General features: G+C 71.1%; 83 protein-coding genes (1 of these 83 cut by a window edge). 79 read left to right on the top strand and 4 right to left on the bottom strand.

Translation table 11 applies throughout. The features are described 5' to 3' along the window. Positions 1-607: 607 nt before the first annotated feature. The 23 genes from ACEXOX_RS06420 (at position 608) to ACEXOX_RS06310 (ending at position 15,494) form a co-directional block, all read left to right on the top strand. On the top strand, positions 608-913 hold the full coding sequence (locus tag ACEXOX_RS06420) for a hypothetical protein (RefSeq protein WP_406519483.1): 306 nt from the start codon (positions 608-610) through the stop codon (positions 911-913). Beyond that, positions 910-1,212: a hypothetical protein gene (locus tag ACEXOX_RS06415; RefSeq protein WP_406519482.1), complete on the top strand. Its 303-nt coding sequence runs from the start codon at positions 910-912 to the stop codon at positions 1,210-1,212. Before ACEXOX_RS06420 ends, ACEXOX_RS06415 begins: the two co-directional genes overlap by 4 nt. After that, on the top strand, positions 1,209-1,547 hold the full coding sequence (locus ACEXOX_RS06410) for a hypothetical protein (protein WP_406519481.1): 339 nt from the start codon (positions 1,209-1,211) through the stop codon (positions 1,545-1,547). Before ACEXOX_RS06415 ends, ACEXOX_RS06410 begins: the two co-directional genes overlap by 4 nt. Further along, positions 1,544-1,738, top strand: coding sequence for a hypothetical protein (locus tag ACEXOX_RS06405; RefSeq protein ID WP_406519480.1), 195 nt, complete (start codon positions 1,544-1,546; stop codon positions 1,736-1,738). Before ACEXOX_RS06410 ends, ACEXOX_RS06405 begins: the two co-directional genes overlap by 4 nt. Positions 1,739-1,956: 218 nt before the next feature. Beyond that, positions 1,957-2,574: a hypothetical protein gene (locus ACEXOX_RS06400; protein ID WP_406519479.1), complete on the top strand. Its 618-nt coding sequence runs from the start codon at positions 1,957-1,959 to the stop codon at positions 2,572-2,574. After that, positions 2,571-3,080 (top strand): hypothetical protein, encoded by a 510-nt coding sequence (locus ACEXOX_RS06395; protein ID WP_406519478.1) that lies wholly within the window; start codon positions 2,571-2,573, stop codon positions 3,078-3,080. Before ACEXOX_RS06400 ends, ACEXOX_RS06395 begins: the two co-directional genes overlap by 4 nt. Positions 3,081-3,148: 68 nt before the next feature. Further along, positions 3,149-3,298, top strand: coding sequence for a hypothetical protein (locus ACEXOX_RS06390; RefSeq protein WP_406519477.1), 150 nt, complete (start codon positions 3,149-3,151; stop codon positions 3,296-3,298). Beyond that, positions 3,295-4,392: a DNA polymerase III subunit beta gene (gene dnaN, locus ACEXOX_RS06385; RefSeq protein WP_406519476.1), complete on the top strand. Its 1,098-nt coding sequence runs from the start codon at positions 3,295-3,297 to the stop codon at positions 4,390-4,392. The genes ACEXOX_RS06390 and dnaN overlap by 4 nt, the downstream gene beginning before the upstream one ends. A gap of 74 nt (positions 4,393-4,466) precedes the next feature. Beyond that, on the top strand, positions 4,467-5,462 hold the full coding sequence (locus tag ACEXOX_RS06380) for a YqaJ viral recombinase family protein (RefSeq protein WP_406519475.1): 996 nt from the start codon (positions 4,467-4,469) through the stop codon (positions 5,460-5,462). Then, on the top strand, positions 5,459-6,286 hold the full coding sequence (locus ACEXOX_RS06375; RefSeq protein ID WP_406519474.1) for a recombinase RecT: 828 nt from the start codon (positions 5,459-5,461) through the stop codon (positions 6,284-6,286). Before ACEXOX_RS06380 ends, ACEXOX_RS06375 begins: the two co-directional genes overlap by 4 nt. Continuing rightward, the gene (locus ACEXOX_RS06370; RefSeq protein ID WP_406519473.1) at positions 6,283-6,594 is read left to right on the top strand and encodes a hypothetical protein; all 312 of its coding nucleotides are present in this window, start codon (positions 6,283-6,285) and stop codon (positions 6,592-6,594) included. The genes ACEXOX_RS06375 and ACEXOX_RS06370 overlap by 4 nt, the downstream gene beginning before the upstream one ends. Positions 6,595-6,654: 60 nt before the next feature. Beyond that, positions 6,655-7,029: a hypothetical protein gene (locus ACEXOX_RS06365; protein WP_406519472.1), complete on the top strand. Its 375-nt coding sequence runs from the start codon at positions 6,655-6,657 to the stop codon at positions 7,027-7,029. A gap of 276 nt (positions 7,030-7,305) precedes the next feature. Further along, entirely contained in the window at positions 7,306-8,262 is a 957-nt protein-coding gene (locus ACEXOX_RS06360; protein WP_406519471.1) for a hypothetical protein, read from the top strand. Beyond that, positions 8,259-9,221, top strand: a complete 963-nt coding sequence (locus ACEXOX_RS06355; RefSeq protein WP_406519470.1) for a DNA cytosine methyltransferase — start codon at positions 8,259-8,261, stop codon at positions 9,219-9,221. The genes ACEXOX_RS06360 and ACEXOX_RS06355 overlap by 4 nt, the downstream gene beginning before the upstream one ends. 89 nt (positions 9,222-9,310) lie before the next feature. After that, entirely contained in the window at positions 9,311-10,273 is a 963-nt protein-coding gene (locus tag ACEXOX_RS06350) for a helix-turn-helix domain-containing protein (protein WP_406519469.1), read from the top strand. Beyond that, positions 10,254-10,871 carry a DnaA ATPase domain-containing protein gene (locus ACEXOX_RS06345; RefSeq protein WP_406519468.1) on the top strand — a complete coding sequence of 206 codons (618 nt, stop codon included), beginning with the start codon at positions 10,254-10,256 and terminating at the stop codon, positions 10,869-10,871. Before ACEXOX_RS06350 ends, ACEXOX_RS06345 begins: the two co-directional genes overlap by 20 nt. Next, the gene (locus tag ACEXOX_RS06340; protein WP_406519467.1) at positions 10,868-12,220 is read left to right on the top strand and encodes a replicative DNA helicase; all 1,353 of its coding nucleotides are present in this window, start codon (positions 10,868-10,870) and stop codon (positions 12,218-12,220) included. Before ACEXOX_RS06345 ends, ACEXOX_RS06340 begins: the two co-directional genes overlap by 4 nt. Beyond that, positions 12,217-12,411, top strand: coding sequence for a hypothetical protein (locus ACEXOX_RS06335; protein ID WP_406519466.1), 195 nt, complete (start codon positions 12,217-12,219; stop codon positions 12,409-12,411). The genes ACEXOX_RS06340 and ACEXOX_RS06335 overlap by 4 nt, the downstream gene beginning before the upstream one ends. Before the next feature lie 121 nt (positions 12,412-12,532). Beyond that, positions 12,533-12,721, top strand: coding sequence for a hypothetical protein (locus tag ACEXOX_RS06330; protein WP_406519465.1), 189 nt, complete (start codon positions 12,533-12,535; stop codon positions 12,719-12,721). After that, a complete protein-coding gene (locus ACEXOX_RS06325) occupies positions 12,721-13,404 on the top strand; it encodes a hypothetical protein (protein ID WP_406519464.1) in 684 nt (227 codons plus the stop codon). The genes ACEXOX_RS06330 and ACEXOX_RS06325 overlap by 1 nt, the downstream gene beginning before the upstream one ends. A gap of 30 nt (positions 13,405-13,434) precedes the next feature. Further along, positions 13,435-13,818: a DUF2493 domain-containing protein gene (locus ACEXOX_RS06320; RefSeq protein WP_406519463.1), complete on the top strand. Its 384-nt coding sequence runs from the start codon at positions 13,435-13,437 to the stop codon at positions 13,816-13,818. After that, positions 13,815-14,438, top strand: coding sequence for a hypothetical protein (locus ACEXOX_RS06315; RefSeq protein ID WP_406519462.1), 624 nt, complete (start codon positions 13,815-13,817; stop codon positions 14,436-14,438). The genes ACEXOX_RS06320 and ACEXOX_RS06315 overlap by 4 nt, the downstream gene beginning before the upstream one ends. 237 nt (positions 14,439-14,675) lie before the next feature. Further along, the gene (locus ACEXOX_RS06310) at positions 14,676-15,494 is read left to right on the top strand and encodes a phage antirepressor KilAC domain-containing protein (protein ID WP_406519461.1); all 819 of its coding nucleotides are present in this window, start codon (positions 14,676-14,678) and stop codon (positions 15,492-15,494) included. A 48-nt stretch (positions 15,495-15,542) separates the two neighbouring features. Here the strand turns inward: ACEXOX_RS06310 and ACEXOX_RS06305 are convergent, their stop codons facing one another. Further along, a complete protein-coding gene (locus ACEXOX_RS06305; RefSeq protein WP_406519460.1) occupies positions 15,543-15,734 on the bottom strand; it encodes a hypothetical protein in 192 nt (63 codons plus the stop codon). Positions 15,735-16,065: 331 nt separating this feature from the next. On the opposite strand from ACEXOX_RS06305, the gene ACEXOX_RS06300 reads away from it, so the two are divergent. From ACEXOX_RS06300 to ACEXOX_RS06285, 4 genes are all read left to right on the top strand, one after another. Further along, on the top strand, positions 16,066-16,857 hold the full coding sequence (locus ACEXOX_RS06300) for a hypothetical protein (protein WP_406519459.1): 792 nt from the start codon (positions 16,066-16,068) through the stop codon (positions 16,855-16,857). 56 nt (positions 16,858-16,913) lie between these two features. Continuing rightward, positions 16,914-17,132 (top strand): hypothetical protein, encoded by a 219-nt coding sequence (locus ACEXOX_RS06295; RefSeq protein WP_406519458.1) that lies wholly within the window; start codon positions 16,914-16,916, stop codon positions 17,130-17,132. A gap of 118 nt (positions 17,133-17,250) precedes the next feature. Then, entirely contained in the window at positions 17,251-17,595 is a 345-nt protein-coding gene (locus ACEXOX_RS06290) for a hypothetical protein (protein WP_406519457.1), read from the top strand. 350 nt (positions 17,596-17,945) lie between these two features. After that, positions 17,946-18,398: a DUF6083 domain-containing protein gene (locus ACEXOX_RS06285; protein WP_406519456.1), complete on the top strand. Its 453-nt coding sequence runs from the start codon at positions 17,946-17,948 to the stop codon at positions 18,396-18,398. 288 nt (positions 18,399-18,686) lie between these two features. On the opposite strand, the gene ACEXOX_RS06280 is transcribed toward ACEXOX_RS06285, so the two are convergent. From ACEXOX_RS06280 to ACEXOX_RS06270, 3 genes are all read right to left on the bottom strand, one after another. Then, positions 18,687-18,887 (bottom strand): hypothetical protein, encoded by a 201-nt coding sequence (locus ACEXOX_RS06280; RefSeq protein WP_406519455.1) that lies wholly within the window; start codon positions 18,885-18,887, stop codon positions 18,687-18,689. Between the two features lie 292 nt (positions 18,888-19,179). Next, the gene (locus tag ACEXOX_RS06275) at positions 19,180-19,941 is read right to left on the bottom strand and encodes a GntR family transcriptional regulator (RefSeq protein ID WP_406519454.1); all 762 of its coding nucleotides are present in this window, start codon (positions 19,939-19,941) and stop codon (positions 19,180-19,182) included. A gap of 2 nt (positions 19,942-19,943) precedes the next feature. Continuing rightward, positions 19,944-20,474 carry a UTRA domain-containing protein gene (locus ACEXOX_RS06270; protein ID WP_406519453.1) on the bottom strand — a complete coding sequence of 177 codons (531 nt, stop codon included), beginning with the start codon at positions 20,472-20,474 and terminating at the stop codon, positions 19,944-19,946. Positions 20,475-20,664: 190 nt separating this feature from the next. Here ACEXOX_RS06270 and ACEXOX_RS06265 point away from each other — a divergent pair, with 190 nt between their 5' ends. The 52 genes from ACEXOX_RS06265 to ACEXOX_RS06010 form a co-directional block, all read left to right on the top strand. Continuing rightward, complete coding sequence (locus ACEXOX_RS06265; RefSeq protein ID WP_406519452.1) at positions 20,665-20,865, top strand: helix-turn-helix domain-containing protein; 201 nt, start codon at positions 20,665-20,667, stop codon at positions 20,863-20,865. Next, positions 20,862-21,029 carry a hypothetical protein gene (locus ACEXOX_RS06260; protein WP_406519451.1) on the top strand — a complete coding sequence of 56 codons (168 nt, stop codon included), beginning with the start codon at positions 20,862-20,864 and terminating at the stop codon, positions 21,027-21,029. The genes ACEXOX_RS06265 and ACEXOX_RS06260 overlap by 4 nt, the downstream gene beginning before the upstream one ends. Further along, complete coding sequence (locus tag ACEXOX_RS06255; RefSeq protein ID WP_406519450.1) at positions 21,026-21,523, top strand: hypothetical protein; 498 nt, start codon at positions 21,026-21,028, stop codon at positions 21,521-21,523. Before ACEXOX_RS06260 ends, ACEXOX_RS06255 begins: the two co-directional genes overlap by 4 nt. Then, positions 21,411-21,932, top strand: coding sequence for an ATPase (locus ACEXOX_RS06250; RefSeq protein ID WP_406519449.1), 522 nt, complete (start codon positions 21,411-21,413; stop codon positions 21,930-21,932). The genes ACEXOX_RS06255 and ACEXOX_RS06250 overlap by 113 nt, the downstream gene beginning before the upstream one ends. Further along, positions 21,929-22,285: an HIT family protein gene (locus tag ACEXOX_RS06245; RefSeq protein ID WP_406519448.1), complete on the top strand. Its 357-nt coding sequence runs from the start codon at positions 21,929-21,931 to the stop codon at positions 22,283-22,285. The genes ACEXOX_RS06250 and ACEXOX_RS06245 overlap by 4 nt, the downstream gene beginning before the upstream one ends. Positions 22,286-22,359: 74 nt before the next feature. After that, positions 22,360-22,584, top strand: a complete 225-nt coding sequence (locus ACEXOX_RS06240) for a hypothetical protein (RefSeq protein WP_406519447.1) — start codon at positions 22,360-22,362, stop codon at positions 22,582-22,584. Then, entirely contained in the window at positions 22,584-22,808 is a 225-nt protein-coding gene (locus ACEXOX_RS06235) for a hypothetical protein (RefSeq protein WP_406519446.1), read from the top strand. Before ACEXOX_RS06240 ends, ACEXOX_RS06235 begins: the two co-directional genes overlap by 1 nt. Further along, positions 22,808-23,320, top strand: a complete 513-nt coding sequence (locus tag ACEXOX_RS06230) for a hypothetical protein (protein WP_406519445.1) — start codon at positions 22,808-22,810, stop codon at positions 23,318-23,320. Before ACEXOX_RS06235 ends, ACEXOX_RS06230 begins: the two co-directional genes overlap by 1 nt. Continuing rightward, positions 23,320-23,517, top strand: a complete 198-nt coding sequence (locus ACEXOX_RS06225) for a hypothetical protein (protein WP_406519444.1) — start codon at positions 23,320-23,322, stop codon at positions 23,515-23,517. The genes ACEXOX_RS06230 and ACEXOX_RS06225 overlap by 1 nt, the downstream gene beginning before the upstream one ends. 2 nt (positions 23,518-23,519) lie before the next feature. Continuing rightward, positions 23,520-23,927, top strand: coding sequence for a hypothetical protein (locus ACEXOX_RS06220; protein WP_406519443.1), 408 nt, complete (start codon positions 23,520-23,522; stop codon positions 23,925-23,927). Continuing rightward, on the top strand, positions 23,927-24,253 hold the full coding sequence (locus ACEXOX_RS06215; RefSeq protein WP_406519442.1) for a hypothetical protein: 327 nt from the start codon (positions 23,927-23,929) through the stop codon (positions 24,251-24,253). The genes ACEXOX_RS06220 and ACEXOX_RS06215 overlap by 1 nt, the downstream gene beginning before the upstream one ends. Further along, a complete protein-coding gene (locus tag ACEXOX_RS06210) occupies positions 24,250-24,561 on the top strand; it encodes a hypothetical protein (protein ID WP_406519441.1) in 312 nt (103 codons plus the stop codon). Before ACEXOX_RS06215 ends, ACEXOX_RS06210 begins: the two co-directional genes overlap by 4 nt. Further along, positions 24,558-25,013 carry a DUF3307 domain-containing protein gene (locus ACEXOX_RS06205; protein ID WP_406519440.1) on the top strand — a complete coding sequence of 152 codons (456 nt, stop codon included), beginning with the start codon at positions 24,558-24,560 and terminating at the stop codon, positions 25,011-25,013. The genes ACEXOX_RS06210 and ACEXOX_RS06205 overlap by 4 nt, the downstream gene beginning before the upstream one ends. A 107-nt stretch (positions 25,014-25,120) precedes the next feature. Continuing rightward, positions 25,121-25,882, top strand: a complete 762-nt coding sequence (locus ACEXOX_RS06200; protein ID WP_406519439.1) for a hypothetical protein — start codon at positions 25,121-25,123, stop codon at positions 25,880-25,882. A 93-nt stretch (positions 25,883-25,975) separates the two neighbouring features. Then, entirely contained in the window at positions 25,976-26,575 is a 600-nt protein-coding gene (gene traA / locus ACEXOX_RS06195) for a plasmid transfer protein TraA (RefSeq protein ID WP_406519438.1), read from the top strand. Positions 26,576-26,579: 4 nt separating this feature from the next. Then, positions 26,580-28,580, top strand: coding sequence for a hypothetical protein (locus ACEXOX_RS06190; protein WP_406519437.1), 2,001 nt, complete (start codon positions 26,580-26,582; stop codon positions 28,578-28,580). 242 nt (positions 28,581-28,822) lie between these two features. After that, positions 28,823-29,347, top strand: coding sequence for a hypothetical protein (locus ACEXOX_RS06185; RefSeq protein WP_406519436.1), 525 nt, complete (start codon positions 28,823-28,825; stop codon positions 29,345-29,347). Beyond that, positions 29,344-29,547, top strand: a complete 204-nt coding sequence (locus ACEXOX_RS06180) for a hypothetical protein (RefSeq protein WP_406519435.1) — start codon at positions 29,344-29,346, stop codon at positions 29,545-29,547. Before ACEXOX_RS06185 ends, ACEXOX_RS06180 begins: the two co-directional genes overlap by 4 nt. A gap of 8 nt (positions 29,548-29,555) precedes the next feature. Continuing rightward, a complete protein-coding gene (locus ACEXOX_RS06175; RefSeq protein WP_406519434.1) occupies positions 29,556-29,747 on the top strand; it encodes a hypothetical protein in 192 nt (63 codons plus the stop codon). A gap of 81 nt (positions 29,748-29,828) precedes the next feature. After that, positions 29,829-30,023, top strand: a complete 195-nt coding sequence (locus ACEXOX_RS06170; RefSeq protein ID WP_406519433.1) for a hypothetical protein — start codon at positions 29,829-29,831, stop codon at positions 30,021-30,023. An 86-nt stretch (positions 30,024-30,109) separates the two neighbouring features. Next, the gene (locus tag ACEXOX_RS06165; protein WP_406519432.1) at positions 30,110-30,412 is read left to right on the top strand and encodes a hypothetical protein; all 303 of its coding nucleotides are present in this window, start codon (positions 30,110-30,112) and stop codon (positions 30,410-30,412) included. A 10-nt stretch (positions 30,413-30,422) separates the two neighbouring features. Then, a complete protein-coding gene (locus ACEXOX_RS06160; protein WP_406519431.1) occupies positions 30,423-30,596 on the top strand; it encodes a hypothetical protein in 174 nt (57 codons plus the stop codon). Positions 30,597-30,608: 12 nt separating this feature from the next. Next, positions 30,609-30,872, top strand: coding sequence for a hypothetical protein (locus tag ACEXOX_RS06155; RefSeq protein ID WP_406519430.1), 264 nt, complete (start codon positions 30,609-30,611; stop codon positions 30,870-30,872). Positions 30,873-30,888: 16 nt separating this feature from the next. Then, complete coding sequence (locus ACEXOX_RS06150) at positions 30,889-31,311, top strand: hypothetical protein (protein ID WP_406519429.1); 423 nt, start codon at positions 30,889-30,891, stop codon at positions 31,309-31,311. A 2-nt stretch (positions 31,312-31,313) separates the two neighbouring features. Beyond that, a complete protein-coding gene (locus tag ACEXOX_RS06145) occupies positions 31,314-31,622 on the top strand; it encodes a hypothetical protein (RefSeq protein ID WP_406519428.1) in 309 nt (102 codons plus the stop codon). After that, positions 31,619-31,960, top strand: a complete 342-nt coding sequence (locus ACEXOX_RS06140) for a hypothetical protein (protein WP_406519427.1) — start codon at positions 31,619-31,621, stop codon at positions 31,958-31,960. The genes ACEXOX_RS06145 and ACEXOX_RS06140 overlap by 4 nt, the downstream gene beginning before the upstream one ends. 124 nt (positions 31,961-32,084) lie before the next feature. After that, complete coding sequence (locus ACEXOX_RS06135) at positions 32,085-32,327, top strand: hypothetical protein (protein WP_406519426.1); 243 nt, start codon at positions 32,085-32,087, stop codon at positions 32,325-32,327. Positions 32,328-32,474: 147 nt separating this feature from the next. Continuing rightward, on the top strand, positions 32,475-32,801 hold the full coding sequence (locus tag ACEXOX_RS06130) for a hypothetical protein (RefSeq protein WP_406519425.1): 327 nt from the start codon (positions 32,475-32,477) through the stop codon (positions 32,799-32,801). 25 nt (positions 32,802-32,826) lie between these two features. Continuing rightward, positions 32,827-33,027: a hypothetical protein gene (locus tag ACEXOX_RS06125; RefSeq protein ID WP_406519424.1), complete on the top strand. Its 201-nt coding sequence runs from the start codon at positions 32,827-32,829 to the stop codon at positions 33,025-33,027. A 24-nt stretch (positions 33,028-33,051) separates the two neighbouring features. Beyond that, entirely contained in the window at positions 33,052-33,279 is a 228-nt protein-coding gene (locus ACEXOX_RS06120; RefSeq protein ID WP_406519423.1) for a hypothetical protein, read from the top strand. A gap of 580 nt (positions 33,280-33,859) precedes the next feature. Further along, entirely contained in the window at positions 33,860-34,450 is a 591-nt protein-coding gene (locus tag ACEXOX_RS06115; RefSeq protein WP_406519422.1) for a P27 family phage terminase small subunit, read from the top strand. Then, a complete protein-coding gene (locus ACEXOX_RS06110; protein WP_406519421.1) occupies positions 34,422-36,161 on the top strand; it encodes a terminase large subunit in 1,740 nt (579 codons plus the stop codon). Before ACEXOX_RS06115 ends, ACEXOX_RS06110 begins: the two co-directional genes overlap by 29 nt. 30 nt (positions 36,162-36,191) lie before the next feature. Further along, positions 36,192-37,577: a phage portal protein gene (locus ACEXOX_RS06105; protein WP_406519420.1), complete on the top strand. Its 1,386-nt coding sequence runs from the start codon at positions 36,192-36,194 to the stop codon at positions 37,575-37,577. Beyond that, a complete protein-coding gene (locus ACEXOX_RS06100; protein WP_406519419.1) occupies positions 37,558-38,532 on the top strand; it encodes a hypothetical protein in 975 nt (324 codons plus the stop codon). Before ACEXOX_RS06105 ends, ACEXOX_RS06100 begins: the two co-directional genes overlap by 20 nt. Positions 38,533-38,582: 50 nt before the next feature. Further along, complete coding sequence (locus ACEXOX_RS06095) at positions 38,583-39,086, top strand: hypothetical protein (RefSeq protein ID WP_406519418.1); 504 nt, start codon at positions 38,583-38,585, stop codon at positions 39,084-39,086. Between the two features lie 52 nt (positions 39,087-39,138). Beyond that, entirely contained in the window at positions 39,139-40,101 is a 963-nt protein-coding gene (locus ACEXOX_RS06090; protein ID WP_406519417.1) for a phage major capsid protein, read from the top strand. Between the two features lie 10 nt (positions 40,102-40,111). Next, positions 40,112-40,519 carry a hypothetical protein gene (locus ACEXOX_RS06085; RefSeq protein ID WP_406519416.1) on the top strand — a complete coding sequence of 136 codons (408 nt, stop codon included), beginning with the start codon at positions 40,112-40,114 and terminating at the stop codon, positions 40,517-40,519. A 10-nt stretch (positions 40,520-40,529) separates the two neighbouring features. Next, positions 40,530-40,757, top strand: coding sequence for a hypothetical protein (locus ACEXOX_RS06080; RefSeq protein WP_406519415.1), 228 nt, complete (start codon positions 40,530-40,532; stop codon positions 40,755-40,757). Positions 40,758-40,942: 185 nt separating this feature from the next. Next, positions 40,943-41,380 (top strand): hypothetical protein, encoded by a 438-nt coding sequence (locus ACEXOX_RS06075; RefSeq protein WP_406519414.1) that lies wholly within the window; start codon positions 40,943-40,945, stop codon positions 41,378-41,380. Beyond that, positions 41,380-41,715, top strand: a complete 336-nt coding sequence (locus ACEXOX_RS06070) for a hypothetical protein (protein ID WP_406519413.1) — start codon at positions 41,380-41,382, stop codon at positions 41,713-41,715. Before ACEXOX_RS06075 ends, ACEXOX_RS06070 begins: the two co-directional genes overlap by 1 nt. Next, positions 41,715-42,107: a hypothetical protein gene (locus ACEXOX_RS06065; RefSeq protein WP_406519412.1), complete on the top strand. Its 393-nt coding sequence runs from the start codon at positions 41,715-41,717 to the stop codon at positions 42,105-42,107. The genes ACEXOX_RS06070 and ACEXOX_RS06065 overlap by 1 nt, the downstream gene beginning before the upstream one ends. Further along, a complete protein-coding gene (locus tag ACEXOX_RS06060; protein WP_406519411.1) occupies positions 42,104-42,295 on the top strand; it encodes a hypothetical protein in 192 nt (63 codons plus the stop codon). Before ACEXOX_RS06065 ends, ACEXOX_RS06060 begins: the two co-directional genes overlap by 4 nt. Continuing rightward, positions 42,292-42,696: a hypothetical protein gene (locus ACEXOX_RS06055; protein WP_406519410.1), complete on the top strand. Its 405-nt coding sequence runs from the start codon at positions 42,292-42,294 to the stop codon at positions 42,694-42,696. The genes ACEXOX_RS06060 and ACEXOX_RS06055 overlap by 4 nt, the downstream gene beginning before the upstream one ends. A gap of 76 nt (positions 42,697-42,772) precedes the next feature. Beyond that, on the top strand, positions 42,773-43,333 hold the full coding sequence (locus ACEXOX_RS06050; RefSeq protein ID WP_406519409.1) for a hypothetical protein: 561 nt from the start codon (positions 42,773-42,775) through the stop codon (positions 43,331-43,333). 540 nt (positions 43,334-43,873) lie between these two features. After that, complete coding sequence (locus ACEXOX_RS06045; RefSeq protein WP_406519408.1) at positions 43,874-44,146, top strand: hypothetical protein; 273 nt, start codon at positions 43,874-43,876, stop codon at positions 44,144-44,146. Positions 44,147-44,161: 15 nt separating this feature from the next. After that, a complete protein-coding gene (locus ACEXOX_RS06040) occupies positions 44,162-46,186 on the top strand; it encodes a hypothetical protein (RefSeq protein ID WP_406519407.1) in 2,025 nt (674 codons plus the stop codon). Continuing rightward, entirely contained in the window at positions 46,186-47,205 is a 1,020-nt protein-coding gene (locus tag ACEXOX_RS06035; protein ID WP_406526249.1) for a transglycosylase SLT domain-containing protein, read from the top strand. The genes ACEXOX_RS06040 and ACEXOX_RS06035 overlap by 1 nt, the downstream gene beginning before the upstream one ends. A gap of 2 nt (positions 47,206-47,207) precedes the next feature. Next, positions 47,208-49,436, top strand: a complete 2,229-nt coding sequence (locus ACEXOX_RS06030) for a hypothetical protein (protein WP_406519406.1) — start codon at positions 47,208-47,210, stop codon at positions 49,434-49,436. 3 nt (positions 49,437-49,439) lie between these two features. Further along, the gene (locus ACEXOX_RS06025; RefSeq protein WP_406519405.1) at positions 49,440-50,531 is read left to right on the top strand and encodes a DUF5047 domain-containing protein; all 1,092 of its coding nucleotides are present in this window, start codon (positions 49,440-49,442) and stop codon (positions 50,529-50,531) included. Then, entirely contained in the window at positions 50,531-51,136 is a 606-nt protein-coding gene (locus tag ACEXOX_RS06020) for a hypothetical protein (RefSeq protein WP_406519404.1), read from the top strand. The genes ACEXOX_RS06025 and ACEXOX_RS06020 overlap by 1 nt, the downstream gene beginning before the upstream one ends. Positions 51,137-51,144: 8 nt before the next feature. After that, complete coding sequence (locus ACEXOX_RS06015) at positions 51,145-51,426, top strand: hypothetical protein (RefSeq protein WP_406519403.1); 282 nt, start codon at positions 51,145-51,147, stop codon at positions 51,424-51,426. Continuing rightward, positions 51,426-51,868, top strand: the 5' portion of a protein-coding gene (locus ACEXOX_RS06010; protein WP_406519402.1) for a hypothetical protein. It continues 190 nt past the right edge of the window; only the first 443 of its 633 coding nucleotides appear in the window; the start codon lies at positions 51,426-51,428; its stop codon lies beyond the right edge, outside the window. The genes ACEXOX_RS06015 and ACEXOX_RS06010 overlap by 1 nt, the downstream gene beginning before the upstream one ends.

Genomic DNA, 51,868 nt, shown 5'->3' with positions numbered 1-51,868 from the left:
CGACGAGACCGCCACTGCCGCCGAGCTGCGCGCGGCCGGGCGTGAGCTGGCCACCGAGAACGACCGGCTGCGCATCCGGCTCGCCAGGCTGACCCTCCTGCTGGAGCAGACGCGGCGCGACGCCAGCACCGCCCTCGCCCGCACCGGGGGTGAGTCGTGATGGCGACTCCCCTCTGCCGGTGCGGCCAGGAGAAGTGCCTCCACCCGTGCCTGACAGGCAACGGTTTCAGCGTCTCGTGCCTCGCCTACGACCCGATGGACTTCGGTCGCTTCGAGGGTGAGCTCACAGGTGATGGCAACCCCAACTGCTGCTGCTGCGACCTGTGCAACGCCGTCGCGCACGCCGCGAGCCTTCCGATGGGCGACCTGGCGACGCCGACCATCGCCCTATGGGACGCCCTGGTCGCAGGCACCCACGCCTTCCTCAGTTGGGACGAATGGGCGGAGAAGCTCCGCGCCAACAGGCAAGACGGGCCGAAATACCAGAGCTCCGGCAGCTTGATGGGCGGCCTCGGAGTCGGCGTCACGCCTGGCGGTATCCCGGGGGCGAGTACCGCCGCCTTCGCGATCTCGCCAACGAGCAGGCACAGAACGGCGGTGAGCGGTGATGGCGACGACGACCCCGCGCCCCGCGATCGAGGCACCGCACGCAGAGCGGTACGTCATCGGCCGGAGCGGCGTGTTCGCGACGCTCTGGGACCGGCAGGAGAAGCGGCTGGTCGTGGACAACGCGACCGAAGAGCACTGCCGCCGGGTGCGCGACCAGCTCCTCATGGCCATCGAACTGGACCGAATCCAGCAGGCCCACGACGTCACTGACGGCCGCCTCGCCGAGCAGCGCCACCTTCTCGACGCCGACCCCGACACGGCCGTGCCGCTGCCCGGCATCCCCCACCCCAAGGAGGGGCTGTGAGCTACAACCTGACGTTCTTCCTGGAGTCGCAGGCCACCGCCCGGGCCGGGGCTGTGCCGCACCCTGTGCTGTACATCGAACCCGACGGCTACATGCGGAACAGCATCAACCTGCAATTCCCGAGTTCCGCGACGCTGGATGAGCAGGTCGCCACGGCGGACCGCATCCTCACCGCCGTGCAGGAATGGCGGGACAGCATCATCGCCTACCGCGACCGGACCCGCACCGCCGCCGACGAACTCGCCGCGGCCCACGCGGAGATCGCCCGCCTGAAGGGTGAGGGCGGTGACGAGACGTGACGACCGTCGACACCCTGACCGTCCGCATCATCCGCGCGCTGGCTGAGGGCGACGAGCAGTTCCCGCTGATGCGCAGCTGGCGCACGGACCGTACCGACGACGGGCTGCTCCTGCTCTCCGGCGAGCTGGCCGTACAGCACCCCGTGATCGTGATGGCCGTGCTGAAGCGGGTGGGTCAGCATCGGCTGCACCGGCAGCTGGACGTGTCCGACCCGAAGCGGTTGACGGTGGTCTTCACCTGGCCCGAGCCGAGCGCCGAGATGCCGGTGCCCGAGCCGGCCGCGGTCGTCGAGCTGTGGGCACCGGCCGTCGCGGAGGCGGTGAGGGCCGCATGAGCGAACGCCTGGACGTTCGGCGCATGCTCCTCGCCCGCGGCTGGACGGAGAAACGGCACGGCCTGCTGGTGAAAGGCGACGCCTCGTGGGCCGCCACGAACGACTGCGGCGACTCCTCCTTGAGCGGTCCGGCACGGGGCGTGGCGACCGGTTCACCTTCGACTTTCCCGGCGACGTCCCGGCCCGCGTGATCGTGGCCGCCGCCGAAGCAGCGGCGGAGGTGGGGGCCGCATGACCGCCATCCCGCCGGCCGTCGCCGTCGTCGACTTCCTCGTCCTGGTCCTGCTACTGCGCCGTATCGCCGACCTGGAGGACCAGCTCGCCGCGGCCCGCCGGACCGTCGAGCAGCAGCAGACCGACCACACCGCATGGCGGCTCCAGCACGGGCCGCGACACAACGGGGGACCCAGTGAACGACTACTCCGACATCGCCGCGCGATTCGCCCGCGACACGGCCCAGCACGAGATGGCCGTCCTGCACGACGAGGGCCTGTACCGGCACCTGCGGGTCGCCCCGGAGGAAAGCTCCCTCTTCTGGTGGGACCTGATCACGTGGCCTTACAACCTGATCGTCAACGGCTCCCACGGCTCGTTCCACTTCTGCCGCTTCGGCGAGGACACCAAGGACATGTTCGTCCTCTTCCGCGACAGCCGCGCCGGACGCTCCATCAACCCGGACTACTGGGAGGAGAAGCTGCGCGCGGGCAAGGCGAAGGACTGGTCGGCGAGCAGGTTCCGTTCGTGGCTCGTCGAGGAGGCCGCCGCCTTGGAGGCCCGCTACCCGGGCACCGTCGAGGCGATCGGCAGGCAGATCCTCAATTCGGACGAGCACGACATCCAGTATGCGGAGACGGCCCGCTACGCGTGCCAGCAGTTCCGGCACGGTGACGTGACGCTGCGCTTCCCGGACGAGTGGGACCTGTCGTTCGAGGAGTTCGACTGGCAGTACTTGTGGCAGTGCCACGCCATCGTCTCCGGCATCGCCCGGTACGACGCCGCCCGCAAGCAGGCGGAGGTGGCCGCATGAACGCCGAACAGTGGAACAAGCGGTACCCCGTCGGTACACCCGTCATCGCGTACCCGGGCGTCCGGCCGGAGGACCCGCTCGCCGTGGCGGTGCGCCAGCGGCAGGAGTCCGGCGGCTACGTCGATCCGGGGTCCGTCGACCTGTGCAGGCGGCTGGTGACCGTGACCCGCACCCCGGCCTGGACGCTCGGCCACGGTGAGCCCGTCGTCTCCGTCGAGGGCTACGCGGGCGGCATCTGCCTCACGCACATCGACGTGGCTGACGACCGCCTCGCACAGGACCACAAGCGCCTCGCGGCGTATTACGAAGCTCTCCTCGACGCGTGGCAGGCGTATCAGGAGCAGCAGCCCGTCGGCCCCGACCTTGAGCACGTGCTGGCCGACGCCGCGAAGGCCGTCGCGGACAAGGAGCAGCGGGAACTGCGCGCCGAGTGTGACGACCTGGTGTGCACGGTCGTGCGGCTCACCGCCGAGAACGCGCGGCTGCGGGCGGCGCTCGCGGCCTGACCCCCTAGCGGCCCGGCGCGGGCGTGCCCGCCCCGCCCCCGCCGGGCACCCAACACCTGGAGAACACCGTGGAACAGCTCACTCTCTTCCCCCTCGACGATCTCATTTGCCAGCCGGTCCCGGCCCGCCCGGTGTCAGCAGAAGATGAGCCGGACGCCGGCACCGGCAGCCCGCAAACCGAGACGCTGTTCGAGGCGAGCGCGGAGGGCCGGCCGTGAAACTCCGCTGCGACCGCCGCGAACTCGCTGAGGCGACTGCCTGGTCGGCCAAACAGCTCGCCGCCAAGCCCACCGTGCCCGCCCGCGCCGGGCTCCTCCTCGAAGCCGCCGCCGACAGCCTGACCGTCTCCGGCGTCGACTGGGACGTCACCACCCGCAGCAGCCTGCCCGCCGACGTAGGCGAGCCCGGCCGCATCGTCGTCCCCGGGCGGCTGGCCGCGAGCGTGCTGGCCACCTTCCCCGGCGAGTACATCGACCTCACCCTCGACGGGCAGCAGGCCGTACTCGCCAGCGGGGACGCCTCCTTCACGCTCAGTCTGCTGCCCGCCGAGGACTATCCGGCCCTGATGGCCCGGCCGCGGCCGGCGGGCACCGTTGACGGCAGCCTCTTCGCCGACGCCGTCGGCCAGATCATCGGGGCGTCCGACCCGACGGTGGCCGCCAAACCCTGGATGGGTGCCGTACACGTCGCCACGGACGGCGAGCAGATGACGCTCACGGCCACCGACTCCTACCGGCTCGCCGAACGCACCCTCACCTGGCGCCCCGCCGACGGTGCCGCCGACCTCGATGCGCTGATGCCGGGCCAGGCGCTGCTCGATGCGGCCAAGGCCATGGCGGGCGGCGAAGTGTTGCTGTCCGGCGACCTGCCGGCCGGTCTCGGCACCGCCACCCGCTACGCCTCGCTCGCCCTGGTCGACCGCACGGGCCGTCCCGACGTCCACAAGAACATCCCGCGGTTCACCACGACCGGGACCGTCGAGGTCGCCCCGCTGATTGCGGCCATCAGGCGGGCCTGCCTGGTGGCCACCGACCGCAAACCGAAGATCCTGGTCGGCTTCAAGGGCACCGAAGTCAGTGTGCGGGCCGCCGGAGACACTGGCGCCGTCGCCAGGGACACGCTGCCCGCCGATCTGCTCGACGGTGACCCCATGCAGATCGCCTTCAAGCCCGAGTACCTGCTCGAAGGGCTGCAGCACATCACCGCCGACGCCGTGCGCTTCGAACTGCACAGCCCCACCCGGCCGGCCCGTCTGCAGGCGGCCACCGGCGACGCCGACTACCAGTACCTCGTCATGCCCGTCCGGCTCTGACCCATCCACCCTGCCGGCCGTCCGCACCATCACCGCCGCGGGCGGCCAGGCCCCCACACCCGAAAGCAGGTCACATGAGCACCACGCGGCCTCTCACGTTCCCGTCCGGCGCGACCGTCGTCCTGCCGCCCGACGCTCCGGCCGACGACTGGCACACCGTCCGCAGGACCGGGCTCGGCGGCAGCGACATCGCCGCGATCTGCGGACTGAACCCCTACACCAGCCCGCTGGAGATCTGGCTGCGCAAGACCGGCCAGGACGTGCCGCCGCACAACGACCCGGTCCTGTCCGAGGCCGCGCTCATGGGGCACGCCCTGGAGCCGGTCGTCGCCACCCGCTTCATCGCCCTGACCGGCCTGCCCGTCCACGACCACCCCGGCACCCTGCGCCGTGCCGACATCCCGTGGGCGCTGGTCAACCTGGACCGGGCCACCGACGAAGACGGCCAGCGTGGCGCCCTGGAGATCAAAAGCCGGTCCTCCTACGCCCTGAACGACTGGCTCGACGAGCCGCCGGTCGCCGTACAGGTGCAGCTGCAGTGGCAGCTGTTCGTCACCGGCTGGTCCTTCGGCTACACCGCCGTCCTGATCGGCGGGCAGCGCACCCTCGTCCACCGCATCGACCGCGACCAGGCCCTCATCGACGACCTGGCCCGCATCGCCGGCGAGTTCTGGTCCTGGGTCGAAGACGGCATCCGCCCGCCCGTCGACGGCAGCGCCGCCACCGGCGACCTCCTGGACCGCCTCCACGCTCATCCCACCGACACAGTCGTCGTCGCTGACGCCCTGGAAGTCGAGCAGCTGATCAAGCAGCGCGCCACCGCCAAGGAGCAGATCGCGGCAGGCGAGCTGGCCCTGACCGACGCCGACAACCGCCTCAAGGCCATCTGCGGCGACGCCACCGAAGTCCACATCCGCGGCGAACACGCCTACTCCTGGCCCCGGTACCGCCGCAAGGGCGCCATCAACTGGCGCGCCCTGAAGGACGACCACCCCGAGATCGACCTCGACGACTACCGCGGCGAGCCGACCACCTATCGCACCCTCCGCGTCCACCTGGAGAACCTGTGACCACCACCGCCCGTAACGCCGTCGCCCGCCGCGCCGAAAACGTCGGCGCCGTCCAGCAGAACGGCAACGGCCAGGCGCCGAGCCTGCAGCAGCAGATCGACCGGATGCGGCCCGAGATCGCCCGTGCCCTGCCCAAGCACATGGACGCCGACCGCATCGCCCGCATCGCGCTCACCACCCTGCGGCGCACCCCCAAGCTCGGCGAATGCAGCCCCGAATCGTTCCTCGGCGCGCTCATGACCTGCTCCCAGCTCGGCGTCGAGCCCGGCGGCCCCACCGGCGAGGCCTACCTCGTGCCCTTCAAAGGGGAGGTCACCTTCGTCCTCGGATACCGCGGCATGGCCAAGCTGTTCTGGCAGAGCCCCATGGCCAAGAGCCTGTCCGCGCAGGTCGTCTACGAGAACGACCACTTCGAGTACGAGTACGGGCTCGACCAGCGCCTCACCCACCGCCCCTCGCTCGGCGGACGCGGCGGGCCCATCGCCTACTACGCGGTCGCGACCACCACCAGCGGCGGCTCCGCGTTCGTCGTCCTGTCCCCGGAGGACATCGAGAAGCACCGCAAGCACTCCGCCTTCCCCAACGGCGGACCTTGGCGGGACCACTACGAGGCGATGGCGAAGAAGACCTGCGTGCGCGAGCTGTTCAAGCTCCTGCCCATCTCCGTCGAGCTGGCGCAGGCCGACGCCCAGGACGGCACCGTCCGCACCGACGCCCAGCCCGAAGCCCTCGATGCGGCCGGCCCGTACATCGCGGGCGAACAACTGGCCCCGAGCGACGGCTCTCTTGAGGGCGAACTCGTCGACGAGGGCGGTGCGGCGTGAGCAAGCCTCCCGAGGCCGAGCAGCCCGTCACCAGGGTCACGGCACTGGACGTGAGCGCCTACCGTGCCGCACTCACCTCCTACCGCAACATCGTCGTCGCGCACATCGCCTGGACGCTGGTCTACGCCGAAACCGACGAAGAGCACGTTGGAGCCTGCCAGCTCGCGGCCAGCCTCGACAAGGCCGGACTCAACGTCGACACCGAGATCGAGCAGCGCGTCGACGAAATCGGCTGCGCCGTGACAACCGCTTGGAAGCGGCCGTCCATCCGACGCGCCGAGCGGGACAGCGAACCGGCCCCCTTCTAGCCCGCGGCCGTCCCCGCCTGCGGCCATCAGGCGGGGCGCCGCTACCCCAAGGAGTAGCACATGAAGAAGCAGACCACCGCCGAGCGTCTGGCCGCCACGGACCGGGACGCCCGCCTCACCGACATCGTCGCCCGAGCCAGCAGCTGGGACCAGTTCCTCGTCCAGCAGGCCGTCTTCGCCTACGGCCTCGCCAACGACACCTTCAGTGCGAACGACCTGCGCGAGGTGCTGCCGGAGCTGTCGCACGGCTTCCTCGGCGCGGCCATCAACGGCCTGCGGCAGGGCGGCGTCATCGAGCACACCCGCCAGTACGTGCCGTCGACGTCCCCGGCCACGCACGGGCATCCGGTCGCGGTGTGGCGGCTGTCGGTCAAGGGCCTGGTCATCGCCGAGACGCGTGATGGCCGCGCCAAGCAGGCGAGGGCAGCCGCATGAGCGCCGCGAACGTCGCCCTGCTGCTCGGTGCCGCGGGCTTCACGCTCCTCGCCTACGCCGTGCACACCTGGACCGGCGTCCGCCGCCAGGAGGCCCTGCTGCGGCGCATGGAAGCCGCCACGGTCCGCATCGCTCGCCGCCCGGCCGGACCCGAGACGCCGTTCCTCGTCGGCCGCGAACCCCTCGACGACCCCGCCGGCACCGACACCCGGCCCGGCAGCAACGAAGCCGCGCTTTCCGTCTGCGAACAGATCTGGGCCACCGAACAGGGGAGAAATGAGCACCGCGACCCGGCCGCTGCCGCCGCACGGCGAGCGCCGCTGCTACCTCCGCGGCTGCCGGCGCCCCGAATGCCGCTCCGCCCAGATCCGCTACCTGAAGCAGTACCGGCTGGACCGGGAACGCGACGGCCTCCGACGCACCGACGCGACCGGAGCCGCCGCACGCGTCCGGGCCCTGATCGAGGCCGGATGGAGCCACCGGCAGATCGCCGCGGCGAGCGGCTGTTCCTGCCGGGCCATCGCCTCCCTGGCCCTCGGCGAGCACGCCACGATTCACGCGACGCTGGCCGCCCGTATCATCGCCGCCCGGCCGACCCTCGCGCTGTGCCCGCCCGCCAGCTACGTCTCTGCCCTCGGAGCCCGCCGGCGCGTGCGTGCCCTCATGGCCATCGGGCACACCCGCAACGCCATCGCCGCGGCGGTCAGCATCACGCCGGGCAACCTCAGCATCCTGATCAACGAGCAGCGGCCGAAGACGATCGCCCGGCACGCGCAAGCCATCGCGGCCATCTACCCGCACTGGGCCATGACCCCCGGCAGCGACACGAGGGCGCGACTGCGTGCCCAGCGCGAAGGATGGGCCCCGCCCGCCGCCTGGAGCGACGACACCATCGACGACCCGTCCGCCCACCCGGACTGGACCGGGCACTGCGGCAGCGACCGCGGCTGGTGGCTGCACCGCATCCACGAACTGCCGCTGTGCGCACCGTGCGAGGCGGCCCACCGGCAGTGGCTCGACGAGCACCGGAACCTGCCGCGGGGAGAGCGCGCCCGCGCCATGGGCCTGGCCCGCGCCGCCGCCTCCAACCGAGGCCCCGCCACCGCCGAGAACATCCGCGAACTCCTCGCCCTCGGCCACGACGTCGAGCAGGCCGCCGAACGCCTTGGCATCACCACCAGCTACCTGCACCAGACCCTCGCCCGCTACCCCGAGATCGGGGAGGCGGCGTGATCGAGTTGTTCGCCGGGCCGGGCGGCCTGTCCCTGGCCGCCCGACGCCTGGGCATCGAGGGCACCGGTATCGAGTGGGACGGGGCGGCCGTCGCGACCCGTCGCGCCGCCGGGCTGCCGACCGTGCACGGCGACGTGCGCAAGCATGGGCCCGCAGACTTCCCGACCGCCCGGGTGTTGGGAGCGGGGCCGCCGTGTCAGACGTTCACCGTCGCCGGCTCCGGAACCGGCCGCCTGGAGATCGCCCGCATCGTCGAGGCGATCAAACGGATGGCCGCCCGCGAGACCGTCGATACGGGCATGTTCGCCGACGAGCGCACCGCCCTGGTACTGGAACCGCTGCGCTGGGTCCTGGAGGCCGTCGACGCGGGCCGACCGTACACCGCGGTCGTCCTGGAGCAGGTGCAGGCCGTCCTGCCCGTCTGGCGGGCCTACGCGGCCGTCCTCCGTGAGGAGGGCTACCACGTCGCCACGGGCGTGCTGCGCACCGAGCAGTACGGGCTGCCGCAGACCCGTCGCCGCGCTGTTCTCGTCGCCCACCGCGGGATTCCGGTTCACCTTCCCGAGCCGACCCGCCGCGCCTACCGCAAGGGCGTGCCGCAGCACGAGGGCGACCCGACCCTGCTGCCGTGGGTGTCGATGGGTGAGGTGCTTGACCGGCCCCAACCGTTCACCGTGATCTCCAACTATGGGACCGGCGGCGACCCGAAGAACCGCGGCAGACGCGCCAGTGTCGAGCCGGCGTTCACCGTCACCGGGAAGATCAGCAGGTTCCGGATCGTCGACGCCGACGGCCGCGAGCAGCCCCGGTTCACGCACGGCGAGGCGGGCGTCCTCCAGGGGTTCCCCGCCGACTGGCCGTGGGCCGGACGCGACATCGCACAGCAGATCGGCAACGCCTGCCCGGTGACGCTCGGCGAGGCGCTCCTTCGGGCCGCCGGTATCAAGGCCGCCGCGTGAGAGCCCCCGGCCGGCCCCGCGCCCCGCCCCGCCGGCCCGCACCGAGGCCGCCGCCCCCAACCACCCGCACCAGCAGGAAGAAGCACGCCGTGAGCAGTGAGGCCATGAAGTGGGTCATGGAGGACGCGCCCCCGATGCCTGCCCAACTGGTCGCCGTCCTGGCCGGACTGGCCTACCACGCGGACAGCAAGGGCCGTCATGCCTATCCGTCGGTGCCGCGGCTGGCCGCCTACGCCTGCAAGGACAAGCGGCAGGTGCGCCGGGATCTGCGGCAGCTGGAGGACCTTGGGCTGATCCGCGAGGGCGATCAGGGGAGGGTGGCCCACCTGAGTGCCGACAGGCGTCCCACGGTCTACGACCTGGCTGTGGAGCGTGTCGTTCCGGGGGGACGCGCAGGGGAGGACGACCGGACGCGGACGTCCGCCCGGACGCTGGCGTCCTCCCGTGCCCGGGGAATCGGAAAACGCAGGTCACGAGGTTCCGGCCGGACGCCCACGTCCGGGGGGACGTCCACGTCCGGTGGTGAGGGGATGGACGACCGGACGCCCACGTCCCCCCGCGAGGAAGAACCCAGGTCAGACACCACCCGGGCGGACGTCCACGTCCGGGCGGACGTCCACGTCCGGGCGGACGCCCACGTCCGCAGCGACCGGACGCCCACGTCCGCCGAACCAACTACAGAACCAACTACAGATACATATAAGTCTTCTGCCGACACCTCGACGCTCGAAGCCTTCGGCGCCTTCTGGCTGACCTACCCCAAGAAGCGCGCCCGCGAGGAAGCCAAGAAGGCGTTCCTCACCGCCGTCGGGCGCGGCGCAGACCCCAAGGCGATCGTCGACGGCGCTCAGCGGTACGCCCGCGAACGCGCCGGCGAAGACCCGAAGTACACCAAGCACCCCGCCACCTGGCTGAACAAGGGCTGCTACGACGACGAGCCCGATCCCCAGCCCGGCCGCCGCGGCCTGCGCGCCGTCGGCCCGTCCACCGCGCCCCGCGACATGAACGACATGACCGAGGAGGAGATCCAGCGTGCCCTTCAGTTCGGCTGACCCCGACCCGCGCGAGTCCGTGCTCCGCGAACGCCGCGAAGACGCCACCGCCGCGTTCACCGACCGCACCCCGGCCATCTACCAGGACGAGATCCGTATGCACCCCGAGGCCGCCGCATGGGCCGTCGGCCCATGCGGCGCCCCGGCGAGCCTGTTCCTGACCGGCCCGATCGGCGTCGGCAAGACGCACACCGCCTGGCAGGCCGCACGCTGCTGGCTCGGCCGCCGCGTCACCGCCACCAGCCGCGTGCCCAGCATCGAGACCTGGCGCTCAACCCAGCTCTTCGACGCGCTGCGCCCCGACCGGGAGGACACCGCCCGGACGCTGACCCGCCGCCTGCAGCGCGCCGACCTGCTGTTCGTCGACGACCTCGCGGCGGCCCGCGTCTCGCCGACCGGCTGGACCCAGGAACGCCTCTACGAGATCTTCGACGAGCGGTACATCAACCGCCGTCCCGTCCTGATCACTTGTGATGTGCTGCCCAGCGAGATCAGCCACATCGTCGGCGACCGCGTCGCCTCCCGCCTCGGCGAGATGTGCCGCGGCGGCGTGCTCCTGCTCACCGGCGCCGACCGCCGCAAGGGCGGTGCCGCATGAGCGACATTCTGTGGGCCGAGGACGACCTGCCCGCCGGCCCGGCCGCCCTCGACGACGAGCACATCCTCGCCGCCTCGATCATGGCCCGGCCCGAACTCGTCGACGACCTCGCCGCGGCCGGCTTCGACCCGGCCGACATCACCACCGACCGGCTGCGCTGGATCTGGTACGCCGTCGAGGAAGTCCACACCGCCATCGGCGACGGAGCCATCCCGTGGCAGGCCGTCGACCGGCAGCTGCAGACGTGGCGCGCCGACGGCACCATGCCCGTCCCGCCGCTGACCCGCGTGCAGCTGTCGGACCTGTACGCCGCGGCGATGCCCGGCTCCGCCGAGTGGCACGCCGACCAGATCACCAGGGCCGCCGTCGCCGCCCGCCTCGTCGCCCTCGGGCACGACGCCCGCCTGAAGGGCCTGTCCCCGGCGTTCGACCCGGACGCCGACGTGGCCGCCCTGCAGGCCGCCCTGGACGGCGTGGTGCGCCCCGACGCGGCGGGCCGGGCCGCCACGATCGGCGACCTGCTGCCCGGCGCCCTGGAGCGGGCCGTCACACCACCCAAGGCGGGTGAGCGCATCCCCACCGGCTTCATCGACCTGGACAACCTGTTCGCCGGCGGGTGGGCGCCCGGCCAGATGGTCGTCGTCGGCGCCCGCCCCGCCATGGGCAAGACCACGTTCGGGATCGGCCTGGCCCGTGCCGCCGCGGTCCGCAACAAGATCCCGGCGCTGGTGCGGTCGCTGGAGATGAGCGCCGACGACCTCGCCAACGGTGTGCTGTCCGCCGAAGCCCGGATCGGCCTGCACCACATCAAGCTGGGCATCGCCACCGACGACGACCTGGCCCGCGCCGCCAGGGCCAGCGAGCACATCGTCCCGGCACCGCTGCACATCGACGACCAGCCGCTGCTCACCCTGCCCGGGCTGCGCGCCCAGGTGCGGCACCTGGTGCGCACCGCCGGCCTGCGGCTGGTGGTCATCGACTACCTGCAGCTCATGCAGGCACCGCGGGCGGAGAACCGGCAGGTCGCCGTCTCGATGATCTCGCGTGGACTGAAGCTCATGGCCAAGGAGTTCGGGATCACGATCGTGGTGCTGGCGCAGCTCAACCGCGGGCCCGAGCAGCGCACCGAGAAGAAGCCGATGGTCTCCGACCTGCGTGAGTCCGGCTCGATCGAGCAGGACGCGGACATCGTGATCCTGCTGCACCGAGAGGACGCCTACGAGAAGGACTCCCCGCGGGCCGGGGAGGCCGACCTGATCGTCGGTAAGCACCGGGGCGGGCCCACGGCGACGATTACCACCGCGTTCCAGGGGCACTTTGCCCGGTTCGTCGACATGAGCCAGACGTGAACGCCGTCGGCCCCGAGGACATCCGGGCGATGCGCGAGCAGGGCGACCTGAAGGACTTCCTGCTCGGTCTCGCCGGGCGTCGGCCCAAGAAGCCCGCCCCGGCCGCCGAAAAGCTGCGCCCCGAGATCCCCCGGGACCGGCCCGGCGCCTGGCCCACCGGCAGCAGCCCCCGGCCCCGCCCGCGCCCATAGCCGGCCACCTCGTCCAGGCCGCGCTCGACGGCTACCGCCGCTGGTACCTCGCCAGCCGTCCGCCCGCCCCCAGCGACTGCCCCTGCAGCACCTGTCAGCGCAGCAAAGGAGACCAGACCGCATGACCGACACCTGCCCCGACTGCTGCCGCCGCCGGATACCCCCGTGCGCCGAACGGCGCCGCGGCGGCCGGATCGCGCACGGCTACCGCTGCCCTGGCTGCGGTCACGAGTGGGTGACCGCCCGCCACTTGCCCGCCTACAGCGAACTCCACCGCCGCGCCCCGCGGCAGACCAGGAAGGCCGCCTGATGACCGCCCGCCTGACCGCATCGCAGATCACCGACAATCAGCTCGACGCGCTGTACGCCCGCCTTGCCCGCGCCGAGGCGGCCCCTGATGGCCCGCAGGAGACCCTGAGCGCCCGCGAGACGGGCCGGGAGGGCTCGGGTGGCGCCGGGCTCGTGCGGGCCGCCGAGAGGCCGTCAGAGGGGCGCCCAGCGCGTTCCGTTGGCGAGCGGGCCGCTGCGGCGGGACCGCGAAGGCCCTCCGGCGGCCACGAGGGCGCCCCGCAGTCGCCGGACGCCCCCGAATGCCCCGAGCCCCGCGAACGGGCCGCAGGCGCCCGCACAGGGCTTCAGCCCCTCCTCGCTCGACTGATCACCGATGCTGCGCACCACACGCGGTGCGCCGAGTACGGCCGCGAGTTCGGCCGCCCCGCCGACTTGATCGCTATCCACGACGGGTTCGCTGCCGGATTCAGCTCGGCCGCCTGCTACGTCGCAGAGCTGATCGCGACCGGGGCGCTGCAGTGGCGTGGCGGCCACCACGTCCCGGCCGACGACGAAGCCGCCGCCGCACGCGTCGCCGGTCAGCTCGCCGCGACGGGGCCCGAGCGGGCCCGGCAGATCCTCCGCGCCGTCCGCGGGGAGGCCGGCAAGGCGTGCTGTGGCAGCCGCACCGGCCACTACCCCGGCTGCCCCGCCAACACCTGACCCCGCCCGCACGACCGCAAGGAGACCGCCATGCACGATGCCATTCGCCCGTACCGCATCCTCCTCACCGGTTCCCGGCACTGGAGCGACCACGACCTGGTGCGCGACAACCTGGCCACAGCCGTCTTCCAGAACGTGCCCGCCGTCATCGTGCATGGCGCCTGCCCCGGCGGCGCCGACGCGATCGCGGCCTGGTGGGTGCGCCAGCACCGCCTGATCGGCCTCACCGAGGAGCGCCACCCTGCGGACTGGAAGGCTCACGGCCGCTCGGCCGGGCCGATCCGCAACCGGCACATGGTCAGCCTCGGGGCCGACCTGTGCCTGGCCTTCATCCGCGACAACAGCCGCGGCGCCACCGGCTGTGCCGACCTTGCCGAAGCTGCCGGCATCCCGACCCGGAGGTTCACCGCATGAACGACGCCGTCAACCCCGTTTGCACGATCTGCAATCGCGACCTTCGCGATGACGAGTGGGGCCGGACCGCCTGCCGTATCTGCCAGGACCGCGGTGTCGAGGCCCTCCGGGCGCTGCCAGCCCTCTACGACCAGCTCGGCGATCTGCTGGAGCCGGGATCGGGCCGGGGCGGCGGGCGCGTAAGCGGAACTCGCGGCGCACCCCTGCCGTGCTCGCTGCATGTGCTGGACATGCGGGCCCGCGGCGGGCTGGTCACCGTCCTCGCCGACTGGGAGGCCGCCGTGCGCGACGAACTCGACTACGAGGCAGCTGGGTTCCGGGGTGGCCTGCGGCAGACTCTCACCGGAGTGGTCACCTTCCTCGTCGCTAACACGCCCTGGATCTACAGCAGCTTCACCGGCGCCGCCGACCTGCACCGTGAGATTCGCGCCCTCCACACCCACACCCAGCGGCTCGTCACCGGCGAACAAGCGGAACGCCGCGTCACCGTCCGGTGCGCGTGCGGGCAGCCGATGCGCGTCACCCTCGCCACCCCCGGCCGGCGCTGCACCCACTGCGGCGTCCAGTACGGGCATGCCGAAGTACTCCAGCTGCCGCTCGCCGACCGGGCCGCGGCATGATCCGCGAGTCGGAAGCATCCGACGCCGGGCTGCCACTCCAGCAACACGGGTGACAGCGTGAACCCGCTCCGCTCCCAAGTGCGTTACCCGCCCACGGGGACGCCCGCCGCTGTCAGTGACGACCCGTAGGCTTGTGCCCCACGGGGGTTGTCGCGCGGCTGCGCGCGGACAAAGAGCTGCCCTCGCGCGGAGTCGTACCTCCGCCGAGGGCCACGGATCAAGGAGAAGTGAGCTCCTGTGAACCAACTCCACCCTAACCTGCCCGCCCCCGGAGACAACCCCGGGGACCGATTCGAGATCGGATCGTTCGACTTCCACGGCGATCCGGTCACCATCCTGTCCGACCGCGCCGGCAACTGGGCCGTGCTCGGCCAGCTCTGCCAGAACCTGACGTTGGACCCGAACGGCCAGCGCCAGATGATCGAGCGGAAATCCTGGGCGCGAGGCAAGACGTGCGTTTCACACGTCATGCTCCCCGGCCAGGTCAGGGCCTACCCTCAGTTCCTCATCCACGAGCGCATCGTGCCGATGTGGCTCGCCAACATCACCACCAGCCGTATCGCTGACGAAGCCGTCCGCCGGAACATAGAGCTCGCCCAGACCGAGCTCGCCGACGCCCTCTACGAGTACGTCACCCGCCACGGGGTCACCCGGGAGCCGACCAAGCTGGAGCTCGCCCGCGACCTCGTCGCCATGCTGGAAGCGAAGGAGGCGCTGGAGACGGCCAACAGGGCCCTCACCCCCAAGGCCGACAAGTGGGAGCGGTTCGTGAACTCTGACGGCCTGATCGCCATGAACGCCGCCGCCAAAGCGCTGCGTGAGATCACCGGCGGGCTCGGCCGCACGAAGTTCATGGACCTGCTGCGCTCGGACCGTATCCACTTCCTGCAGAAGCAGAACCCCCGCATCCCCTACGAAGAGCACGTCAAGAAGGGCCGTGCCGAGGTGAAGCTCGTCGAGGCCGGCTACCGGTGGACGGAGCAGACCTTCTTCACCTCCAAGGGCCTGGACTGGCTCGCCGACCGGCTCAGCACAGACGTGACCCCAGCAGCCTGACGCCTGCCGTGGGTTCCCGGCGCCGGGAACCCACGGCAGGCTGCGGCCTCACCCCGCCGCGAGCCGCCTGGCCACGTTCGCCGACCACGCGCGTGCCAGGGCCGCCGCCTCGTCGCCGCCCCGCCCGTAGTGCGCCAGCAGCGCCACCGCGGCCCGCGCCTCACCCGCCGTGATCAGCGGCAGGCGCGGGTCTTCGGTGTCCAGAAGCGCGTGCAGGGCGTCCAGGTCGTCGTCGGTCACGGTGGGAGAACGGGGCCGGAAGTCTGCCGGTTACGAGGCATGGCCAGCCCCGCTCCGCCATCTCTGCGGCCCGTCAGTAGCGGGCACCGCCAGACCGGTTCGCAAGACCGAGACCAAAGTCCCGGCTATCACGCCAGCCACTTGGGCCTTGTCGATAGAAGGTACGGCCGTTCGGCTCACAAGGCATGGGGCCCAAAGTCCCGATACTCAGGGTAATCGCCTGCTCAACCTGTTGTGTGACCCTCGCGTGTGCCATGGTCAAAGGCATCTGCACCTGGCATATGCCAACCATGGCGCCAGGAGTGGACGCATCTGCCTACGAAGGGTTTTCATGAACCACCGCCAGCGCATAGCCAGCACCTTCGCCGCCACCATCAGCGCGGCCGCACTCACACTCGGAGCCGCCTCCACCGCCTTCGCCAGCGACACCCCCTCCCCGGCCGAGCAGACCGCGGCCCTGATCGAGAAGGCCACCGGCACCAACGACATCGCCCCGGCCCCGGCCCCGGGCACCAAGATCCCCCAGCGGTCCACCGGGGACGCGAAGGCCACCACCGCGACGGGTGACGCCGTATCCATCGCCCTTCCCGGCACCAACAACGTCACCGGCGCCACGGCCGGCAAGAACACCACCGTCTACCCCGACGCTGCCAGGGCCACCGACCTCGCCGTCCAGCCCACCACCGACGGCGGCATCCGCGCCCTGGCCGTCCTCAAGAACGCCACCGCCCCGCGCGAACAGCGCTACGACATCGGCCTGCCCACCGGCGCCCACCTCGTCAAGCTCGACAACGGCGCGGTCGCCGCCATCGCCAAGAACGGCACCTTCCTCGGCGGTTTCACCACTCCCTGGGCCAAGGACGCCAACGGCAAGCCCGTACCCACCAGCTACCGCGTCGACGGCAACACCCTCATCCAGTCGGTACAGACCACGAACTCCACAACCTTTCCCGTCGTCGCCGACCCCAAGTGGCTGGACGAGGCGGCCAAGGGAGTCACCACCGGAATGATCGGCGGATGCGCGGCCGGCGCCCTCGCCGGGGGAGCCGGATGCCTTCCCGGAGCCGTCGCATCAGGTGTGATCGGTGGCATCGGCGGGGCGATCGGCGGCCTGTTCGGCTAACAGGCGACGCCGCCTTCCCTCGATCCCAGACGATACGACCTGTGAGGAGCACCGAAATGACAGACGATTTGAAAAGTCGTTCCACCGGTCTTGAGCGGGCCGTCGAGCTCGGGGTGTTCAGCGGGCTGGGTGTAATCCTTAGCATGCGTGTGGGCGACCAGTCCTTCGGGGCCAGCATCCTGTGGGGACTGGCCGGAGGGATCGTCGCGGCGCCGGTGCTCATGGGTGCCACCCGAGTCGCTCGATACGTGGCCAAGCGGCGATCCACACGCTGACACAATCGAGACCGCGCCACACCTCACACCGCCATCACTGACACCGGAAAGCCCCCGCCCGACAACCGAGCGGGGGCTTTCTGCTGCGCACAAGTGCCGCAACTCGAAGGGAACGCCCATGCCCATCATCGGCCCCGGCTACGACGACCCCGAATACGACGACTACGACCCCGCCTGGAAAACCCAAGAAACCCCGTTCCGGCAGTGGCTTTACATGCGCTTCGCGGCGGCCGGCTTCTCCCACGCCGCCGACATCGCCGTCAGCTACGCGCCCTCCAACCGGTACCACGGTCTCGACGACCTGGAGGCGGTCACCCTCGCCATGCTCACCGACACCAGCGTCGACGACGTCCTGGCCGCCCACACCGCCGACCTCGCCGCATGGAAGCACGAACAGCAGCTGCACGACCACCCCGACCTCGCCGTCCTCGACGCCGACCTCAACCGCATCGCCGGGCACTGAACAGCAACCAGCCCCCGCCCGATCACCGGGCGGGGGCTCGCTGCTGCGCGGTGAGCTACGGCGCGTCATGCTTCACCACCGGGGCTGACGCGCGCCGCATGCGGGCTTTCCGGCCGCCACGCGTGACGCCCCGCGGGCCGTAACGCGGCGCACGGGGCGCAGCCCTCACCATCGGACGCCACCGCACTCCGGCGCGCCTGGCCAAGCGCCACCTGGCAGGTCCGCTACGCCCCCGTCACCCTGCGGATATGGGGGACACTTCCGAAGCGCGCACGTGTGGACGATGCGGCACCACTGACGGGAGCACCGCCTGGCGCGGTGACTACTTCGGGATACTGTGCAGTAACTGCATGGTCGAAGCCGAAGCCGAAACCGACCATGAGCAGGCCCAGGGCGAAGGCGCCGACGCCCCGGCCCCGCCCGCCCCGCCGGTCTGCCAGGCGTGCGGACGCGAACAGGACCGCTTCCCGACCGGGTACCGGCACTGGATCCTCCTCGAACCTCGCATCGACCCGGCCGCCCATGGCATTCCCGAAGGCCAGCGTTGGGTCGTGGGCGGCGACGGGATGGCCGTCAACTGGGTGGGCGGCCGGCTCCCGCCGACGTGCCGCATCGCCCACCGGCCCGTCTGCGGGAGAAGCCCGCGCCCCGAACACCTGCCGCGCATCTTCCTTGCCGTGTGGGAACTCAACGCCAGCTACGAGCGCCGCATCTACCAGCAGGACGCGCTGCCCTTCACCAGCGAGGCGGAGACTTCAGGCGGGCCTGGCACGCAGAGCAGTCCCGCCCGCGATCCGGGATGAACAACTGGTACGTGTGCTCTGCGGCGTCGTACACCACCACCGCCCTCACCCCGCCCAGCCGCAGCCCCGACGCCAGACGCTCCAGGCCCTCCAGGCCCTCCGCGTTGTCCGCCGGCCACTTGCACGAAAACGGCTTCACCGCCATGCTCCACTGCCTCCTGCCTGGATCACGCAACCTCAGCACGGCCCAGGCCGTCGCGACACCGGATCCACCGATCCCGCCACGCCCCGGCCGCCGATGCCCTACGGGCCAGGCGGCGACGCCGCAGCGCCGCCGCGAACCAGGAGTCAGACCTCGGTCATCTCGAACGGCGCGGGCAGCGGCGCCAGCGGAACCCCGAACGCCCTCCCCAGCAGGCCGCGCGCCAGCACGTCGGACACCACGGGATCCCGGCCGGGCGGCATCGACAGGACCACCGTCCCGTCGGTGAGCTTCACGGCCTCGCCGGCGAACCGCGGGTCATCGACACCCGACGTGGCGAGGACCACGTCCAGCTCCGCCAGCAGCTCGGGGAGGGGGCGGTCATCAGGTGGGCGGGGGAGGGGGCAGGAGGTACGCTCATTTCGACTCCTTTGACGAGGCGAGTCATGATCAGCGGTCGCATCCGCTGGTTGTCCGGCCGGGCATCGTGCAGCCACACGAATGCCCGGCCGCTGCGTTGTGCGTGAGCAACTGCACACGACCGTAGGCCTCGATCGCTTTTGTAGCAAGGCGTCGTGTTGGCGGCGCGCAAAAACGCCCTCGCTGAAAGATCGAGGGCGTTGCGTACCTGCTGGTCAGTCAGTGCAGGGGTAGGTGGTATCCCATCTTGTAGAGGTGGCCGGGCTTGATCAGCTCAGTGACCTCAATCGGGCGCTGGTTGTCGGAGTAGACGACGCGGAAGATTTCCAGGACGGCCACGTCGCCGGGCAGCTCCAGGTGTTTGTGCTCTTCCTGGGTCGCCTTGCGGGCGGCTACTTCGTCAGCCTGTTCCCGTGGCGGGTACCCCATCTCTGCAAGCAGCGTGGGGGAGCCGCCGGAAATCTTGCGGCGGTCGGCCAGTCGTGTACCTCTAGCGAGGTCGATCGGGTAGTACGAGTTGACGAGTTCCGCCGGCTCGTCGTCAAGCAGGCCAATGCGTGACCGCAGTATGGCGGTGCCTTGCTTGTCGAGCCCGAGCGCCTTGGCCACTCGCTTCGGCGGCTTCACCTCTGCGACCCGCAGGATCTTGTTGCTGCCGCGTTGGTCGCGTCGTGCGGCTTCGCTGATCCAGCGGTACGGCTCGCCGGGCTCGGATGGTGCCATGTAGGACGCGGGCGAGATGATCTGAGCGGCGTGCTCCCGAACGAAGACGCCGCTGCCGGAGCGCCCCTCAAGCAGTTCCTCGTCCTTGAGCGTGGCAAGGGCGCGCTGCACCGTCATGTTCGAAGTGTCGTACTGGTCCTGCAGATCACTGTTGCTCGGGACCTGGCTGCCGGGCTCCCACTCGCCAGCCATGATTGCCGCCCGAATGTCCGCCGCGATCCTGTCGGCGATCGGCCGCTTGTCCTTGTGCTTGGTCAAGTTCAATCAACCTCGATCTCGTATCGGATCTGCCGAGGCCCCTTCATGACCATCAGCGAGACCTCTATGGGGTTGCCGTCGGATGCCTTCGAGACGCGGAGCAGTGTGAGGACGCTCTCGCCTGTCGAGAGATCGAGCTGATGACTTTCGCGATCTGTAGCGACGCGGATGCCGACTTCTTCGGTCACGGAGTGCGGTACATGGCCAAGCTCTGCGAGGAGGGTTGGGGCTCCGCCTCGGATCTTGCGGGGCTCGGCGAGAGCGGTACCTGCGGCGACGCGAAGGGGGTACCAGGAGTCGGTTAGTTCGACAGGGGCGCCGTTGACGCGCATGACGCGACGCCGCACCACCGCCGCCTCGTCAGTACTCAAGCCGAAGGCGCGCTTCACCTCGGGGGGTGGCGGTGCCTCTCCTGCTGCAACCAGTTGCTGGCTGCCACCACGGCTCGCGCTCTCCGTGGTCCACGCGTCGGCCTCGCCTGGAGCCCGTGGCGTCACGTATGGAAGCGACTCTCCGGTCCATTTGCTGCTCACTCGTCACCTCCTCGTTGGCGTTGGCCGTCGCGGCGTTGAGTGCCGCGAGAGCCCTGACCTCCACCTTAATCCCTTGATGGTCACTAGAGAGGGGGTGGCATCAGCCTTTCGCGCCGCGAGAGCCTTGCTATAAAACCTATCGAGCGAGTATGGTTGCCGTCAGATGCGAAGCCCGCGATCGGAGGACTTGATGCTGAGCGTGAAGGAGGTCGCAACGCGCCTGAACGTGCATCCCGCGACCGTCTACAGGTGGATCAAGGTCGGACACATGAAGGCCCTGCGGCACGGCAAGCCCTATGAGTCCAGCGATGAGCAGCGCGCCGGTGGCGCGATCCGCATCCCGGAGTCCGAGCTGAACCCTCCGCCCGAGCCCTCGGCAGTGAAGTCATGACCCCCACCGTCTCCCTTCCCCGCCAGCTCCCCGCCGGCTCCACCCGCTCCCTGCCGATCCTGGACGCCGCGGTCGAGGTTCTCCGCGCGGCGGGCGAGGACGTGCACGTGGTGTACGCCGCGCACGGCGACGTCTTCAAGATCGTGCCCCGGGAGGCGTCGTGAACGACACCCCCGCGCCGGAACTGGTGCCGAACGCGGACCGGATCGCCGGCCACCTGCTGCGCCTGCTCGCGGCGGGCATGCGGCTGCAGCCCGACGCGAGCCCCTGCTCGGATGTGACCGTCACCATCACCCAAGGGTCCGGGCCGGACGCCGGGCGCGTGGCCGGTTACTTCGAGATCCCCGAAGAGCTGGCCCTGCGGGTGATCGGCGTGCTGGACGCCGAGCTGGCGCTGCTGTCGACCGACGAGCACAACCTGCGGCTCGGCCACTTCGACGACGGGAGCGCGACGCCGGTCACCGGTCTCGGCCGGGACGCGCTGGAACGCCGCCGCGGAGACGGTCCGCACCGGCCCGCGCTGCGGATCGTGCCGAGGAGGCGTCGTGACCTTCGACTACCTGGTGCCCGCGTCCTGCCGCAGCGGCATCGGCACCGTGCGGATCGTCAGCTTCGGCTTCGGCCATGCCGAGCCCCCGGCCGCCCACCTGCTCGTTGATCTGCGGGTGCACTTCCGTGACCCGCACGTGTCGCCCGACCTGCGCGGCAAGACCGCGCGGGACGCGGAGGTGCGTGAGGCGGTCATGAGCACGTCCGGTGCCAACCTGCTCGTCGTCGGCCTGGCCGACACGGTGGACGGGTTCGTGCACGGCCCGGCCGCGGCGGGCGCCCCTGGCGTCGTGACGACGACTCCGGTCGTCGTGGCGGTCGGCTGCTCGGGCGGCCGGCACCGTGCCCCGACGATCGCGTCCGCACTGGCCGCGGCGCTGACGGGCAATGTCCAGGCCGCCATCCGGTACGGGCTCGCGCACGCCGCCGGCCAGTACGTCCAGCGCTCGCTGGACGTCACCCTGCACCACCGCGACCTCGACAAGCCCGTCATCCAGCGTCCGGAGGTGACCAAGTGACCGCAACCCGCTGCCCGTTCTGCGACATCGTCGCGGGCCTGGCCCCGGCCACGGTCCTGGCCCGCTGGTCGGACGCGATCGCGATCGCGCCGATCGATCCGGTGACCGACGGCCACGTCCTGGTGATCCCACGAGTGCACGTCGACGACGCGACGGAAGACCCGATGGTGACCGCGGCGGTGATGCAGCGGGCCGCCGAGTACGCCAACGTTCTCGGCACCCCGCTGAACCTGATCACCTCGCGGGGCCGTGAGGCCACGCAGAGCATCTTCCACCTCCACATCCACGTCGTGCCGCGCGCCGTCGGTGACGGCCTGCCGCTGCCGTGGACGCCGCAGCAGGCCGCGGCCTGACCTGATCCACCCCGGGCCCGCACCGCCGGGCCCGGCCGCCCACTCATATCGACATATCGACAGGAGCCTGTCCGATGACAACTGCCGAGCTGTACGAGCTGCCCGCCGTCGCCGACTACATGGCCGCAGAGAGCATCGACGCCTACCGCGCGCAGCTGGTCACCCGCTACCACGCCTCCACCAACCCCGTCGAGCAGCTGCGGCTGTACGCCGAGGCCGCCCGCTACGACCGCCGCCACCCCGGCGAGTCGCCGCTGGCCGACGAGCTGTACGGCGCCGAGCTGGGCGAGGTGGCGTGATGTCCCGCTACCTGGAAGAGGCCGCCGACCTGCTGCGGAAGGCCGCCGAGGCGAACGAGAAGGAAAACGGGACCTCCTGCTTCCCTGCCTCCGCGGCCAACAAGGGCCGTGAACAGATTGCCCTGCACTTCGCGACACTCGCTGCGATCGACAAGGGCCTGCTGCCCGCCGAGATGGTCCAGGACGTGGTGCGTGCCTTCGCCGGCCGGAACGGGGGTGCCTGATGAATACCGACGCGATCGTCGCCGCGGGCTCCGTGCTCGCGGGTGCCGGGATGACCGGCCTGATCCAGTACGCGACGTTCGCCCGCTCGGCCCGGGCCCGGCAGCGGGCGCGCATCGGCGAGGCCGCCGACGCTCTGGGCGGCGCGCTGATCGACTACCGGCGTCCCGTCTACCTGAAGGTCACCGCCGCACGCGACGGGGCCGACGCCGCTTCCGGGCATGAGGCCCGCTGGGCGGCGTGGTCGACGGTCACCCGCTCTCTGGGGCGGCTGCAGCGGGTAGCGGCCGGCATTGCGGGCGCGTCGGACCTCGTCCGCGTGGCCCGCGAGGCGGTCGCCACCACGGCCGCGCTCAACGACGCGGCCGGCGACGTGGCCAGCGCGATCCGCGGCTGCGCTCCGGTGTCACGGCTCGCCGAAGCCGAGGACGCGCTGGCTGAGGCGGGCGACGAGGCCCGGCACCTGGACGAGCAGCTGATGGCCGCCGCGATCCGCGCGACCGGGGGTGCGTGATGACGATGCGTCCCGCCGCCTGGGTCGCTTTGACCCTGACCGTCGCCCTGTTGGTCGCCTGCCCGGCCCTGCTGCCCGCCGCGGTCACCGCAGTCGGCTGGCTGCTGAATACGCCGCTCGCCGCGGGTGCCGCCCTCGCCGCCACCCTCGTGTGGATCGCGATGCGGCCCGAGCACGGGCGGAGGTGGGCGCGGTGAGTATGAGTGACCCGGTTACCGACCTGATGGCGATCCTCGATGCCCGGATCGCCGAGGACAAGGCGCGCAAGGCCCGTCAGGAAGCCGAGGCGGCCCGCAGGGTGCCCCGGCTGCTCGCCAAATACCTCACCCGCGCGGGTGAGGCCATGAGGGACGCGAGCCTTGCTGTCAGCGTCAACGAGATCGACCGTGATGAACGCGGCGGAAGCGTGCACGCCACCGTCTCCGCGTGTGGCGGGTGCCCGGATACCGAGCGCGCCTACTGGGAGAACGGCTTCTACGACTACGGCGGCCGCTGGCGCCCGCTGACCGGCCAGGAGTCCCGCCAGCGAGCTGAGCGCGAAGCCCGTGAATGGGCTCAGGCGCACGCGGAGAAGTGCCGCGCGATGCCGGGTTCGGAGGCGTCGTAATGGATCTGCGCGCCATCCAGGCAGCCGCGGTCGCCAACAAGCGCGCCAAGGGGCTCAACACCACCGACATTGCGCTGGAGTTCGCTCTGCTCGCGGCTGAGGTCGGCGAGGCCATCACCGCCTGGCGCCGGGCCCTGCCCGACTTCCCCGAGGAACTCGCCGACATCCAGCTCTACCTCGTCGCGCTCGCCGATATGACCGGCGTCGATCTGCAGGACGCCGTCGAACACAAGATGCGCATCAACGAGGCCCGGCGCTACCGCCGCGACGACCGCGGCGTGCCCATCAAGGTCACCGAACCGACCGAACCGGGAGCTGTCCGATGAACCACCCCAAGTCCATGGTCGCCGAGATCCTCATCCTCGCCGTCAGCGGAGGGGTCGGCGCGAGCCTCGCCCTCCAGCTGGCCGAGCACGGCGTCGGTATCGCCGCGATCGTCTGCGCCGTCTGCGCCGTGGTCGCGGCGGGTGTCGCGCTCGCCGCCCAGGTCGGGCAGGGCCTGCGCACCACCGTCTACACCTGCCCCGCCAAGGGCTGCCGCGTGTCCATCCGCGCCGCCGGCACCAGCCCCGAGGAGCTGCAGCGGCTGCGCGACCTGGCCACCGACCACAGCAAGCACGGGAGTGCTCGATGAGCGACGCCGCTACCTCAGCCTTCGCCGCCTCCTTCGTCGGCCTGTACGCCGCCCACCATGCCGCGGACTACCTGTTCCAGGGCGACCGCATGTCAGAGCGCAAGTCCGGATGGACCGAGGACTTCACCGACCCGCAGCCCGGCCGCCACCACCACGGCTGGGGCGCCAACCAACTGCACGCTGTCACCCACACGCTCACCGAACTCGCCGTGCTCGGCCTCATGGCGCTCGTGCTCGACATGCCGCTGCCTGTCGTCGGCGTCGCGGTAGCCGTCGCGTGGATCCACGTCACCCACAGCCTGATCGACCGGCGATGGCCCGTCCGGATGTGGATGAAGCACACCGGCAGCGCCGACTTCATCGACCGCGGCGGCATGCCGCTCGTCGACCAGGCCATGCACATCGCGGTCGGGATCTTCCCCGCCGCGCTCGCGATCGGCGGGTGGGCCTGATGCGCACCTTCTCCCTCGTCTTCGGGGTCATCGTCCCGGCCGTCCTGCTCGCCCTGTACGTCGCCGGCCTCCTCACCGGCCGCATCCACTGACCGAAAGGACCACCCGTGTCGGAGCAGACGGTCCGTCACCGCTGGGACCCGCTCGTCGCGGTGTCGCTCGCGGCCGGCGTCGGCTTCACCGCCTACGCCGAGTACCAGCTCGCCCGTGCCATCGGGGCGGCGGTACCGGTGGCGGTACTGCTGCCGCTCGCCATCGACGTGTACGTGGTCGCGGCGATCCGCCGGTCCCGCGGCCGGGACATCGCCCTGTCGCTCGTGCTGATGGGTACCGCCCAGATCGCCGCGCACGCACTGGAGGCCCGCGTGGCGACCGTGTCGGTACCGCTCGTCGCCGCCGTGTCCCTGTTGGTACCGCTCGTGATCTGGCGGGTGCACACCCTCGCAGTACCGGCCGCCGAGCCGGTACCGGTACCGCCCGCAGAGCTGGCCGAGGAGCCCGTGCGCGTCACCGTCGAGCAGCAGCCGGTACCGGTACCGCAGACCACCCCGGTACCGCCCGCCGGTACCGCCGATCTACCGCGCGAACTGCCGGTACCGGATGAGGCGGTACCGCGCCCGGAACTGCAGGCCGTACCGGAGCCGGAGCCGCAGCACGAGACAGCGGTACCGGTACGGCGGGCACGTCGCACCACCCGGTCCAGTACCGCCCGCAAGCCGAAGGTCACCGGCTCATTCGACGAGCACGTCAGTACCGCCCGCCAGTGGCTTGCCGAGGACCCGGACCTGTCCGGTACCGCGATCGGCAACCGGCTCGGTACCGGCGACTCCTACGGCCGCCGCGTCCGCCGCGCCGCCCTCGCCAGCTGACCCCTCAGTACCGCTACTGCGGCCCATGGCCGCGCGCACCGGACCGGCACCCGGTACCGGACTCCAGACCATCACCTGACCAGGAGAGATCGAATGGCCGTCAACGGCAACCGGGTGTCACGCCTCCCGCAGCCCCCGGACAACTTCCTGCCGCCGGGCGTGTGGGCCGAGCAGCCCCGGCTGAAGCAGTCCTCGCCGCGCCAGCGGGCGGAGGCCCGTGAGGCGAAGCGCAACCGCACCACCTACAAAACCAAGAGCCGGACGAAGGAATATCACGTCCACATCAACGCCCAGCGCAGCGCGGCGGCCGCGGCCGCCGCGGGCGGCGGGCAGTGGGGCCGCCAGCAGGGCATCGGCGACATCGAGGTGCTGTCCGCCTCCGGTCTGCGGGCGCTGTGCGAGCGGGGGCGGCGCGTGCTGCGCGAGGCGAGCAATGACATCGCGTTCGCCGAGGAGACGCTGCGCAAGGCGCTGCGCCAGGTACCCCCGCCTTCCGGGGAGGGCCGTTCGGCCGCGTGGGTGCGCGCCAACAAGGTGGCGCGTCACCTGAAGCGAGCCAAGAACGCAGCTCAGGCCGGATCGGCGCACATGGCCGCGACGTGGGTCACCTACACGCGGGAGTACGAGCCGGAGCTGAACCGCTTCGGCGGGCCGCGGGCCCAGCGCCGCCAGGCCATGGACTTCGGGGCGTGACGTGATGGCGCAGCAGCAGACCACCGAGGTTCCGCAGGGCGGCGGCAAGATGCCCGCGGTCCTGGCGTTCCTCAACCGCAAGGTCATTCCGCACACGCCGCCGTTCGCGGTGTGGCTGGCCGAGTGGCCGGTCGCCGCCCTGGCCCACCTGCAGTGGGGCGGCTCAGCTACCGCATCAGCGTTCCTGTCCCTGGCTTCCGCCGGACTGACCTGGCACACCTGGTACGTCGGGCGGGACGCGAAGAAGCAGCGGCAGATGCAGGCCACCGTCACCGTCGGCGCGGCAACCGGCTGGTTCACCGCCGCCACCATCGCCGGGGCCACCGACCCGACGCTGGTCAACGCCTGGCTGATGGGCGGCCCCGGCATCGCCCTGGCCTGGTCGATCAAGATGACCATGCGCGTCAGCCCCGAGGGCCAGCAGGCGGGGGACGAGACGCAGAAGACGCTCTGGTCGAAGATCGGCCTGGGGCGGGCCAAGGCCAAGGAGATCCGCGCCGAACCCAACAAGGTCGTCATCCCCATGCAGCTGGAGGCCGGGGTCCAGACCCAGGAAGACGCGGCCAAGGCCGGCTCCCGCCTCGCCTCGGCGGTGGGCGTGCGCCCCAACGCGGTGCGCTGGCAGCCGGACCCGGAAGACGCCTCCCAGGGCACATACACGCTGGTCATTGACGACATGCTCAAGGAGTTCACCCCCTGGCCGGGGCCGTCCTGCCCCGGCGGCAGCATCGGCGACGCCCCGGTCCCCGCCGGCGTGTACGAGGACTACGGCACCGCTGACATCTGGTTCCCCGGTGACGAGGCGGACGGACGCAACGCCGCCCACTACCAGTTCATGGGCATGACCGGCGCCGGCAAGTCCCAGGGGGGCCGGGTCATCCTCGCCGATTTGATGACCCGCCGCGACGTGTGCCTGTGGCTGTTCGACCCGTCCAAGGGAGCGCAGACCTTCGGGCCGATCCTGCCCGGCGCCGACTGGGCCCTGCTGACCATGAAGGAGTGCAAGGCCGGCATCTCCGTACTCCCCGACGTGATCACCGCGCGGGCGAACGAACTGGGCAAACACGGCTACGACCAGTGGACGCCAGAGGCTGGCGAGAAGCTCGGAATGCCCTACCTGGTCTGCTGGTTCGAGGAGGTCGCCAAGCTCTTCCGCGACGGCGTCGACCTGGCGCCCGTCGCCCAGGAGGCACGCTCGGCCGGCATCTCCCTGGTGTTCTCCCTGCAGCGCTCCTCCCACACGTCGATGGACACCGACGTCCGGGGCAACATCACCGGCGCGGCCGTGTTCGGCACCAACAGCTCCGTGGACTCCGGCTTCGCCCTGTCCGACGACACCATCGACGCCGGGGCCCGCCCCGAACTGTGGCGCAACCGCAAGGCCGGCTACTGCTACATCGAGGGCCCCGGCATCGACGAACAGCGCTACGCCACCCCGGTGCGCACCTACCTGCTGGACAAGGAGGTGGCGGCGAAGGCCGTCGCGGCCTACCGCGACGTGCGCCCCGCGGACGCGGGGCAGGTCACGGCCGAGGCCGCCGGCCCGGCCTACGCCAACCGGGTCCGCTACGCCGGCGCCGAAGACGCCGCGGCAGCCCAGAGCGCGGCCGCCAACGACGCCTCCGATCCCGAGCTGGACCCCGAGGACGACGCGCTGTGGGGCGAGGGAGACGAAGCCGCCGAGGCCCGCCGCATCGACATCGACCAGGAACTGCCGCCGCACACCGGCCGCGACTGGCACTTCGGCGAGCAGCAGCGCGACACCAAGACGCGCGAGCAGGCGCTGGCCGCCCTGAACGAGGTGCTCGCCGAGTTCGCCGCCCGCGGCCGGATGGAGTTCGGGCCGAAGGATCTGACGCCGGAGCTGCCGCGGATCGGCAAGTCCGCCTCGTGGGTGCGCAGGGAGATCCCCAAGCTCGTCGCGCAGGGCGTCCTCGCCGACGGCGACGAAGGAGGTGTGTACCGCATCGTCAAGACCCTCACCGGGGCCGGAACAGCGTCCTGACCTGTTGGAACAGCACGGAACAGCGGCGGAACAGGGCCTGCACAGCACGGAACAGGCACCGAACAGCGGCGGAACAGCCCACGGAACAGCTCCGACCTCGCGGAACAGCGCAAATGTCCTGTTCCGCCGACGGAACAGCGCCGCCTCAAAACCGTAACGCGCGCGCGAGAACAGCCCACGGAACAGCGACGGAACAGCGCACCGAACAGCAAGGAACAAACCACCACAAAAAGGAGCGCGAAATGAACTTCGATCCACCCCGCTACACCTGGACCGCGACCACCGCCCGACAAGCCTCGGTGGTGCTGCAGGCGGCCGCCGACCTCCTCGACGCCCACATCGGGACTCTCCGGCTCTCCGTGCCCGACGGGGAGAGCCGGGCCGAGACGGAACGCCGCACGCCCGTCCGGCTGGAAGTCAGCCTCGACCTCAGCACGGCCGCCGAATGCATCAACGCCGCGCGTACAGCGCTCACCGAGACGCCTCCGCTGCCCGCATGGCCGGTCGAAGAGCCGGAACCGAAGCTCGGCAAGCACCAGGCGCGGGGACTGATGTGGGACTTGATCCACCAGTTCGCGGAAGAAGGGCGCCGGATGATCGGCCCCAAGGACTTCACCGTCTACCTGCCCCGGCTGACGCGCTCTCGCCCCTGGGTCGTAGCCGAGCTGCAACGCCTGGTCGTGGACGGCGTCATCGAGGCGGGCCGCAGCGGCGAGTACCTGCTCAACGGGGACCTCTTCGCCGATCGCCAGCCGGAGGCGCCGTGAGGCTGGCCCACACGATCGTCGACACCCTCATCTTCGTGATCCACGCCGCAGCCCTCGGCGGCTCCCTCTGGATCTTCGGAAGCACCCTGCCCGGACCCGCCATGGTCCTGCTCATCTGTCTGATCGCCGCCGCCGACCTGGTCCTCACTGTCCCGCTGGGACGGCTTGCCAACACCATCCGCGCCAACACCCGCCTGTAGGAGGCCCCATGTTCACCGGAAATGCCCGAGATCTGCGCAAGCGCGAGAAGCAGGCCGCCGAGCACGCGGCTCAGATCGCCGAACTCCTCAACAAGATCGACGACCTGAAGTGCGGAGCGCTCCTGCTTCGTCCCGGCCAGCTCGCCGGGCCCGGCTTCGCCATCCGCCGCGTCCACGACCGCTGGGCCCTCTACGCCTGACGGCTGCCCGCGTCGCCCCGGCCTGCGCCGGGGCGGCAAGGGGAGCCGGGACAGTCCCGGCCCGTATCGAGAGGAACCGTCATGTCCCTCTTCCGCCGCACCCCTGACGACAGCCCCGAAGGTCGCGAACTGACGGCCGCCCGCGAGGCGCTCGCCTCCGACCCGGTCAACACCGGCTCGCTCGGCTGCATCGACATCGACTCGCCCGCCGGCCGGGCCAACCTCGACGCCCAGGACCGCCTGCGCGACGCCGAGCAGGCCTACCGCAACCGCTGACCGGCTGCCCCCGATCCGCCCGGACCTGTGCCGGGCGGTGAGGAGGACGCCGGGCAGCCCGCCCGACGCCGAACCGAAGGAGCCTCATGGACACCATCACCCAGAGCACGGCCGGCGAGCGCCGCGCCGACCAGATCCCGCGGGCCCCCGGCCAGCAGATGCGCGCGTACACCGACGACGGCGCCGTGGTCATCGACGTGGCCGTGCAGGCCGTCGGCCGCTGCCACGCCTGCGGCATGACCGTGCCGTTCGGCATCGGCGAGGTCCACGGCAGCGCCCAGAAGTACGTCGACGGCCCGTACAAGACCGGTGTGCTCGCCGCATGGAACTGGACCGACCAGCACCTGACCACCTGCTCCGAGATCCGCACCGACAGCAACCGCCCCTGAGGAGACCGCTATGAGCGCAGCCCAGAACGCCGCGGACGCCATCCAAGGCCTGATCGACGCCACCAACGAGCACGGTCTCGGCAGCGCCGAAGCCGACCAGGCCGCCGTCATCGCCAACGTCGCGCTCGACGCCGCCCACGCGGCCGGCGCCACCGACGACGACATCAAGAATGCCCGAGGCTGAGAGGAACCGACCATGCCCGTCACCACGCACACCTGCTACGTGGCCCGCTGCGACGTCTGCGGCGAAGGCTACGGCGAGGATCACTTCACCCAGCACTTCGCCACGGCCGAGGAGGCGGCCAAGGCCGTCGCCGCCGACCCCGCGTGGACGGTCAGCGGCGACCGGATCGTGTGCCACCTCGGCGGCTGGATCAACACCGAGCACCAGGCCGCCATCGACGCGATGCCCGGGCGCCACGCCTTCACCCAGCGCTTCGACGACAGCAACCGTCCCTGAGAGGAGCCGCACCGTCATGTCCCCGCAGCCGCTGCCCGACCCGCAGCATCAGTACGGCGGGCAGCAGCTGCCCGTCCCCGCCCACCACCGGCCGCCGAACGTGCTCTACGACGCGGAGGGACGGCCGGTGCATTTCACCATCGGCCAGCCCCTACAGCCGCCGCCGGTCGTCGTGCAGGCGCCCGTGCAGCAGGGCCTGCCGCCCGAGCTGCAACGCCTCGTCATCGTCACGTTCCTGATCCTCGCCGTCATCGTCGTATGCACCGGCGCGCTCGTCGCCATCGTCGTCATGATGGGCGGCACCCTCATCGGCATCATCGGCACCGTCGGCAACGCCCTGCCCTACATCGGCATCACGTTCATCGGCCTCGTCCTCGCCGCCGGATGGGCCGCATCCAAGCTCCGCGGCGCCGTCGGCTCCAACTCGAAGGAGAACTGACCATGGGCTACGCACGCTACGAGATCACGCGCAGCGACGGAGTTGCGATCGAAGCCGGATACGCGGTCGAGGCCCTGTGCGACTGGCCGGGCTGTCCCGAGACCGTCTCGCGGGGGATGGACGCCCTGTGCGGACTGACGCCCGGCGGCGACGAGTTCGGCTGCGGCAAGTGGTTCTGCAACGAGCACCTGGTCATGGCCCCCGACGGGGCCGGCTACCGCTGCCCCGGCTGCCGCACCAAGGGCGCCGACCCGCTGGCGCATTCCGAAGACGCCATGGTCGCCACCTTCGGTGACGGAGCGCCCTCGTGAGCCCCTGGACCGGGCGCATGAAGACGGCGCTCCTCGGCCGGCACGTGCACCCTGCGGAGTTCTCGACCTGGGAGGGTGCCCGCCGCTATCACGAGCGGTACTGGCGCGACCGCGAGACGCTGGAGCACCTGCGGGCCACCATCCCGGAGCGGGGCATCGAGGAGCCGCTGCTGCTCGGCGTCCGCGAGCGCGACAAGTTCGTGTTCGTCTATGAGGGCCACCACCGGGCCGTCATCGCCCTGGAACTCGGCGTCCCCTTCTTCCCGTTCCGCTGGTTCTGGGATCCGGACGTGCGCGACGTGCAGGAGGTCGCGTTCCCGTGGCGGATGGTGGGCTGATTTCCGTCTGTGCTTGACCGCCGATCACCGCTATGTCACAGTGATCGCAGGCGCCAGTAGTGTGCCCGTAGACCACAGGAGCCCTCGGCCATGTCGGGGGCTTTCTGCATGCCGGGGAGGTGCCGTGCGGCCCCACGACCTGTTCCCCGACGACCTCGTCTACGCCCACGACGCCGAACGCCTCACCGGCGTACCGCAGGCGGTCATCCGCAAATGGGCCTCGCGGGGCCGCATCCAGCGCTTCCAGGGCGACGGCCGGCCCACCGGACTCGGCCACGCAGCACGCACCATGTACGCCCTCCCCGAAATACGCGCCCTCGCCGCCACCTACCGGCCCACACCCCAGCGCGCACCCCGCGCCGCCTGACCCCCGACCGGGCCCGACGTCCCCCAGGTCGGGCCCCGCCTGCTGCCCGGCACCACGGCGGCCCGCCGGGCAGCAGGCACCCCCAGCGGCCGCGGCCGCGCCCCGCATACCGAGCCGGACGGCTCACCGTCTACCGAGGAGCCCGTCATGGCCCGCACCGCCATCACCCCCACCCAGGCCACCCGGGCCGGCACCGTCCTCCCGGCACCCACCACAGGCGACGCCACCAACGGGCACTCCGTACAGAACGACGGCCGCGTGATCCTCATCGTGAAGAACACCGGAGCCAGCAGCAGGAACATCACCTTCCTGACCGCCCGCTCCATCGACGGCCTCACCGCACCCACCCGCGTCGAGGCGATCCCCGCAGGCGAAACGCAGGTGTTCGGGCCGTTCGACGCCAACGACTACGGCACCGGCCTTGCCTTCGACGTGACCCACGCCGAACTCACCATCAACGCCGTGCGGGTCTGATCCGCACCGAACTGGGGAAGCCCACATGGCCCGCATCCAGATCCTCGAACTGCCCACCATCTACCGCGAAGGCAGCGATGACGAGACGCCGTTCGCCGTGATCGTTGACCAGTGCAGTTCGGTACCCGACGTGAACGGCGTGCTCAACGTGAGCTGGGAGCGTTTCGCGAAGAACGTCGGAGCGCGCGCCCTGATGGTCACGCCGGACACCGTCGAACTGCCGTGAGCGGCGGATGACAGGGGGCGCGCCATGGCTGACCAGAAGATCGGGCAACTGCTCGACAATCTCGGCGTGACGGCGGATCTGGAGGCCGACGACATGCCCACCGACGCGCTCGTGCTGATCAAAGCCGTACAGCCCGACGGAGGCGTGGCCATCTCCATCGGCAAGTCCGAGACGCTGGACTGGGTAGGGCAACTCGGGCTCCTCCACGGAGCGCTGACCCTCATCTCCGACAACGGCGTCGAAGGGCCGTGAGGGGCGGCCCGCAGAGGGCGAGGGGGTGACGCGATGCCTTCACGCCTCAAGCCCCCGTGCTCACGTCCGGGCTGCGAGAACACCAAGCCCTGTCCCGAACATGGGCAGGACACGCGTGCGCGAGGGGGAGCGCGGCAGCGCGGCTACACGATCAGGCATGAGCGGCGCTTCAGGCGTGGCGTGCTGGATGCCCAGCCCGTGTGCGTGCTGTGCAGGCAGGCCCCGGCCACCGAGGCAGACCACTGGCCGCGATCACGTCGACAGCTCGAAGCTCAAGGACTCGACGCCGATGACCCGCAGTACGGGCGAGGACTGTGCAAGCCGTGCCACGGCAAGGAGACCGCCCGGCACCAGCCCGGAGGCTGGCACGCGAAACAGTGATCAGTGCGACGGGGCGGCGAAATCGGGGCTCGGGACGGCGCATTTCGAGGCGAACGAAGCAGCGAATTCCTGAAAATAATCAAGGATTTTCGGGCCGAGACCTGGGGGTGACCCCCTTGATCATCCCGACCCGGACCGCGGGGGAGGGAAATTCCTGGCGCCGCGGATCATGATCTTTTGATCCTGGGGGTGATCAAGCGTGTCCGTGCCTGGACGCAAGCCGAAACCCCCGCTGCAGGTCGTCCGCGAAGGCAACCCCGGCAAGCGGCCGGTCCGTGAGGGCGTCAAGCTGCCGCCGGCTGAGCTGGTTGAGCCGGACTGGGCTCACTTCTTCCCCGACGTCCGCGTTCCGGCCAAGCCCCGGGCCCCTAGGGGTGCGGATGACGAGGAGCTGAAGGAGTACCGGCGTGAGGTCGAGGCCTGGCAGCGGGTGAAGCTGGCTTCCGAGGCCGCCAAGTTCGGCCGCGAGGTGGCCGGGCGGGAGTGGGGCCGGGTCGTCCCGGTTTTGCAGTTGATGGCCGGGCTGACGTCGGTGGACCGGTCGACGGCGGTCGACTACTGCGTGTGTGTCGCCCGTCTGGAGTGGTGTGAGCGCCAGTTGTCCATCGAGGGGCTGGTCACGATGGGGCAGCGCGGCCCGTGCCGCAACCCGTTGACGACGATCGCGACCCAGTACCGGACTCAGTTGAAGGCGTACATCGGGGAACTCGGGCTGTCGCCGTCGGCTCGCGGCCGGCTGACGCCGCCGGAGGGTGGCGGCGATGGCGACGAGGACGACCCCTTCGACTGAGAGGCTCTCGGCCCGGGACCGCGAGGAGGGGCTGCCGGTTCCGCGGGCGGCTCTTCGCGAGCTGGGCATGTCGGACGAGGAGATCTCCGAGGCGCTGGCGTCGCGGCCGTTGGTGTCGGCGTTTCGGATGCCGGACCAGCCCGGGGCCTGGTTCGATGTGGCGGCGGCGCGGCGGGCGCAGCGGGCCATCGAGTCGTTCCGGCACACGAAGGGCCGCTGGGGCGGTACGCCGCTGAAGCTGGCCGGGTGGCAGTTCCTGTGGGTGATCGCCCCGGTGTTCGGCTGGCTGTGGCACGACCCGGAGCTGGGGTATCCGGTCCGGGTCGTGCGGGCGGTGTGGATCGAGGTGCCCCGGAAGAACGGCAAGTCGACGCTGTCGTCCGGGATCGGGCTGGCGCTGCTGCTGGCGGACCGGGAAACGGGTGCCGAGGTGTATGCGGCGGCCGGGTCGCTGGAGCAGGCCAAGCGGGTCTTTGACGACGCGAAGCGGATGGCGCAGACGTCGAAGGCGGTCAGGGGCCGGGCCGAGGTGCTCACCTCGGTGATCCGGGTGCCGCGCACGGGCGGCGTCTTCCGGGCCCTGTCGCGGATAGCGGAGACGGCGCACGGTCTGAACGTGTCCGGCGCGGTGATCGATGAGGTTCACGTGCACAAGAGCCGGGATCTGATCGACGCGATCGAGACAGGGACGGGCGCCCGCGACCAGCCGCTGATCGTGTTCATCACGACGGCGGACGATGCGCAAGAGGGCTCGATCTACGACGAGAAGCACGCCTACACCCGCAAGGTCGCCGAGGGCGTCGTCGAGGACCCGGCGCACTACGGCGTCATCTGGGCGGCCGACGAGAGCGACGACCCGTTCGACGAGGCGACGTGGCGCAAGGCCAACCCCGGTCTCGGCACCAGTCCGACGCTGGCCTACCTGCGGCGTGAGGCGAACAAGGCCCGTGCCACGCCCTCGTACTTCCCGACGTTTCTGCGCCTCAGCCTGAACGTCCGCGAGAAGGCGTCCACGCGGTGGATCGATGTGCGCAAGTGGGACGCCGTCGCGGGCATGGTCGACACAGGCGCTTTGAAGGGGCGCCGGGCGTGGGGCGGCCTGGACCTGTCCGCGGTGAGCGACCTGTCGGCGTGGGTGCTGGCCGTGGAGTCCAAGCAGCCGGGCGTCGAGGTGGAGCTGGTGCCGCGGTTCTGGCTCCCCAGTGAACGGATGGAGGACCTGCAGCGTCACCTCCAGGTGCCGCTGGCGCAGTGGGCCCGCGAGGGCTTTCTGGAGCTGACCGAGGGCGACGCGGTCGACTACGACACGATCGAGCGCCGCGTCCTGGAGGACTGCAAGACCTTCGATCTGCAGTGGATCGGCTACGACCGGATGTTCGCCGGCCAGCTGGTGCAGAACGTGGACCGCGAGACCCGGCGGGGCGTGAAGGTGGCGCCGATCAGCCAGACGTTCCTGGGGCTGTCGCCGGCGTGCAAGGAGATGGACCGGCTGCTGCTGGAGGACGCGGTGCGGCATGGCGGGCATCCGGTGCTGCGGTGGATGGCCGGCTGCGTGGAGACGATCGCGGACGGCAACGACAACTACCGGCCCACCAAGCCGGACCGCAAGAAGTCGCAGGCGCGGATCGACGGGGTCGCGGCCACGGTGATGGCGCTGGACGGCTTCCTGCGGCGGCCGAAGAAGAAGTCCCGGGTGGCGGTCGGATTCTGACGGGGGTGCCGGGTGGCGCAGCGACATCCCGTGGGATCCCCGGAGTGGTGGCTGGAGCGGCTGTGGGCGCAGCTGGAGGACCGCCGGAAGTACGTGGACGTGATGCGCACGTACTACTCGGGCGACCATCCCCTTCCGATGATCACCGAGAAGGCCAGGCCCGCCTTCCAGCGGCTGCTCAAGCAGGCCCGCTCGAACTATGTCGGCCTGGTGGTGGACGCCACCGCCGAGCGCATCCAGGTCGACGGCTTCCGGCTGGGGGATGCCGAGGTGGGCGATGAGGAGGCGTGGCGGATCTGGCAGGCGAACCGGATGGACGTCAACTCGGACCTGCTGATCGCTGAAGCCGTGAAGGTGGGGCGCAGCTTCGCGCTGGTCGCTCCCAACCCGGCGGATGCCGCGACGCCCCTAGTGACGGCCGAGGACGCTTCCCAGGCGATCGTCGCCTACGAGCCCGGCAGCCTCTATGTCCGGGCGGCCGGGCTGAAGGCGTGGACGGACGACTGGACCGGCGATCTGATGGCCACGCTGTATCTGCCGGACGGCCTGTACAAGTACCGGGCGCCCGAGCCGAAGAAGGGGCTGGGCGGCACGCCGCGGTGGGTGCAGCGGGAGGTCGCGGGCGAGGCGTGGCCGGCGCCGAACGACCTGCGCGAGGTGCCGCTGGTCGAGGTGCAGAACCACCCGGACCTGCTGGGCAACCCGCACTCGGAGATCGAGGATGTTCTCGACGTCCAGGACCGCATCAACAAGACGCTCATCGACCGGCTGATGGCGCAGGAGTACAGCGCCTTCCGGCAGCGGTGGATGACCGGCTACGAGGTGCCCGTCGACGAGGACGGCCAGCCGATCGAGCCGTTCAAGGCGGCCGTGGACCGGCTGTGGGTGATCGAGGACGAGAACGTCAAGATCGGGGAGTTCTCGGCGACCGACCTGGGCCCGTATCTGGAGTCGATCGAGGCGGACGTGCAGCACATGGCCGCGCGCACCCGAACGCCCGCGCAATACCTGCTGGGCAAGCTCTCCAACGTCAACGGCGAGACGCTCAAGGCCACCGAGTCCGGCCTGGTGGCCAAGGTGCGCCAGCGCTGCCGGCCGCTGGGCGAGGGCCTGGAGGACGTGGTGCGCCTGTATCTCAGGGCCGCGGGCGATACCCGGGACCTGGCCCGGACCGAGGTGATCTGGCACAACCCGGAGTTCCGCACCGAGGGCGAACTCGTCGACGCTCTGGTGAAAATGAGCACGCTCGGGGTGCCGCACGAGGCTTTGTGGGAGCGGTGGGGTGCCTCCCAGACGGAGATCGCCCAATGGCGGGAGCTGCGGGAGCAGGCAGCGGCCCGCGTGATGGACGGGGACCTGGCCGCGATGTACGGGCCCAAGCCGGGCACGGGGGCCGATGATGGCGACGGCGGCTGACCTCGCGGCGGGCCGCTACCGGCAGGTGGCCCGCACCGAACGCGCCCTGGTGGCCCTCATTCAGCGGATCTGGCGCCGCCTGTCGGCGGCCACCATCGCGGAAGACCTCGAAGGCGAGGCCGGGGCAGCCATCCTTGCCGCGGTCGTCGCCGGGCAGATCTCCGTCGCCCAAGGCGCGCAGGCGTTCGTGGCGGCCTCGATGGCCGCCCAGGGCGGGGCTGGGGTGGCGGAGGCGGCGCTGACGGCGGCGGCCTTCGCGGGCTTCGCGCCGGGCGGGGGCTCGCTGGAGACACTGCTGTTCGTGCCTGCGATCGGGGTACGCCAGCGTCTTGCAGCCGGGATGCCGGCGCAGGAGGCGATGCTCGGCGGCCTGGCCGACATGGCGATGTACGCCACGACCACCGTTGCCGATACGGCCCGCTCCTCCGCGCAGGTGGCGATGGCCGCCGACCCGCAGGTCGTCGCCTACACGCGGGTCGTGAACCTGCCTGCGTGCTCGCGGTGCATCGTGCTGGCCGGCCAGCAGTACGCCTACTCGGAAGGATTCCTGCGCCACCCGCGGTGCGACTGCCAGACGGTGCCGCTGCGGGAGAAGGAATGGGCGGGCGTCCAGTCTCCCCGCGACCTGTACGAGGCGATGAGCGAGGCCGAACGGCGGCGGACGTTCACCGTGGCCGGGTCCCGGGCCGTCGGTGAGGGCGCGGACCTCGGACAGGTCGTCAACGCACGCCGCGGCATGTCCCGCCCGGACGCGGCCACGACGTCGGAGGGCACCACCCGCCGGGGCCTGTACGGGCGCCGGGTGCGCCGGACCGGGGGCGGCACGGCCCGCATCCCGGGCGAGCGGTACGCACGCACCACGCAGTCCCGCCTGACGCCGGAGGAAATCTTCCGCCGGGCCGAGGGCCGCGCCGAGCAGCTTCGCCTGCTGCGGCGCTACGGCTACCTGGTGTAGCCCGCACACTTCCCCGCCGCGAGGGCGGGGCGAGCAGGAAGGCAGCCGTGATGGCTGACGAGAACAGCACCACCGACCGGGCCGAGGAAACGTCCGAGACGGACGGCACCGAGGGCACGGACCCCCGCGCCAGCGAGCAGCCGAAGGAGACACAGGGGCAGACGGTCCCTCCGGAGGTCGAGCGCGCGCTGCGCAAGGCCAACAAGGAAGCCGAGTCGCTGCGGCTGAAGCTGAAGGCGTTCGAGGACCGCGACAAGAGCGAGGCGCAAAAGCTCGCCGAGCGGGCCCAGACCGCCGAAGCGGAGGCGGAGAAGGCCAACAGGAAGCTGCTGCGCTTCGAGGTCGCCGCCCGCAAGAAGCTCCCGCCCGGCTGGGCCGGACGCCTGCAGGGCTCCACCCGGGAAGAGCTGGAGGCCGACGCGGAGACGCTCGTGAAAGAACTGGCCGAGCAGCAGCGGCGCCACAGTCCCAGCTTCGACGGCGGCGTGCGCAAGCAGGCGCCGAAGACCAACGACATGAACGCCGTGATCCGCCGCGCGGCGGGCCTCGGCTGACCACCTCCGGCACGGCAGGTTCCGGCCGGCATGACCGAGAAGGGGCCGGAGCATGGCCTATGACAACGTGACCTCCAGGACGGACGCCGCGGCGCTCATCCCGGAAGAGGTCTCCACCGAGATGCTGGGCAAGGCCACGGACCGCTCCGCGGTCCTGTCCCTGTTCCGCCGGGTGCCGGTGCAGCGCGCCCAGGTCCGCTTCCCCGTGCTGTCGGCGCTGCCGGTGGCGTACTTCGTCTCGGGGGACACCGGCCTGAAGCAGACCACCGAGGTCAACTGGGCGAACAAGTACATGAACGTCGAGGAGATCGCGGCGATCATGCCGGTGCCGGACAACGTCCTCGCCGACGTCGAGGCGAACATCTGGGACGAGGCGATGCCGCTGCTGACCGAGGCGTTCGGCCGCACCCTGGACGCCGCGGTGTTCTTCGGCACCAACGCCCCTTCCTCGTGGCCGGTAAACGTTCTGACCGCCGCCACCTCCGCGGGCAACAGCGTCAGCGCGGGCACCGCAGCGAACCAGGGCGGCTACTTCGGCGACATCGACAAGCTGTACGCCGCGGTGGAATCCGACGGCTACGAGATCACCGGGTTCGCCGCGGCCAACGCCGCCCGCGGCAAGCTGCGCTCGGCCCGCGACTCGCAGGGCCGCAAGCTGGACGACGGCCGCACCTCCGGCGCCCTGGACCTGCTCGACGGCAAGCCGATCGTGTACCCGATGAAGGGCATGTGGCCCGCGGCGGGCGGCGCCGGCGTCGACGGCGTCGACCTGTTCGGCGGCGACTGGTCGCAGTTCATCGTCGGCGTCCGCCAGGACATCACCATGAAGATCCTCACCGAGGCGACGCTGTTCGACAACAGCGGCAACGTGATCTTCAACCTGGCGCAGCAGGACATGACCGCCGTGCGCCTCACCTTCCGGGTCGCCTGGCAGGTCTCCAACCCCATCAACAACGAGCGGCCCACCGAAGCCGACCGCTACCCGGCCGGCCTCATCAAGACCGCCGGCGCGTAAGGAGACCGTCATGGCTGACACCGCCCCCTTCGTCAAGGTCATCGAGGCGGACGTCCCGCCCGTGTCGACCGCCGGTAACGACGACGACACCGTGCTGGCCCAGGCGCCGTTCGCCTGCACCGTCACCGCCGTCGAGTACGTCCCCGAGGCCGCCATCACCGGCGCCGCGACCAACAACCGCACCGTGTCCCTGGTCAACAAGGGGCAGGCAGGCAGCGGCAGCACGGCCGTCGCCACCCTCAACTTCGACAACGGCGTCACGGCCGCCGCCAACAACGAACGCGTCATCCCGCTGTCGGGCACGGCCGCGAACCTCGCCCTCGCCGCCGGCGACACCCTGCAGTGGCGATCCGTGCACATCGGCACCGGCATCACCGACCCCGGCGGCCTGGTCCGCATCACCGTCTCCCGGAACTGAGGAGTACTCCATGGCTTCGCAGACGCCCAAGAGCGGCAAGCAGGCGACACCGGATGACGGGGTGGCCCAGGAGATCCAGCGCCGCACCGATACCGCCGAGGACCAGGGCTTTCTCGGCACTGAGGTCGACCCGACACCGAACGCGCACTACACCTTCGCCGGGCAGGCGGCGGGCAAGCCGACACCGGAGACCGACGGGGCCACCGCCAAGGCGGCCCGCGCGGCCTCGCACGGCTGACGAGAGGAGGCCGCCGTGCCCCTCCCCCGCTGGCGACGGCGGCCGACCTCGCCGCGCTGCTCGGCCGCACCTTCACCCCCGCTCAGGAGGCGCAGGCGCAGGCCCTGCTGGACCAGGCGTCCAGCGTCATCCGCGGCTACCTGCGTCAGGACATCACCCGCGCGACGACCACCGGCACCTTCACGATGCGCCGCCCGGACCCGCTGCGGCACCGCTGCGCCGGCGTGGTGACCCTTCCGCAGCGGCCCGTCGAGGAAGTCGCCACGGTCGTTGTCAACGGCACTGCCACCTCAAACTGGTGGCTGGACGGTAGCGACCTGCTGGTGCGGGCGTGGACCTGGGATCATCCGCCGGCGGCCCACCAGCCGCCGCGGGTGACGGTGACGTACACCCACGGCTGGGACCCGGTGCCCGGCGACGTCACGGCGATCGCGATGCAGGCCGCCAACCGGGTCATGGTCAACCCCTCGCAGTTGCGCTCGGAGACCGTGGGCGGCGAAGCGGTCACCTACCTGATCCCCACCACCGGCGAGGCGCTGGGCGTGCTGCTCTCGCGCACCGAGATGCGAGTCCTGGACCGCTACCGGCGCACCGCCGGGACCGTGCGGGTCAGGCCCGCCTGATGCTGTTCACCCAGAGCGTGGTCATCGTGCGGCCCGCCGCCGACACCGACGAGTACGGCAACCACAAACCCGACTGGGCCGACGCCGCCCGCACCACCGTGACCGGCGTCAACGTCCAGCCTCAGGGCGGCAGCAGCGAGGACACCGACGACCGGCAGGTCACCGTGACCGGCTGGCGCCTGTACACGCCCCGCGGCATGGACCTGGACCTGCGCGAGAGCGACCGCGTCGAAACCGGCGGGATGACGCTGCAGGTGACGGGCAAGGTGGCGCGCTGGCCGGCGCCGGGCGGCGGAGTCCACCACATCGAGGCCGACCTGAAAGAGGTGGACTGATGGCCGCACGCGGATCGCGCTTCGAGCCCAACCCCGACATGTACCGCCAGTTCGCCCGCAGCGACGAGATGTACGACGTCCTGTTCGACGCCGCACAGCGCGGCGCGAACGCCGCACGCGTGCGCGCGCCGACCTACTCCGGCCCCACCTGGGCGCCCGGCGTCTCCCGGCACGGCGAGTACCGGGCCAGCATCTACTCGGCGGCCAGCTTGCGTCCCAACGGCTGGCGGGCGGAGTTCGGCGCGCGAGCCCCCTGGTCACTGCAGGTGGAATTCGGCTCCGGCGTCACCCGCAGCGGCCGGCCCCGGCGCCGGGGCGCCCGGCCGCAGCACGGACACTCCCCGAAATGGCGCACCCTCGGCCGCGCCCTGGAATCGCTGAGGAGCAGATGATGCCCCGCATCACCCTCGCCCACTGGCACGGCGACGCTGCCCCCGGTGACACCATCGACGTCACCGACGAGGAACTGGCCGGCCTGGCCCGCGACGGCCGTATCGCCGCCGTCCACGATGCCCCGCCCCCTGTCCGCGCGGATGCGGGCCCGCAGGCGCCTGCGGAACGCCCGCGCAAGGACCGATGAGCATCCCGGCCGCCTTCCCCGACGCCGAGCTGGTCGTCACCACGCTGCTGCGCACCGGCCTGCCGGTCAGCTCGGTGGGCACCGAGTGGCCCGACGATCTGGCCGCGCACCTGCCGGTGGTGGCGGTCACCCGCGGCGGAGGCGCCATCGTGCAGCGCGGCGTGACCGAGGACGTCTCCTTCGACATCGACATCCTGGCTGCGGCCAAGAAGCAGGCCCAGGACCTGGCGCAGCAGGTCCGCGCCCTGCTCTACGGGGCCGAGGGCAGCGTTCAGCCCGGCGCCCGCATCTACGGCGTGCGCGACATCAGCCTCATCTGGCTGCCCTACCAGCCCGGCGAGGACACCGACCCGATCCCGCGGTACGTGCTGGTCATGCAGGCCCGTATCCGCCCCGCCTGACACCCAACCCGCACCCCTTTGCCCCTACACCCGCCGGCGAGCGCCGCGCGGGTCCTCGCCATGCCTGGAGGCGCACGTGGCGCTCAACGCCGACAACGTCAGGGTCGGGCTCACCGGCACCATCTACCTGGCCCCCAAGGGCACCACCGCCCCCACCGACCTGGACACCGCATGGGGTCCCGGGTGGGCCGACCTGGGCTACATGTCCGACGACGGCGTCGAGATGGAGTACTCCACCGACACCGAGGACATCACGGCCTGGCAGTCGCTGAGCCCCGTCCGGAAGGTGCTGACCAGCGTCGACATGACGCTCGGCTTCACCGCGATCGAGCTGAAGACCCGCACCGTCACCCTCTACTTCCCGGGCAGCACGATGACGGACGTCTCCGGCACCGTCCACAAGCTCGACATTCCCGCCGCCCCCAGCCCCGCCGAGTGGGCGTTCGGCCTGGAATGGGCCGACGGCGCCATCAAGAACCGCCTGGTCGTCCCGCGCGGCGAGGTCACCGACCGCGACGCCATCACCGTGGCCCGCTCCGAGGCCGTGGGCCTGAACATGACCGTCTCCGCCTACGCCACCAGCGCCCCGGAGCTGGCCACCTGGCTGTCCAACGACCCGTCCTGGTCCGCCGCCTGATACCCCCGGCGGGCGCGCCATGCGGGTCGCGCCTGCCGGGCCAAAAACCCGCTACCACCCGCAAGGAGAACACCATGGCAACCAGCAAGCCGGCCGGGCGTGAAGTCGTCTCCCTCGACGCCCGGGCCAAGCAGCGCCGCGAGGCCCTCGGCGAGCCCACCACCTTCGAACTCATGGGCGTCGAGTTCACCCTGCCGCCGTTCCAGACGCTGCCGATGGACCTGCAAGAACGCGTGGCCAACAGGGAAGACGCCCTCGGCATCCTGCGCATCGCTGCAGGCCCCGACACCGTCAAGGACATGGTCGCCGCCGGGTACACCATCGACGACCTGGAACTGATCTCCGAGGAGTGGATGGCGCGCTCCGGCGTCGACCCGGGGAATTCGCGGCCTCCTCCGGCTCCTGAGCGAGCACGGGGAGGCCATCGAAGCCGACCTGCTGCGCTACTACCAGCTCGACGTACTGGACCTGTGGCGCGGCGCGCTGACCTGGCGGCGCCTGCGCGTTCTCGTAGAGCACCTGCCGCCGGACGCCGCGACCGTGCGGGTCCTTACCGGCCGGAGCCCCGAAGAGGAGTTCTGGACCCCGGACCGGCAGCTGCTGGCCACCATCGCCGACCGGGTCGCCGAGGGCACCTACGCGCAGGTGCGCCTGCACGGCGACCCCAAGCGCACCCGCCGGCTGAAGCCACCGGACCCCATCCCGCGCCCCGGCGTGACCGCCCGCAAGCCCCGCAACACCATCCGCTTCGGAGGCCGCCACGGCTCCGGGGCTCAGCAGCTCGCCAGCGTCTTCGGAGGCGCACCGACCTGATCAGGGAGGTGCGCCATGGCCACCGGCGGCGTTCTCGTCGGGCGCGGATACGTCGCCATCCGCCCCGAGTTCCAGGGCAACTGGAACCGCACCCTGCGCGAGCAGGGCACCGCCGCAGGCCAGGCATTCGCCGCCCAGTTCGGCAAGGTGCTGGCCACAGCGGCCGTCCCGATCGCCGCCATGGGCGCCACCGTCGGGGCCGCCCTGGCCTCCTCGGTGGCCGCCGCCGGCGCCGGAGCGGGCGCCTTCGCCGCCGCCGTCAAGCCGCAGCTTGCGAAGGTCACCGAAGCCTCCGAGCTGTACACCAAGGCCCAGGAGGCGCAGGCCGAGGGCGGCAAGAAGGCGGCCGAAGCCCAGAAGGCCTACACGCAGGCCCTGGCGGCGATGCCGCCGGCGACCCGCAAGACGGCGACGGCCTTCATCGGGCTGAAGAAGGACTTCACCGCCTGGTCCGACTCCCTGTCCGGCACGACGATGCCGCTGTTCACCCGCGGCATCAACCTGCTACGCGCGGCCCTGCCCAAGCTCACCCCCTTCGTCAAGAGCACCGCTGCCGCCTTCACCGGCTTTCTCGACACTCTCGGCAAGGGGCAGGCCGGCCGCGTTTTCGCCGAGTTCGGCGCCACCATGCGCCGCCTGTCCGGCTCGTCGCTGACCTCGTTCCTGAACGTCTTCCGCAACATCGCGGTCGGCTTCGCCGGCGTCCTCAACGCCTTCGCGCCCATGTCGCGCGGGGTGACCGGCGGTCTGGAAAGCCTCACCGCCCGCTTCGCCGCCTTCGGCGCCACACTGCGCACCTCCAGCGGCTTCCAGCAGTTCATCGCCTATGTGCGCGCCACCGCGCCGCAGGTGCTGGGGCTGTTCGCGAGCCTGGCCAGAACCGCGGTGACGCTGGTTCAGGCGATCGCGCCGCTGGGCGGCGTGACGCTCCAGGTGGTCACCGTCTTCGCGCGGCTGACGGCCGCCATCCCCACGCCGGTCATGCGGGTGCTCGTCAACGTGCTGGCCGCCACCGTGGTCGCCGCCAAGCTCTACGCCGTCTACGTCACGGCCGCGGCGGCCGTGACCCGCGGCTGGGCGGTGGCCCAGGGCATCCTCAACCGCGTCATGGCGCTGAACCCCGTCCTGCGGGTGGTGCTCATCGTCATCGCCCTGGGGACCGCGCTGGTCCTCGCCTACCGGCACAGCGAGACCTTCCGCAACGTCGTCCAGGCCGCCTGGCAGGGCATCCAGACGGCGGCCTCCTGGGCCTGGAACAACGTCCTGAGGCCCGTCTTCACCGGCATCGCCGCGGCGGCCCGTGTGGTCGGGCAGGTGGCGATGTGGCTGTGGAACAACGCGATCGGCCCGGCGTTCCGCTTCATCGGTGCCGCCGCGCGCATCCTGCTCGGCATCGTTGCCGTCGCCGTCTTCGGGCCGCTGGTCGTCGCCTTCAACGTCGTCTCCGCGGTGGCACGCGCCCTGTGGACCGTCGCCATCAAGCCGGTGTTCAACGCGATCGCGTCGATCGCCCGGTGGCTGTACAGCACGGTGATCAAGCCGACGTTCGCCGCGTGGGCGGCGGCATTCCGGGCAGCAGGCGCGGTGGCCCGCTGGCTGTACGAGAACATCGCCAAGCCGGTGTTCAACGGGATCAAGACGGTTGTCGCTGCGTGGTGGGCCGCGACCCGCGTCATCTTCGGCCTGGTCCGCGCCTACATCGCCGGCCCCTCGGAGCTGTCTTCCGGTGGCTGTACGACAACGTCGTCCGGCCGGTGTTCAACGGGATCAAGACGGTCGTCGGCTTCGTGTGGCAGAACGGCATCCGACCGGTGTTCAACGCGGTCAAGACGGCCGTGCAGGCCGTGGCGAAGGCGTTCTCCGCTTCAAAGGACGCCATCGGCCGGGCCTGGGACAAGCTGCGGGACATCACCCGCAAACCGGTCCAGTTCATCATCGACACCGTTTACAACAACGGCATCCGCAAGGTGTGGAACACCGTCGTCGGAGCGTTCGGCGGCAAAGAGCTGGGCGTCGTCAAGTTCGCCACCGGCGGCGTGATGCCCGGCTACACCCCGGGCCGCGACGTGCACCTGGCCGCCCTCTCTGGCGGCGAGGCCATCATGCGCCCGGAGTGGACCCGTGCGGTCGGCCCCGGCTACGTCAACACCATGAACGCCGCCGCCCGCGGTGGGGGCGTCTCCGGCGTCCAGCGCGCCCTCGGCCTGCCCGGCTTCGCCGACGGCGGCATCTTCTCCGGCATCGGGTCGTTCGTTTCCGGCGCCTGGGACAAGCTCAAGAAGGGCGCCAAGTGGCTGGCCGACACCTTCGGCGGCGCCATCAAGAACGGCGTCCGGTCCCTGGTCAACCCAGTCATCGATCTGATCCCCGGCAGCGGAGGCTTTCCCGGCCTCCTCAAGGGCGGGATGCGGCGCTTGGTCGAGAAGCTGCTCGGGGCCGGCGAGAAGGGTGACAAGCTCGCCGTACCGAACATCAAGTACAACCCCTCCGCGGGCGTCGAGCAGTGGCGGGGCGTCGCAAGCGCCGTCCTGCGCGAGCTGGGAGTGTTCTCCCCGTACAACCTGACGGCGATCTTGCAGACGATCCGCAAGGAGTCCGGCGGCAACCCGCGCGCGATCAATCTGTGGGACTCCAACGCCAAGGCGGGCACGCCGTCGATGGGGCTCATCCAGACGATCCTCCCCACCTTCAACGCCTATGCGGGCAAGTACCGCGGGCGCGGCCCGTATGACCCCTACGCCAACATCTACGCCGGCATCAGCTACGCGAGGTCGCGGTACGGCTCCGGGTGGGCTGCACGCATGGCCCGGCCCGGCGGCTACGACTCCGGCGGCTGGCTCATGCCGGGGCTCAGTGCCACCTACAACGGCACCGGGCAGCCCGAGGCGGTCCTGACCGGCCGACAGTGGGACGCCATGTCGGCCGCCGCGGCGCGGTCCGAGGAGCCCGTCGTCGTCGAGGTGCACACGAAGGACGACGCGCTCGCCGACTTCATCGACGTGCGCGTGCGTCGCGGACAGCAGCAGCTCACCAGCGTGCTCCGCGCAGGAAGGAGGTGACCGTGGCGATCCCCGGCAACATGCTGTCCAGCACGACGGAGAGCGTCGACCCGAACACCTCCGGCTGGATCAGCAAGCTGAACTGCACGCTGTCGCTGGGCTCGGGCGGGCGGAACGGCGACGGCGTCCTGACGGTGAAGTCGGTGGCCGCGGGCGAGATGCAGGCCCGCACCGTCTCCTCGTACCCGGTCGTGCCGGGCACGGTGTACCACACCTTCGCGGATTCGTCGGGCAGCGTGCCGGAGCGCATCGGTATCCGCTGGCTGACCGCGGCCAACGCGGAGATCAGCATCACGTGGTCGCTGACCACGTCGGCTGCCTCGGCTTCGTGGCACCGGGTGAGCGTGGCCGGGGCCGCGCCGGTGAACGCCGCGCGGGCACAGGTACTGCTGTCCTCGACGCCCGCCGCGGGGAACGTGACCCATTTCTGGGAGAACGGCTACCTGGGATTGCCGCAACGCACGGTCGGCAACCTCCTCGGCTTCAACGCGGAGACCACCGAGGTCGACAGCTCCGGCTGGACGGCCGAGACGAACGCCACGGTGTCCCGACAGGCGCCGCCGGTGACCTGGTCGGCGACCGCGTATTCGGTGGGCGGTCACGTCATCGCGGTCACCGCCACGGCCGCGGGCAACGCGTCGGCCATCAGCGCCGAGCGGCCGGTCGTCACGCCGGGCACCGAGTATCTGGCCTACGCCTACCTCAACCCGCCGACCGCGGCGGCAGACACGTGGATCGAGCTGCGCTTCTACGACACCAGCGGCGCGCAGGTCGGTGTCTCGCGCGGCTCGCTCGCCGCGCCGGGAACCGGCTGGTACCGGCAGCGGGTCTCGGCCGTGGCCCCGGCGACCGCGGCGACGTGTGGCGTGGCCGCGGGCATCGGGGGCGCGAGCGCCGGTCAGGTGCTGCGCCTGGAGCAGACCTCGGTCATCGTCGCACCGACGGCCCGCGCGGGCACGGTCATCCCGTACCGCAGCACCAGCTTCGAGCAGGACGCGGGCGGCTGGGCCGTCACGTCCGGCGCGGCCACCATCGCACGCAGCACGCCGTGGGGCGCCTACGGTGTCGACGGCTCCTACGCGCTCACCGTCACCAGCGCGACCGCCACCGCCTCCACCCTGCGCTCCCCGCTCTTCCCGCTCACCCCGGGCGTCGGCCTGAACTGGCGATCTGAGCTGTACAGCCAGGTCACAGCGGGCGGCTGGACGGCGGTGCGCGGCATCCGCTGGTACGACGCAGGAGGTACGAGCCTCGGCTTGTCCAGCGCCGCGTCGAGCGCGGTGCCGGCCTCGGGCTGGTGGATCCTGACCAACGACTGGGTCGCGCCGACCGGAGCCACGCAGGCGGCGATCGAGTGGACGCTCACCGCCACCAGCGCCAGTAGCGTGCTCCGGCTGGACGTGGCCTCGCTGTGGCCGGCGCTGCCACTCCAGCACGTGGACGTCGACGACACCGCGGCGGCCATCACGCTCACCCTGCGCGAGCTGCCGATCGGCTACCTCATCACGGTCTACCGGACCGGGCAGGACGGCAGCCAGACCCTTGTCCGCGGCCCGGCCGGGCTCCTCGACAAGGCCGTCATCACCTCCGACCTGATGGTGATCGAGGACTATGAGGCGCCGCTCGGGGTGCCGGTCGCCTACCGCGTCGAGATCGTTCCGGCGGCCGGCGGCAGCATCCAGATCCGCACCACCGAAACCGTCACCATCGACCCCGGCGATCCGCAGGAAGCCTGGCTGAAAGATCCAGGTCAGCCGCAGCGGAACACGAAGGTGCTGGTCGAGAAGGCCCCCGACTGGTCGCGATCGATCGAGCGGGCCGCCTACCGGGTCAAGGGTCGCCGCAACGCCGTGATCCTGTCGGATGTGCGTGGTGGCCAGGAAGGCGATCTGTCGATCTGGACGCGCACCGACGACGAGCGGAAGCGGCTGAACTGGCTGCTCGACTCCGGCAACGTCTTGCTCTGGCAGGCCGCACCCGGCATGGGCGTGGACGACATGTACGTCAACGTCGGCGAGACCAGCGAGGGACGGATCGGCGGCCCGGCGCAGGAGCCCTGGCGGGAGTGGAAACTCCCGCTCACCGCGGCAGACATGCCCGTCACGGTCGGTGTGGGCGGCACGGCGGGCCGCACGTGGCAGGACCTCTTGAGCGAGTTCGCCACCTGGGCTGACGTTCTCGGCAGCTACGAGACCGGTGAAGATCTGCTGTTCGACCGACGCAGGGGGTGATCGGTGTACCCGGTCACCGAGCGGTTCCTGGCCGCCCTCACCGAGTCCCACACGCCCGCCACCGAGGTCGCCCTCTTCCGCACGGACGGACGCGTCGAGCCGCTGGAGGTGACCGGCGGGTCGGTGACGGTAGACCGCGGGCAGGCGATCCGCCGTACCTGCACGGTCACCATCACCGACACCTCGCTGATCCCGCGCACCCCGAGCGACAAGCTCAGCGTGTACGGCGCCCGGCTGCGCATCAGCCGCGGCGTCCAGTACGGCGACGGCTCGCGCGAGCTGGCGCCCCTCGGGGTGTTCCGCCTGGACTCCGTCGAGGGCGACGTCGACGAGGGGCCGGTCACGCTGGCCGGCAAGGGCCTCGAAGCGATCGTGACCGACGACCGCTTCACTGCGCCGTACCGCGCGTCCGGCACAGCGGTAGGTGCCGTCACCGCGCTCATCCAGCGCTCCATCCCGGACGCCACGGTCGTGAACAGGGCGGTGGACGCCGTCATCGGCCCGCGGACCTGGGACGTTGAGGGTGATCCGTGGGCTGCGGTGCAGGAGTGTGCGGCGGCGATCGGCGCCGAGGTGTACGCGGACCCGGACGGCGTCTTCGTCGTCGCCGAGCTGCCCGACTTGCTCACCACCACCCCCGCCTGGACGGTGGCGGCGGGGGACGGAGGCGCCTACATCAAGGCCGACCGCGGCATGACCAGCGACAAGGTTTTCAACGGCGTGCTTGCGCGCGGCGAGAACACCGAGACGAACGTCGCCCCCGTGTCGGCGCTCGTCGTCGATGACGAACCGACCAGCCCTACCTACTGGGGCGGCTCGTTCGGGCACCGGCCCACTTTCTATACCAGCGCCACCCTGACCAGCACGGTCGCAGCGGAGGGCGCTGCCCGGCTGAAGCTGCGGGCCGCGAAGTCACCGAACTCCAGCGGCGATCTCTCGTCGCTGCCGAACCCCGCATTGGAGCCCGGCGACGTGATCCGTGTCGTCTACCCGGACGGCACCCGCGAGCTTCACCAGATCCAGAGCCTCAGCGTCCCGCTCGACGTCGGCGGCGACTTCCCGATCACCACGATCGCCGCGAAGGAGGACGCCTGATGGCCAGCAGCGACATCGCGGTCCACGCCGACCTCGCCGACGCCCTCCAGCAGCAGGCCATCCAGGCGGGCGCCACCAGCCCGGCCGTGCGCGGCGCGGACTGGCGCCTCGCCGTCGTCGCTACCGTCGGCACGGACGGCACCATCACCACGACGGACGGCATCATCGCCCGCCGCATGGCTACCTACCTCTCCCCGGCCGCAGGGGACACGATCGTCGTCAGCGTCTCCAGCTCGGGCAACTGGCTCGCCCACGGCTGCACTGCTCCCGCGACAGCCGCTGGCACATGGCAGCCGCTCACCCTCTCGGGCGGCTGGACGACCTACGGCACGCCGTACTGGGCGCCGTCCTACCGCATCAACGGCGACGGAACCGTGTCCTTGAGCGGGCTCGCGAAGGCCCCCGTCAGCGCAGGGCAGCCGCAGACCCTGTGCACCCTGCCCGCGGCCATCGTGCCCGCATCGAAGAGCCGCTTCCCGACCGAAGTCGCGTCCGCCATCCACGGCGTCCTCGACGTCAACGCCACCGGCACGCTGCAAATCCAGGACTACGCGGGCAACGCCACGTGGGCCGCCCTGGACGGCGTGCAGTACCGACTTACCTAGGAGCCCTCGTGCCACACCCCACCGACGGGTACGTCCCGGAGACGCTCACCCACTGGGTCCGCGTCATCGACCTGCAGACCGACAACCCGCTCTTCTCCTACACCTCCCAGCTCTGGCTCGACGGCCGCGGCCAGGGCCTCACCACCGAACTACTCGACCGGATCACACAGACCGTCGCCGACTACGCCGCCGAGCAGCTCACCGACGCCGGGGGCACGCACGAGACGCGCGCCACCCTCTCCTACACCGGCGGCCACGACGTGACTCTCCTCCCGGCGCCGGGGGCCTGATGCCCACCACCGACGCCTACGGGCAGGGCGTGCAGATCGCGTCGCTGACCGATGCCCCGAACATGGAGACGTTGGCCAGCAATCTGGCGACGGGCCTGGTGCCGCGGTCGGTGATGCGGTTCGCGTCCGCGTCCGCCCGCAACGCCGCCATCACCAGCCCGGTCGCGGGCATGGTCGCCTTCCTGACCGCCGAGAAGCTGTTCACCGGCTACGACGGGACGGCATGGGTCGTGCTCGCCGCGGGCACCTCGGCGTGGACGACGATCCCCCTGGCCTCGGGGTTTGCGCACAACGGCAACTCGAACGGGAGCGCGCAGTATCGCGTGGTCAACCTGTTCGGGGAGATCACGGTGATGCTGCAGGGCGGCATCGACATCACGTACTCCGGCAGCCCAGCCACGATCGCCAACGGCGGCATCATCACCAGCACGGCACTGCCGTC

Origin of the sequence: Streptomyces sp. Ac-502 (assembly GCF_045222935.1) — a bacterium.
Lineage (GTDB): Bacteria > Actinomycetota > Actinomycetes > Streptomycetales > Streptomycetaceae > Streptomyces > Streptomyces monomycini.
This window is presented reverse-complemented; position numbering and strand designations above follow the sequence as displayed.

Coding starts and splice junctions, on each gene's coding strand:
- ACEXOX_RS06420 (WP_406519483.1), top strand. CDS start 608: ATGGCGACGACGACCCCGCGCCCCGCGATCGAGGCACCGCACGCAGAG.
- ACEXOX_RS06405 (WP_406519480.1), top strand. CDS start 1,544: ATGAGCGAACGCCTGGACGTTCGGCGCATGCTCCTCGCCCGCGGCTGG.
- ACEXOX_RS06395 (WP_406519478.1), top strand. CDS start 2,571: ATGAACGCCGAACAGTGGAACAAGCGGTACCCCGTCGGTACACCCGTC.
- ACEXOX_RS06380 (WP_406519475.1), top strand. CDS start 4,467: ATGAGCACCACGCGGCCTCTCACGTTCCCGTCCGGCGCGACCGTCGTC.
- ACEXOX_RS06365 (WP_406519472.1), top strand. CDS start 6,655: ATGAAGAAGCAGACCACCGCCGAGCGTCTGGCCGCCACGGACCGGGAC.
- ACEXOX_RS06360 (WP_406519471.1), top strand. CDS start 7,306: ATGAGCACCGCGACCCGGCCGCTGCCGCCGCACGGCGAGCGCCGCTGC.
- ACEXOX_RS06340 (WP_406519467.1), top strand. CDS start 10,868: ATGAGCGACATTCTGTGGGCCGAGGACGACCTGCCCGCCGGCCCGGCC.
- ACEXOX_RS06330 (WP_406519465.1), top strand. CDS start 12,533: ATGACCGACACCTGCCCCGACTGCTGCCGCCGCCGGATACCCCCGTGC.
- ACEXOX_RS06325 (WP_406519464.1), top strand. CDS start 12,721: ATGACCGCCCGCCTGACCGCATCGCAGATCACCGACAATCAGCTCGAC.
- ACEXOX_RS06320 (WP_406519463.1), top strand. CDS start 13,435: ATGCACGATGCCATTCGCCCGTACCGCATCCTCCTCACCGGTTCCCGG.
- ACEXOX_RS06315 (WP_406519462.1), top strand. CDS start 13,815: ATGAACGACGCCGTCAACCCCGTTTGCACGATCTGCAATCGCGACCTT.
- ACEXOX_RS06300 (WP_406519459.1), top strand. CDS start 16,066: ATGAACCACCGCCAGCGCATAGCCAGCACCTTCGCCGCCACCATCAGC.
- ACEXOX_RS06295 (WP_406519458.1), top strand. CDS start 16,914: ATGACAGACGATTTGAAAAGTCGTTCCACCGGTCTTGAGCGGGCCGTC.
- ACEXOX_RS06290 (WP_406519457.1), top strand. CDS start 17,251: ATGCCCATCATCGGCCCCGGCTACGACGACCCCGAATACGACGACTAC.
- ACEXOX_RS06285 (WP_406519456.1), top strand. CDS start 17,946: ATGGTCGAAGCCGAAGCCGAAACCGACCATGAGCAGGCCCAGGGCGAA.
- ACEXOX_RS06265 (WP_406519452.1), top strand. CDS start 20,665: ATGCTGAGCGTGAAGGAGGTCGCAACGCGCCTGAACGTGCATCCCGCG.
- ACEXOX_RS06260 (WP_406519451.1), top strand. CDS start 20,862: ATGACCCCCACCGTCTCCCTTCCCCGCCAGCTCCCCGCCGGCTCCACC.
- ACEXOX_RS06240 (WP_406519447.1), top strand. CDS start 22,360: ATGACAACTGCCGAGCTGTACGAGCTGCCCGCCGTCGCCGACTACATG.
- ACEXOX_RS06235 (WP_406519446.1), top strand. CDS start 22,584: ATGTCCCGCTACCTGGAAGAGGCCGCCGACCTGCTGCGGAAGGCCGCC.
- ACEXOX_RS06230 (WP_406519445.1), top strand. CDS start 22,808: ATGAATACCGACGCGATCGTCGCCGCGGGCTCCGTGCTCGCGGGTGCC.
- ACEXOX_RS06225 (WP_406519444.1), top strand. CDS start 23,320: ATGACGATGCGTCCCGCCGCCTGGGTCGCTTTGACCCTGACCGTCGCC.
- ACEXOX_RS06220 (WP_406519443.1), top strand. CDS start 23,520: ATGAGTGACCCGGTTACCGACCTGATGGCGATCCTCGATGCCCGGATC.
- ACEXOX_RS06215 (WP_406519442.1), top strand. CDS start 23,927: ATGGATCTGCGCGCCATCCAGGCAGCCGCGGTCGCCAACAAGCGCGCC.
- ACEXOX_RS06210 (WP_406519441.1), top strand. CDS start 24,250: ATGAACCACCCCAAGTCCATGGTCGCCGAGATCCTCATCCTCGCCGTC.
- ACEXOX_RS06205 (WP_406519440.1), top strand. CDS start 24,558: ATGAGCGACGCCGCTACCTCAGCCTTCGCCGCCTCCTTCGTCGGCCTG.
- traA (WP_406519438.1), top strand. CDS start 25,976: ATGGCCGTCAACGGCAACCGGGTGTCACGCCTCCCGCAGCCCCCGGAC.
- ACEXOX_RS06190 (WP_406519437.1), top strand. CDS start 26,580: ATGGCGCAGCAGCAGACCACCGAGGTTCCGCAGGGCGGCGGCAAGATG.
- ACEXOX_RS06185 (WP_406519436.1), top strand. CDS start 28,823: ATGAACTTCGATCCACCCCGCTACACCTGGACCGCGACCACCGCCCGA.
- ACEXOX_RS06175 (WP_406519434.1), top strand. CDS start 29,556: ATGTTCACCGGAAATGCCCGAGATCTGCGCAAGCGCGAGAAGCAGGCC.
- ACEXOX_RS06170 (WP_406519433.1), top strand. CDS start 29,829: ATGTCCCTCTTCCGCCGCACCCCTGACGACAGCCCCGAAGGTCGCGAA.
- ACEXOX_RS06165 (WP_406519432.1), top strand. CDS start 30,110: ATGGACACCATCACCCAGAGCACGGCCGGCGAGCGCCGCGCCGACCAG.
- ACEXOX_RS06160 (WP_406519431.1), top strand. CDS start 30,423: ATGAGCGCAGCCCAGAACGCCGCGGACGCCATCCAAGGCCTGATCGAC.
- ACEXOX_RS06155 (WP_406519430.1), top strand. CDS start 30,609: ATGCCCGTCACCACGCACACCTGCTACGTGGCCCGCTGCGACGTCTGC.
- ACEXOX_RS06150 (WP_406519429.1), top strand. CDS start 30,889: ATGTCCCCGCAGCCGCTGCCCGACCCGCAGCATCAGTACGGCGGGCAG.
- ACEXOX_RS06145 (WP_406519428.1), top strand. CDS start 31,314: ATGGGCTACGCACGCTACGAGATCACGCGCAGCGACGGAGTTGCGATC.
- ACEXOX_RS06130 (WP_406519425.1), top strand. CDS start 32,475: ATGGCCCGCACCGCCATCACCCCCACCCAGGCCACCCGGGCCGGCACC.
- ACEXOX_RS06125 (WP_406519424.1), top strand. CDS start 32,827: ATGGCCCGCATCCAGATCCTCGAACTGCCCACCATCTACCGCGAAGGC.
- ACEXOX_RS06120 (WP_406519423.1), top strand. CDS start 33,052: ATGGCTGACCAGAAGATCGGGCAACTGCTCGACAATCTCGGCGTGACG.
- ACEXOX_RS06110 (WP_406519421.1), top strand. CDS start 34,422: ATGGCGACGAGGACGACCCCTTCGACTGAGAGGCTCTCGGCCCGGGAC.
- ACEXOX_RS06100 (WP_406519419.1), top strand. CDS start 37,558: ATGATGGCGACGGCGGCTGACCTCGCGGCGGGCCGCTACCGGCAGGTG.
- ACEXOX_RS06095 (WP_406519418.1), top strand. CDS start 38,583: ATGGCTGACGAGAACAGCACCACCGACCGGGCCGAGGAAACGTCCGAG.
- ACEXOX_RS06090 (WP_406519417.1), top strand. CDS start 39,139: ATGGCCTATGACAACGTGACCTCCAGGACGGACGCCGCGGCGCTCATC.
- ACEXOX_RS06085 (WP_406519416.1), top strand. CDS start 40,112: ATGGCTGACACCGCCCCCTTCGTCAAGGTCATCGAGGCGGACGTCCCG.
- ACEXOX_RS06080 (WP_406519415.1), top strand. CDS start 40,530: ATGGCTTCGCAGACGCCCAAGAGCGGCAAGCAGGCGACACCGGATGAC.
- ACEXOX_RS06075 (WP_406519414.1), top strand. CDS start 40,943: ATGCGCCGCCCGGACCCGCTGCGGCACCGCTGCGCCGGCGTGGTGACC.
- ACEXOX_RS06070 (WP_406519413.1), top strand. CDS start 41,380: ATGCTGTTCACCCAGAGCGTGGTCATCGTGCGGCCCGCCGCCGACACC.
- ACEXOX_RS06065 (WP_406519412.1), top strand. CDS start 41,715: ATGGCCGCACGCGGATCGCGCTTCGAGCCCAACCCCGACATGTACCGC.
- ACEXOX_RS06060 (WP_406519411.1), top strand. CDS start 42,104: ATGATGCCCCGCATCACCCTCGCCCACTGGCACGGCGACGCTGCCCCC.
- ACEXOX_RS06055 (WP_406519410.1), top strand. CDS start 42,292: ATGAGCATCCCGGCCGCCTTCCCCGACGCCGAGCTGGTCGTCACCACG.
- ACEXOX_RS06040 (WP_406519407.1), top strand. CDS start 44,162: ATGGCCACCGGCGGCGTTCTCGTCGGGCGCGGATACGTCGCCATCCGC.
- ACEXOX_RS06035 (WP_406526249.1), top strand. CDS start 46,186: ATGCCCGGCTACACCCCGGGCCGCGACGTGCACCTGGCCGCCCTCTCT.
- ACEXOX_RS06020 (WP_406519404.1), top strand. CDS start 50,531: ATGGCCAGCAGCGACATCGCGGTCCACGCCGACCTCGCCGACGCCCTC.